Here is a 57,671-nt window from a genome sequence, read left to right as displayed (position 1 = left end):
TCTCCAGCTTTAACTTTTTGTCCGGCTTTAACCTTAACCTGAAAACCGCGGCCTTCCATCTTGACTGTATCAAGCCCAATATGGATCAAAAGCTCCACACCACTTTCCAGTCGCATTCCAACTGCATGGCCTGAACCTTCCATAACCATTGTGATTTCACCATCAGCTGGCGCTGTTACAAGTTCAGTTTGTGGATATACAGCAACACCGTCACCCATCATTTTTTGGGAAAACATTTCATCGGGAACCTGTGTGATAGGTATAACTTTGCCACTGACAAACGCTTTTAACATCGTCGATTTTTCTGTACCGGAAATGACATCTTCGGCCATCTTATCTTGCAACAATGCCTCAAAACGTTCTCTGATTTGTGGAACGGACAATCCTACAATGACCTGAATGGCATGTCCATTTTTCACTAAACCATGGGCACCTGCTTTGGTAAAAGTGCTGACACTTTTAACTAAAGCATCATCAACAACAGTCACTCGTAGACGCGTTGCACAATTTGTGACATCTTTAATATTATTTTTACCGCCTAGTGCTTCAAGAAAAACGGCTGCTTTAAGATCACGTTCATCGATCTTGACATTTTCGCCCATTTTCCCTTCCAAGGCTTTTTTTGCTTTGTACTCCGCCTTGGAATACAATTTTTCATCCTCATCGGTACGACCTGGAGTTTTATAATCATTTTTTAAAATAAGATAACGAAATACAAAAAAGTAGATTGCCGTGAAACTTAACCCCACTACTATTTGTATAATATAAGTTGTGGAATGATATTTAAATAACGGTACCCAGTTTTGCACAACAGCATCAATCAGGCCCCCGCCAAACGATCCAACTACACCAAACATAAACAGTGTTGCGGCCAGTGTTGCGGCCAGCAAAGCATGTACCAGAAACAGTACTGGTGCTACAAACAAAAAGGTAAATTCAAGTGGTTCGGTAATCCCGCAGACAACAGCTGTAATCGTTGCTGGTATTAAAAGACCTGCAACGGCTTTCTTTTTTGCTGGTTTAGCTGTCGCGTAAATCGCCAGGGCAATCCCTGGAATACCAAATATTTTTGAAGATCCATGCAGCGAAAACCCTGCTCCTGGGAACATTTCTTTTAACGAATGCGACGAAGTTGCAAAATCTTGTAAATGCTGCAACCAATATTGTTGTATGCCACCATCAACGATGGCTGGGCCAAAAATAAATGGCGTATAAATAAAGTGATGAAGCCCTGTCGGAATCAAAATTCGTTCACAAAATGTATAGAGCCAGACTCCAATGGCATCACTCGCTTTTAAGAATTCCTGAAATGTGCCAATCGCATGCTGGATCCCTGGCCAAATCAGGCAGAAAAAATAAGCTACGGGCAACATCAAAAAAAATCCTGCGGCAACGACGAGTGACGATCCTTTAAAAATACCTAAGTAATCAGGAAGATCAACATCAAAAAGTCTATTATGCAGCCACACTGTGATCCCTGAAATCAAAATTGCTCCCAGCATCCCAATATCAAGTGTTTTAATATTAGCAATCATTGCCAATCCCGTTCCACCGCCGGCGTTCAGACTATAATCGACACCAAAAAATGGACCCGCTAATGTCAGTATTCCTGAGACAAAATAATTGAATACTACATAGATTACAAAAGCTTCCATACAGGCTCTAGCCTGATTTTTTTTAGCTAACCCAATAGGCAGAGAAAGTGCAAATAACAATGGCATCTGCGCAAAAACAGTCCAGGCACCTTGTTCAATTACATACCAAACTGCATACCAGAGACTTCCCTTATCGGCCAGGGAACCCACAATATCGGGATTTTTAAAAATAATCGATAACGAGACCATAATACCAAAGAATGAAAATAATATAACAGGCGTAAACATCGCTCCGCCAAAACACTGTACATTTTGCATGACAACGTCCTTATTGATTACCATAACCATACCTCCTCCAATTTCATAGCTGACAGACTCACGTTGCATAATGAGAATTTTGTGAATTTTTAATTGCTGCAGCGCTCCAATTCTGATAAATTCAATAAAATAATTTTGTCATGACACAAAACCAAACCAACACAGGAAACCGTGTTAAGATATCTTGGTTTTTATAATAACCTCTTATGTTGTTGCATTCAATAGATTCAAGGCATTATGGCTTGTTGACACAAAACCGTACCAAAGTACATTTTATGTACTTTGGTACATCCGGATAAAAAACATAAAAACTGCTCTCGACAGCAGCGAAAGCAGTTTTCATTTTATGTCATTTGATTTTATTTTTTCGATACAATTTGTATTTCACATACCATATCTCAATTAACAAAAAATAAGGCATCATCGATTGATATGGTTTTTTATTTTCACCGACTTCATAAAGTTGGAAAATTGCCGGTGTAATGTATAAATTTTCGGTACTCAAACTCGCTAGTGAATTATCATGCAAACGCGTAATCGATATGAGGGGAACTTCTTTAAGCTGCAAGGTCTGCGCAAATTCAACAGCCAAGGGTGTCTCGCCACTCAAAGAAACAATGATTACCAAGTCATCCGGTGTCAAAATTCGATTTAAAGAATGAAACTCTTCTTTTCCTTTAACTTCGTAAACCAATACATCATCATAAAAAAATAAACGCTTTATTTCTTGAACAACGTTGCTTTGTACGTATCCTGATGCATAGGCAAAAACACGTTTAGCACGATACATCAGTTTACTGGCATCATCAAAATTACGTTTCACCAATTCACGCCAGCTATGATGATAAAAAGTTGCAATCGCTTCTAAAACATCTTTTTCATCATTCAAAAAACCTTCTTCTTCCATTTTCAATACAGCCTTTAGATCACTGAACCCATCGAGCGAAAGCTTCTTGGCAAACCGCACAACCGTCGTACTCGACACACAGCATTCCTTTGCCAAATCATGAATTGACATATGCCGACATTTTTGCTTATGATTAAAAATATATTTCCAAATCACCATATCCGTCTGATTTAAAGAACTTTTATGTTTGTTAATCAGCTCTTCTAAATTCATATTCAATCCCCTACTTTTGCTATCAAAATTAATATTCCAACCATACCTAATTTAAATCTCAAAGTCTATACCGTATAAAATTATAATTTCATATATCCTGTTTATTATACCATTAAATACCATTATCGGCACGAGATATGATAAAAGCAAAAATGACCTGTCAGAAAACTTACATATTTTCTAACAGGTCCAATATATGATGTAGAATAATTTGAATATTTGTGTATGGTAAACTGCAAAATATTATTATAACTTACGAATTAATTTTCGCCACACGGATGTTTCGATCGACAAACACTTTTCTTGCAACACCAACCGCATTTAAAACTCGGGGAAAACCTGTATAGGGAATGCACTGAATGAAGATTTCAATGATTTTCTCCGGTGCAATACCTACATTTAATGCACCATTAATATGAACATTAAGCTGTGCTTCACAGCCCCCGAGTGTCAATAAACTCGCTAAAGTAATCATTTCTCGTTCTTTTAAATCCAAAGTTTCCCGGCAGTAAATATCACCAAAAGCAAATTCTACGATGTATTTTCCTAAATCTGGAGCGATATCATCGAGCGCTGCAATAACCTGCTCTCCTGCATTACCATCTACCTCAGCCAATTTGTTTAACCCTTTTTCAAAACGATTTAATTCCATTGTTAAAACCTCCTGTATTTGTTATAATCAAATTGTAACTCTTAAAGTTAACTTTAAGTCAAGAGGTATTTTATATGAATTATTCTATCGGACAATTTTCTAAATTAATCGACTTAAGTGCCCCGACATTACGTTACTATGAAAAAGAAAATTTATTAATTGTACACCGTGATAAATCTGGTCGGCGGTTTTATACAACAGATGATATTGCCTGGATATTGTTTATCAAAAAGCTAAAAAATACGGGAATGTCCATTAAAGATATCACAAAATACGCATTATTACGCTATCAAGGTGATTCTAGCATAGCACAAAGACTGGAAATTCTTGAAAAGCAAAAGCTAAAAGCAACCGTTGAAAAAGAAAAATGGGAAACAAATCTTGGCAATCTTGAAGAAAAAATTGCAATTTACAAAAGTAAATTGCAATCAACGTAATACACAAACGAATGTTTATTTCATTTCAAACCCACGTTTTTCTAAAAACCCCTTCATATGCGGGCGCTGTTTTTGTTTGAGGAATGCCGCAATCCCTTCAGTCCAGCTATTACTGCGTTCATTGTTGGTTCGATCTCGATAATACTGGCGAATAACTTCATCATATTCTTGCAATTTAACCATATCTTCCTGCGTTGAATATTCATCTTCTTTTAAAACAAGTGATAGGGGCAGACGAGGTTTTGTGTTATTTACTTTTTTCGGATACCCAAGGCACATGCCGAATACAGGATATACAAGCTGGGGAATTTTAAGCAAATCACAAACTTCCTGCGGATTATTCCGTATTCCTCCGATATATACTCCGCCTAAACCTGCTGATTCAGAAGCAATCATGACATTTTGCGCAAGTAGCGCCACGTCGACTGTTGCCATAATAAACAGTTCCGTTAAACTACTTTCAATCGTTTCATGATTCATACTGCAAGCTTTTCCCAAACGATTTAAATCTGCACAAAAAACGAGAAAAACCGGACATTCTTCTACATAACTTTGTTCACCTGCTAAAGAAGCTAGTTTCGTCTTCTTTGCTTGATCCTTAATATGAATCACCGTATAAGCTTGAATATGATTTGACGTTGATGCATATTGGCTCGATTGGATTATATCCGCCAGCAAACTTTCATCGACGACCTGGTCTTTAAATTTTCGAACCGAAGCATGTTTTTTTAATAATTCCATAACCTGATTCATACGAATCCTCCTAAAAAAATAAATCTACTTTTTTATTTTTTAATTCTTATATGCATCGTAACACTGACAACAAATTTAATCAAACATAACACTTGCTCAAACATAAATCTAAAAAAATCTCCATTCACAATATTTCGGTGAATGGAGATTTTTTTAGATTTTAACTTCAAATTTCTTGCGTTTCTTCGGTAACGGAAGTTTCGCCGCCATCAGACTCTGCGGCACAGGTTCTGCCTCCAGATGCTGCTGCGAAAGCGGTGCAGGCACCGTTTTTTTCTTCTGCTGATTTTTCACTAGCCGTAAGCCAGTTAGAAAAACAGCAACCAAGACAACAATCGCCACAAAAGGTGAATAATTCAGCGCCGTCGGTTTACTAGACACAGGTGTTTTTTCCATCGTCGCTTGCGTGGTCGTCTGTGTGGTATCAGCATCAGAATCCGTTAAAAATGCCTGTATTTTATTTGTTTTAGCCGGCACTGCTTCCTCTGTATTTACCTTTGCGCCATCTTTACTTTTTACGACCGGACCACCCTGCAGTGCTTTTTGCACTGATTCTATTTTTTTAACCGCTCCGGCAATTTCAGGATTCACCGGAGTATTAACTTGCTTGGAAGGAGTCGTATTCGCATCAGAATTGCTCGATGACATTGAATGAGATGGCATCAGCTCAAGCGGTGCTGGTTTTGTTGGTGGGGTTGGAGCAGCTACTGGCATAAAAACACTTCCTCATCGAATCTGTTAGACCTGTACGTCTAAACTGTATAAATAAATCACCTGTATAAGTTGCATTAAATATTTTATATGGCAATCGTCAGAAAAGGGGTATAGGGTTGAGTGGCGTTACGGAGGAAGCAAACGATGCCCTATACCCCTTTCCTGGCAGCCTAGCTAGATGCAATTTCTTTAATGCATTATATATATTTCACTAAAATGATATGTATTTATAAAAGTCTCTTTTCCTCATTATAACTTTTTTATCCCTGCAATACCAGTTCATAAAACAAAAGCCACTGCAGCTTCAATACACTGGAATATTTTGTCTAAACATTTCCGCGATAATTGTTTCCATTGTATACATGCCCGGAGGTTTTCCAATAAGAAATTTTGCACCAAAAATAGCCCCTTGCCCAAAAGCCGCCCGATTTATACTTTGATGTGATAGACGAATGATTTGATAAGGCATACCAAAAATAATTTCATGATGCCCCACAATTCCACCTACACGAATAGAATTGACATGCTCCGGTTCCAGGTTAAGCACACTGGCAATTTTTTGAGCCGTCCCCGATATTTCTGTTTTACCTTTAAAATGTTCTTCAACGATTTCAATATCCGCATGTGGGGCTATTTTCTGTAAAATTTGCGCAGCTACCATTACGACATTAATACCTAATGTAATATTGGGCGAATAAAGTACTGGTGTCAATTTTATATACGACTGTAAAAGTTCTAAATCTTGTGGTTCATATTTAGAAATAGCCGATATAATCGGAATTCCCATCTGTGCGGCTTTTTTGTATAAACGTACTCCTGTAGAATCGGAAAAATCTACAATGATGTCTACCGGGCGCGCTAAAAAAAAGTCTTCATTAACATCCGTTGCCGCAAAAATTTCGCCAGCAGCAAATTCATGCCCCAGCATATGACTGGCATATTTCTGATGATCGACTTGACTTCGACGAACCACCCACGTTAGTGTAAACAAAGGATCACTTAAAAATTCATTCGCAACCACTTTTCCTGTTTTACCAAAGCCAAAAAACCCAACTCTTATTTTTTCCATTCTAATCCTCCTGTTATTGCTGTAATGTATCAGTTTTTTACCACCCTCATTCTGCATGAAAATAAAAAATTTTTTACACTATTTATATTCGAGTGCATAAACATGATAAAGAAGGATCTTCTAACTGCTCTATACCAATTCTTAGAATTGGCAGACAAAGCAATGAAGATCCTCTCCCTAAAATCATTCCTATATTTTATGTTTTCGCCGACGCTATCGGAAATACCTCTATTTAAGCGAATCATTGGCAAAAGCCTGCCCTATATTGCTATATACAAGATATATCTATCGTTTTAGCGTTTTTACTCGATGAACTGCAAACAAATTACATTTTTTCAACGTTATGGTCCGTATCCCTGCTGAATTTTGAATTACCATTTCTAACGTTTTTATTTTATCGTCATGTAGGATGATCCGCCAATACGCTTCCGTTTGGGCTGGCGTTTTAATTCCATTGATGGCTAAAATTCGATCGCCAACACCAATAGCAGCAACATCAGCCGGCGACCCTTCCCATATACCACGAACGACTAAAAATCCGTTCGCATCAGACACGAGGCCCAAACCCGTATGATATGAATCTTTCGGCAGTAAAACTTTACCATTTGGAATAAGCCACGCTTTTTGTTCAGGATAATCCAAAATCACATTAAATTTTGCTAAAAATTTATGACCTGCCAGCGGCAGCTGTGAGGACATAATACTCGTATTCTTAAAAGTGTATTTGCCCACGCGAACCTCTGCCTTCGCCATAATATCGCGCGCTGAATAACCGAAGGCACCAGCAACAATACCACCCTTACTATAAATCTTGACCTTGCATTTTTCAAGCAGATCATTTGGGGCTGCAAACGCTTCCCCCATCGCTCCTGTATCAAGCAAAACATCCATCGGCATATGATCAATTGTAATTGGCAAAGTTACAGCAAAATAATTTTTATGCATCGTTGCCCTCAGCACATCACTTGGTATCGACACATGATTTGTTCTACTAAAAATCACCTGGTGATTTTTATAGTCAAGGTTTACGACAAAATGTTTGAGAAAATCATACCCCAAAAGTCCATCAATTGGTATACCATAAGTAGTTTGTAAAAATTTCATATCTACACTTAAAATTGGCACATTGTAAATCGTCGCACTGCCTACCGTCAATGATTTTGACTGATAAAGTGTTACCTTTTTACTGTTTCCGGCAAAATCATGACTTTCTAAATCCAAAAGCCTATTCAAGGCTAAATCCTGAACGATGGCACTGTCAAGTACACTAATTTCCGCCCCTGTATCCAATAAAAAATTATAAGGGCGCTTACCTTCCCGCAGCTTAACTTGTAAAACCAATCCATCTTTGGCAACCAACGAAGGCACCCGATTCTCTACTGTAGCAGTAAAAGCACTAGTATCCGGTTCAAGATCAATCGCTGCTATAGTTCTTCCACTTAAACCGAAGCTGAGCCAAAAGAACCCGATGGTGCCAATCACTCCTATATATTTTTCCCAAGAACAAAACTTGCCACGCTGCACAATTCATTACACTCGATTCTCTATATAATATAGTCATTAAAAATCATATAATCCTCTATATTTTGACCTTTACCGATATCATCCCTGACTCTCTACCATTTTACATCTAAATTTGTAAATTTGTCAGCAAAAATGCGAAAATTATTATGACTTGTGCATGCAGTATAAAAATTTAAACATACACTATAGCTCACAGCAAAAAAGTTTCGCAAAGGCAAGCCACAAAGTATTGTTTTATCTAAAAAAAGAAATCAGCCGCACTTTAAAATGCGGCTGATACTTGCGCTGCTTATAAAATTAAATCTATTTTTATTTCTTATGAAACCAAATCAACATTTCATTTTCGCCCCGATTCGCCCAGCAGTAATATGGAATTAACGTAAGTGTTATCGGAGAAAATTCCTGTTTTACAGCTTCACGATACAGTGTTTGTTCCCACTGTGAATCAATTTTCATTTTTTCTGCATTCGCCGTGATGATGCCAACACCATTAAATTGATTTGCTGCAAATTGGTATTGGAATTTTGTCTGCTCTGTAAAATGAATAAGCTGCAAATCAGAACCATTATCTTTACCTTCTGCACAATATACAATAGGTCCCCGCTGCACAGCGACTTTATTTAAATCTGATCTCACATGGGGATTAGCTGTCCATAAATGAATTTTCATATCCAATTCCAGCACGATGGTATCACCATCATTCCATTGGCGATCCAGACTTACATAACCATTCACGATCTTTCCTGTATGCCGTTCCCCATTAATGAAAATGGAATATGTCTTGGACCAATTTGGAATTCGGAGAGCAAAAGAGAACCGTACCGCCTGATTCGTATGGATTGAAAATTGTACCGTGCCTTCCCATGGATAGTTTGTAATTTGCTCAATCCTTATTTTTTGTCCATCAATATCAATATTCGATTGATTCGTCAAATACAGATTGGTGTAAATACTCTGATCATGAATTGTATATGCATACCGATCTAGTGATGTCAATAATCTTGCCAGATTCGTCGGACAGCAAGCACAACCAAACCATGCTGGACGAGTCAATTTCACATGACTCTTACCAGGATCTTTTTTGCTATATTCAGGTACAACTTCTAATGGGTTAACATAAAAGAAATGTTTTCCATCGAGCGCCATCCCGCTAAGCGCGATATTATATAATTCTCGTTCCATCACATCTGCATATTCCGCTTTGCGCTCATTTTTTAACATATTCGTCGCAAAAAAAATCATTCCAACTGAGGCGCAAGTTTCACCATACATCGTATCATTTGGTAAATCATAATCGGCTGTAAAAGCCTCGCCAATAACAGTCGAACCGATAGCACCCGTAATATACATACGTTTATGAACGATATTATCCCATAAGCGATGACAAACTTCCAACATTTTTTCATCCTGATTTAAGTATGCCAGATTCGCCATCGCTGTACACAGATACGTTACCCTGACAGCATGTCCCTCTGCAGTATCCTGCTCTAGAACAGGTTTATGAACCTGATAATAACTGGCTTTAAACTGATCCATCCCCTCAATTAATGGTTTTTTATTTGGATCTGCCTTGACTTGGTCTTTGAAAAAATCTGGATTTTTGCCTCGTTCATATAAGAAAAATTTACTAAGCTCTAAATAATTCTTGTTACCTGTCACTTCATATAAACGAAGCAATGCTATTTCAATTTCTTCATGCCCATCATAACCTTGAATTTGCCCTTTTCCATCACCAAACGCAGCACGAATACAATCTGCCAATTTACAAGCAATGTCTAAAGCTTTTTGACTTTTCGTTGCACTATAATATGCCACACCAGCTTCGATATAATGCCCAGCACAATAAAGTTCATGACTTTGATAGAGTCTTTTAAATCTGCGTTTTGGATCTTCAATTGTAAAATAGGTGTTCAAATATCCATCCGTTTCTTGTGCTTGTGCCAATAAATCAATTACGCTATCCGCAATTTTTTGCAACGCATCGTCAGGCACCTGCTGCAAAGAATACGCTACAGCCTCCAGCCATTTATAAACATCACTATCTTGAAATACCATTCCGTAATGATGCCCTTTTTTAAGTCCGGCAGCAATTTTGAAATTTTCAATTGCATGACTTTTATCAGAGGGGATATAGTCTGCATCTCTTTCTTTTTCAATGATAATATCTGCTTTGTCATTTAGCACCGACCATTGATAAGGAATCATTTCAGTACGAATCAAATCCATATAATGCAACCAAAATGGATCTGTTATTTTTACATGATTTAAATGCATAGAACTCATTTTATTCACCCATTTCCATAAATTTCTATAAATACAAACTCTCTCGATCTGTCGATATCTTCTTTACTATGCAATCTCACGAATAATCTGTGCTTCATTTTTTTCATATTTACGATAAAAACACATTGGAATAATCCCTAACAAAAAAATAAAAATCGGCAGCCAGATAAAAACAATTTGAATCCCCATTAACGACTGCGCTGATTGTATTACATTTGGTATATATCCAAATGCATCCATAACCATGGCTGGAATAAAACCACCAATGCCGGAACCAGCCTTAATACAAAAGGCACTGCCAATTGCCGTTAAAAATCCACTCGCCCGAATACCGTTTTTCCATTCACCATAATCTACCGTATCCGAAAGCATCGCAAATGGCATTGAACAAGCAATCCCAGAGCCAATCGAGGCAACAATCCAACCAGCAGCCAATGCAGAAACAACATTACCCGCCAAAAACATAATCACATGCCCTAAAGCTGCTAAAATCAATCCAATGATCATTGTTCCATATTTATTGGAGAATTTAACCATAAAAGGTATTGACACCATTCCGGCAATCTGCAAAACAGTCAAGCCATTCACCAGCGGAACTAAATCTTTATTGCCGATGAAATATTGTAAATAATAAACTAATGTCGACTGACGAATCGTTAAAGCGATCCAGAAAATCAAATTCGCGGTTACAAGCAGAATCCAGGGCCAATTCCCTTTGATTGCCAAAATACTTTGTTTGATTGGAATTTTTTTTATTTTTTCGATGTTAATTTCTCGTAAATTCATAAATGCAATGAAAAAGAAAACAATTGCGATGATTCCATAAACAGCTAAAGTCAAAGAAAACCCTTTTTGATCATTGCCATTCCCAAAGAAAGCAACTAATGGCAAAGTAAAAGCTGTTGCTACAAAAGCCCCCATATTACCACCTACCATACGAAACGTATTCAATATAACTCTTTCGTTTGGATCATTCGTTAAATTAGGCAACACCGAAGTAATCGCAGTCTGAATTCCCGTATAAAAAATCCCTGCCAAAATATAAACCACCGCTATGTAAACTACTTTTGCCGTTCCCGAAAAGCCCGGGGTTGTAAACGTTAACCACATAAAAAGTGCAAAAGGTATAGCTAACCACATAAAATATGGTCTGCTTTGACCATATTTTGATTTTGTATGATCTACGATAAATCCCCAAACAGGTGCATCCACAGCATCTAATAGTCGAGTTGCCAATAATAGTGTTCCGGTAACAGCAATTGATAAACCATATACGTCCGTTAAAAAATACAACAAATAGGCACCAATAATACAATACAATAAATTCCCACTAGCATCTGTTAAAGCATAACCCAGCCGGCCTCTTAGAGGAACCTTAATAAACGAAATTTTTTTCTCCGCCATGGTATCTCCACTCCCTTATTAACTCAAATTTTATATAGAACGCATTAAAGAAATTACATTCAGTCTATCAGTCTGCCAGAAATGGGGTATAGGGCATCATTTGCTTCCTACGTAACGCCACGGTGCCCTTATACCCCATTCTGATGATTGCCATATAAAATGTTTAATGCATTCTATATAGATAGTAATGAATACTCGGCATATTCTTTTGAATTTTTCACAATACTTTGCAAATTATAAAAAGCATTCGTTATACATATCTAAAAAATAATGCCGCATCCATATTATATGTAAATCATACCCTATAAAAAGTTACAGCATAATGGAAAATACCAATATAGTCTATAATTATATTGACATAATTGATATAATAAAATTAACATTTATGTATTGTGATTCACCAATAACTAACTAATTTGAATAGTCTAAATTTTACAAACACTGTTTTATAAAGTCTGAGAGATTCTAGTTAATATAACAAAATGAACTAACCGGAGGGACTAAAATGTATATTATTTTTAACTGTCCGCCGCTGCCTCACTTAATTGTTGGCGGTGTAGCTACCTTTAGAGCAGGTGATACGCACTCTCGTCGTACACTTGACCACACCTTTGATCTGATTTATGTTATAAGTGGAAAATTATATATGGAAGAAAATAAAATACACTTTACCGTATTGCCGGGACAATTTTTAATTTTACCGCCCAAAAGACTACATCGTGGTTATAAACACTGTGATGTAGAAACAAAATTTTACTGGATTCATTTCTATTCAACCAGAGATTTTTATTATTCAGACACGACGGTTTATTCTGGTAACAAAGAATACTGCCATGGAAAATGTTATGAAATTGATGACTTTCAAATTTCCATTCCACAATATGGCTTAATAAATGAAGAATTACAAAACCAATTTTTAGATTATATGAAAAGACTAGCTCAGGTTAAAATTGACCGCTATCAAAACACTAAAATTATCACATCAACAATTTCCGAACTTAAATATCAACAAATTTTCTATACCATTCTAACTTTCATTTGCGATTCCAATATAAAAAACACGTATCAAGATCTCGGTAAAGAAATTTTTGAATACCTTGTTATTCATTATCAAGAACCATTTCACCTAAAAGATATCGCCAAAAAATATGCCTTTCATCCAGCACATATCATTCGCTGCGTCAATCGAAAATATGGCATTACACCCCTCCAGCTTTTATTATCAATCCGCCTAAGCAAAGCAAAACAATTACTCGCTAATACAACGGACCCTGTTAATACTATAGCCACTACAATCGGTTTCACAGATAATGCATATTTTTCTAAACAATTCAAAAAAAATATGCATATGACTCCCTCTGAATATCGAAATCTATACTATAAAAAAGATATGCCATAAAATCATTTACCAAGATCAAAACAGACATCTGCCAGAAACTTAAATAAAAGTTTCTGGCAGATGTCTGTTTTGATACAATTTATTTTATGCATTTTTCTTTTTTATGAAATGACAAACTAAAAACAAGTCGACCATTCTTATCGGGAACACTAAGTTTACGAATATAAAAACGGGCAATTGTGCCAACAACCAGCGCAGAAATTAAAGTACCTTCACGAATACCTTGAATTTCTTTAAAATAAAACAAAGACAAGCCTGCCGCAATAATAACAAGGCTGCTATCAAAAAAAGTTTTAGTTTTTCCTAATGTAAGATTCCACCTTGTAATAAAAGCATAAACCAGACCTTCTCCTGCCAGCATTACAACATTACCAATAATTTGTAAAGCAACCCCCATGGCTAAAGCAAAACAGCCTAAAATCAACGTAATAATTTTCATGAAATACACTTCTGGAATAAAACTATTTAATAGAAACATAACAAAATCAATGAAACAACTAAAAACAATGGTCATAGGAATTTGTAAAAATTGAATATAAGGAAAACGCTGCTGTAAAATTAAAAGCTGCATAAGTAAAAATACCATATTTACAATAAACGTAAATTCACCTAACGATAACGAATACTGCAAACTTAATATATATGGAATACTCGATATTGGAGATGTTCCTAATGAACTTTTCAAAATCAGACAAATTCCTAATGACATAAAAAATAAACCACAAATAAAAAGAAAATAACGTTTTTTTAATGACATAAAATCCGACCTTTTTGATATAATATACTACTATATTATATCATTCTTTTCCCGAACAGCAAAAAATCACTATATATCAAAATAAAAGACCTCTGCCCTTTCGCAGCAACTTGACAACTAACATCATTAGTTTTAATATATAAATAGTTAGTTTATTAGTACACATTATATATTAATCCTTAGAAAGGATCTAAAAGAACTATGCGTTTAAAATTAAATATACAGCGTATCATTGAGATGGCAGCGGCAATTGCTGATGAAAAAGGCTTTGATGCCGTAACGTTGACGGCTATTGCCGAAAATTTCGGTATAAAAAAGCCCTCTTTATATAATCATATAGAAAGCTTAGATGAGTTACGCTGTGAACTCGTTATTTTTGCTAGTATGCAGTTAAAAGAAAAACTGGCAGCTGCCGCTATCGGAAAGTCAAAAAAAGATGCCATTTTAGAAATTGCTATTGTCTACAGGCAATTTTCGCACGAGCATCCTGGACAATATCAGTCAATTATGTCATCCGCTTGGGAATATAAAGAAAGCCCACGTTTCAAAGCAGTAACCAAAGAATTAATGGGCATCCTGCGAACGGTTTTATCTCATTACGATCTTCATGACGATGATTTAACCCATGCAGTTCGCGGATTGCGCAGTATCATGCACGGATTTGTTTCGCTCGAAGCGTCCGGCTGGTTCACGAAACCAGCCGGACGTGAAGATAGTTATTTACAGCTGATCCACACCTTTATCAGTGGCGTTGAAATACTTGAACACACATCCCCAGCAAAGAAATAGGTGAATTATATGGAAATTTGGAAACGGAATTTATGGATCTGTTGGCTTGGCTCGTTTGCTACCTCAGCTGCTTTAAGTCAAATCGCACCGGTATTACCTTTATATATTGATAAGCTTGGTATGCATAACTTAGCCGATATTGAAATGTGGTCAGGAATTGCTTTTGGGAGTACCACTTTAATTGCCTCGATTTTTTCACCCTTCTGGGGGAAGATTGCTGACAAGTATGGCCGTAAACCCATGCTGCTCCGAGCCAGCTTCGGAATGTCAATTGTTCTGGCTTCCATGGGATTTGTCCAAAGTGTTTATCAGCTTGTTGGTCTACGAATGTTGATGGGTACCATTTCCGGTTTCAACTCAGGAGCCATCACATTAATTGCTACGCAAGCTTCAAAAGAAAAAGCTGGGTGGGCACTTGGAACACTTTCAACCGGAGCCGTAGGCGGTACCTTGTTAGGACCGCTAATTGGTGGTTACTTAGTCGAAATGTTCGGCTTCCGGGCTGTGTTTTTATCGATGGGGTCACTCTTATTAATAGCTTTTCTGCTTACGTTCTTTTTTGTTCAAGAAAATTTTACCCGCACCACAAAACCGCTGTTAAGTTTTCGTGAGATCTGTCATACTCTGCCAGATAAACAACTTATTTTCGCTATGTTTATTACTACATTTACCTTACAACTGGCATTATTTTCGATTGAACCGGTCATCACCATTTACATTAGCACTTTATCGCCAAATACGGCTCATCTAGCCTTTATTTCCGGTCTTGTATTTGCCTCATCTGGTCTTTCAAGTATGTTGGTCGCACCGCGTCTTGGAAAATTAGCCGATAAAGTCGGCGCCCACAAAGTCATTTTAATTGCTTTGTTTGCTGCCAGCTTTTTATTTATTCCACAAGCTTTTGTATCCAATGAATGGCAGCTAATGGGACTGCGTTTTTTAGTCGGCATTGCAACCGGTGCCCTGTTGCCATCTATCAATACGATGTTAAAACAAAGTATTTCATCTGATATTGCGGGACGGATCTTTAGTTATAACCAAACAGCCCAGTTTCTGGGGATGTTTTTTGGTGCAGTTTTTGGCGGACAAATCGCCGCTCATTTGGGAATTCGTTATGTATTTTTCATGACTAGTATCCTTTTATTTGTAAATGGGCTTTGGGTACACCATAATGTATATAAAAAAGCGAGCCTTGAATTTGAACATGCCCTGCCGCATTCTTAAACTCATACAAAAAGCAGCGATTTCAAGATAACATTTTCAAACGTTATCTTGAGATCGCTGCTTTTTTATTCATGTTCATCTTTGAAGCACAATGCTCTCTCAACTATAAAATGCTTTTATCCCAATTTTTTCTTCATGCAAATACAATTCATATCCGTTTCGTATGGTCCATAATTATGTATTGTATCATACTGTAGATGCTTATATAAATCAACCGTTGCTTGAATCTTCCCGCCTGTTTCTAAAATAGCATAGGCACGCCCCTGCGCCAAAGCAAGTTTCTCTAAATTATGCATCACTTTCGTCGCTAACCCTTTATTTCGATATACTTTTCGGACAAAGACCCGCTTCATTTCAACAGTATCCTCACTATAATTCCTAAAGCTTCCACAAGCAATTGGTGTCATTCCGTCATAGACCACAACAACGGTTGTGCTGTCATCATCGGCTTGCTTGAATTGTTTATGCTGCAGCTTATCATTCCCAATCATTTCAAGACATTCTTCATCTAACAGTCTAACCAGTCTGATAAAATCATCATTCGAGCCCTCAGTAATTCTTACATGTAAATCCATAACAGCCAGACTCCTTTCAATTATCAATTTTCTTTGTTACTGAATTATATTCCCATATAAGAACCAAAACCCTTTAATTTAATCAAAAATTCAGAAATATTTTTATAGCATACTGAGTGCAAGATCTTTGTAAGCAAAAAGAAGCACTGAAGTGCCTCTCTTTTAAACCTACACTGTATTACTTAAGCTAATACATTTTGCAACGTTCCAATCCGTTCAATCGAAACTTTGATTTCATCGCCAGCTTTTAGCCATTTTTGTCCTGCTTCTGGATACCCCAATATCACGCCGCTTGGTGTCCCCGTAAAAATAATATCACCGGGCTGTAATGTCATATATTGTGATGCATAACTGATAATCGTTGCACAATCAAAAATCATATCACGTGTATTAGCAGCCTGACGCACGACTCCATTTACTTCACATGTAATATTGAGATTATTTGGATTTAAACCATCGGCGGTTATTAAGTAAGGGCCAATGGGAGCAAAATAATCACATGTTTTTCCTAATAACCATTGACCTGACCGAAATTGCAAATCCCTTGCACTTAAATCGTTCCCTGTCGTATACCCGAAAACATAGGATAAAGCTTCTTCCTTTGAAACATTTGAAGCTTCTTTGCCAATCACAATAACAAGTTCAGCTTCATAATCAAATTTTTGCGCCACTTTAGGAAGGTTTATGATTTGTCGATGTGCTGCTAATGCATTATTGAATTTACTAAATAAGATGGGTTCTACTGGAATATCTATTTTAGATTCAGCCGCATGGCTTACATAATTCAAACCAACACAAAGAATTTTCTCAGGCTTTATCAGACAAGGTGCATAAATCAAATGTTCTTCGCTAAGAATTCGAACTTTTTGCTTCATCAATTGTGTTAACTGTGACAGCCCTGCTTGCCCGCTTACTATTACCTGTTCCATTGTAGTCGGTGCGGCAAATAAAGTATCATCAACAGAACTTGTAACATCGATAATTCCAGACTCTGCCTTAATGCCTAAACGAATTTCTTCATCTAGTTTAAAATTAATTAACTTCATAGCAGTGTCACTCCTTTTTATCAATACTTGACGTAAAATTACACGAATTATTATTTCAATTTTTTCATAAGTTCTTATCTTCATCTATTCTACAAACAATCATTAACTTTGTAAACCTGAAAATAATTTATCCGATCATGCTCATTCAAAAACTAATAATATTTAATTCAACACCTGTATTTACAGGATAAATTTGAAGAAAGATATTTTATTCACATACTATAAATATAGTAAATAATTCACATACTTTTTTATACCATTTAGTTATTGACAGGGTTTTAAAGAAGCACTATACTGGGAATATAAAATTGGTGTGACCAATTTATAGATTGTTTTCAATTGTTTTATCTTATTATAAATATTTGAAATATAAAAAGTATTTTGAATAAACATTACTTATGTGTAACACACTTACTTATATTTTAAACGGCTACACCAAACCAGGAGGAGAATGCATATGGAAATTTTAGTTTGTATTAAGCAAGTTCCCGGAACCAATGAAGTAAAAATCGATCCGGCAACCGGTGTTTTAAACCGAAACGGGGTTGATAGTAAAATGAATCCTTATGATCTTTATGCTTTAGAAACTGCTCTGCGCCTAAAAGAAAAATACGGTGGCACCGTTAATGTCATCAGTATGGGTCCTCCACAAGCACAAGCTATAATTTATGAAGCCTATGCGATGGGAGCAGATGATGGTGCTTTGGTCTCAGATCGAAAATTCGGTGGGTCCGATGTTTTAGCTACAAGTTATACACTGTCACAGGGAATTACAAAATTTAGGAAATTTGATTTGATTATCTGCGGCAAGCAAACAACAGATGGCGATACGGCACAGGTTGGTCCGGAAATTTCCGAATATCTAAAAATCCCCAGTGTCTGCAATGTTATAAAAATTATTTCGGTAAATGAAACCTCAATTATCGTAGAGATGGACATGCCTCATCATGTTGAAACTTTACAAGTCGATTTTCCCTGCCTTTTGACCGTTGAAAAAGATATTTTCCAACCAAGACTGCCCTCCTATATAAAAAAAATGGCTTCAAAAAAACAAAATATACAAATACTTGCTTTGCTTGATTTTGATGATCAAGATGAAAAAAAATATGGTTTAAGTGGATCTCCGACTCAAGTACAACGAATCTTTCCGCCTACCATAAAAAAAGATCGCGAACTTTGGCAAAATTCCAACCTTGTTCTTACCGATAAAATGTTTGATAAAATTAAAGAGTTAAAATTTATGGAATAAGCACCGTTTCGATTGAACATAACAATTTCAAATTTAGGAGGTTTTCTCTATGGCAAAACTTATTGTTCATCAAGAAAAAATTGGCAATATTCAAGAACTTTTAGCCCTCTGCCCCTTTAGCGCACTAGAAGAAGAAAACGGACAAGTAAAAATAAATTCTGCCTGTAAAATGTGTCAGATTTGTGTAAAAAAAGGACCAAGTGGTGCCGTTGAATATGTAACAGATACTGTAAAACAAATAGATAAAACCCAGTGGCAGGGCGTTGCGGTATATGTGGACCATGTTGATGGTGTAATCCACCCTGTAACTTATGAATTACTAGGCAAAGCCCGTGAATTGGCTGACAAAATTAACCAACCGGTATATGCACTTTTTATCGGCAGCAAGATCACCACAAAAAGCCATGAGCTTTTACATTACGGCGTTGATAAGGCTTATATCTACGATACACCGAGTCTGGAACATTTTAAAATTGAACCTTACGCCGCTGCATTTGAAGATTTTATCCAACACATTAAGCCAACAGCGATTTTAGTTGGCGCAACAACGATCGGAAGGCAGCTAGCCCCACGAATTGCCGCCCGTTTTGGCACAGGATTAACCGCTGACTGCACAGTACTGGAAATAAGTGAAAACACCGATTTAGTTCAAATCAGACCAGCGTTTGGTGGCAATATCATGGCACAGATTCTTACGCCAAATCATCGTCCGCAAATCGCCACAGTACGGTATAAGGTTATGAATATACCAAAAAGAGAACCCATCGAAACTGGTGAAATTATTGCTTGTCCTATTAATGAAGCAAAATTACGCTGTAATGTCCAAGTCTTAAATGTTGTTCCTAAAGAAAAAGAAAAGTTTATTGATTCTGCTGAAGTACTCATTGTGGCTGGTCGTGGTGTCAAAAAGCAAGCTGATCTAGAAATGCTGAAAGAACTTGCCGACCTGTTAGGAGGGCAAGTTGCCGCAACTCGTCCAATTACAGAAGCTGGATGGCTTGATGCCAAACATCAAGTCGGTCTCAGTGGACGTACAGTTAGACCAAAACTCATCATTACCTGTGGTGTATCCGGGTCCGTTCAGTTTGTAGCTGGAATGAACCATTCTGATGTGATCATGTCCATTAACAAAGATCCGAAAGCAAATATATTCCATGTTGCTAATTATGGACTCGTCGGTGATATTTACGACATTATTCCAAAACTGATTGAAAAAATAAAAATTGCCAAGGGGGTCTCCGCATGATATACAAACGGATTGACCAAGCTGACTTAAAAGTTCTCGAATCAATAATCAACGATAGTGAACGTATTTTATACGGCACGCAAATTAATGAAGAATTTAGTCATGATGAACTTAGCGGTACTGAATCTTATCCCGATGTCGTAGTGAAAATCCGCTCTGCCCAAGAAGCTTCACAAATCTTGAAGTATGCCAATCAAGAAAAAATTTCTGTGACGCCTCGTGGTGCTGGAACCGGACTCGTCGGTGCTGCTGTAGCCATTGAGCATGGAATTATGATTGATACAACCCTGATGAATCACTTTCTTGAATTAGATGAAGAAAACCTTACACTTACTCTGGAGCCAGGCGTTTTACTGATGGATCTCGCTGCTTATGTTGAACCAAAAGGTCTTTTCTATCCACCAGACCCAGGTGAAAAATCAGCAACGATTGGGGGTAATATAAGCACCAATGCCGGGGGTATGCGTGCCGTAAAATATGGAGTGACCCGTGATTTTGTCCGGGGGTTGGAAGTGATTTTACCGACTGGTGAAATTGTTGATTTTGGTGGTAAAATTGTAAAAAATAGTTCTGGTTATGCCATGAAAGATTTGATGGTAGGTTCAGAAGGAACTCTTGGCATTGTCACAAAAGCTATTTTAAAGCTTCTGCCGTTGCCGAAAAAAACCATCAGTCTGCTCATACCATTTCCAACATTACGACAAGCAATTGGCACCGCACCACTCATTATTAAATCACGAGCTATCCCAACCGCAATTGAATTCATGGAACGAGAAGTCATTATGGATTCAGAAGAATATTTAGGCAAAAAATTTCCCGACAACCAATCTGATGCTTACTTATTATTAAAATTCGATGGAAATTCGACAGAAGAAATTGAAAACACTTATGATAGTGTTGCTAAAATCTGTCTGGAGCAAGGTGCCCTTGATATATTGATTGCCGATACGGATGAACGCAATGAATCCATTTGGAAAGCCAGAGGTTCCTTTTTAGAGGCAATCAAAGGATCAACTACATATATGGATGAAGTGGATATCGTTGTACCACGAAATCGTATCAATGCTTTTGTTGAATACACACATTCTTTGCAAAAAGAAATTGGTCTGCGTATCAAAAGTTTTGGACATGCAGGCGATGGAAATCTCCATGCCTATATCTTAAAAGATGATTTAAGTGATACAATTTGGCAAGAACGCTTAAGCCTGGCCATGGAAAAGATGTATGCAAAAGCCCATGAACTTGACGGTCAGGTATCCGGTGAACATGGCATTGGTTTTGCGAAAAGATCTTATCTCAATGAATCCATCCAGCCTGAAATCATTGGTCTGATGCAAGGAATCAAACATGTATTTGATCCAAATAACATCTTAAATCCACATAAAGTTTGTGAAGACTAAGTTTTAAATTTACCAATATAAAAGAGACATGCTCCGCCATTAATTCGGATGCATATCTCTTTTTATTGTTTCAGTATTATATTTTAACTAAATGCGGAATTGATTCAAAACCGTTTTTAGTTCCGTTGCTGCACGTGCCAAATCATCACTTGATGCAGCAATCTGCTGCATCGATGCGGATTGTTCTTCCGTTGCCGCTGAAACGGTTTGCGTATGTGCTGCAGTTTCATTCATTGAATGATTGATTTCCGTCGAAGCATCTTCCACGGTATGACCATTATTCGATAATGTATCAGTTTGCGACAAAACTTGGGATGCTTTTTCCTGAACACTTTTTATTAAATCAGATATTTCCAGAAAATGCACTTCAGCTTCATTGACATTTTTCATTCCCGCTGCTACATCGTTCGACGATTTGTCGACAGCCGAAACAGCATTACTTACATACTGTTTGATTTCTTCAATCAAGCTGATAATTTGACTAGCTGAGTTATGAGACTGTTCCGCCAGTTTCCGAACTTCATCAGCGACCACAGCAAAACCACGCCCCTGTTCACCAGCCCGCGCTGCTTCAATCGCTGCATTTAAAGCCAATAAATTTGTCTGGGCAGCAATCCCTGAAATCATATTAACAATTTCACTGATTTGTGTAGTTCCTTCTGACAATTTAACAACCGTTGCACTAACATTTTTCGTACTTGTATTGATATTTTCCATCTGAATTCGAGCTGCCTGCGCTGTTTTGGTCCCTTGAATCGTACGTTCCACAGCAAGATTTGCCGAATTATTGACATCTTCTGTATTACTCTTCATCGTATTTAATTCTTTCATAAAGCCATCAAACGTTGAATGGACTTTCCCCATACTTTTTTGTCCATTCATTGTTTCTGTCGCTACTTTTACAACCGCTTCAGCGACCTGTGTTGCAGTTTGCGCTGACTGATTCGCACTCTCTTTTAGTTGTAATGAAGACGCTGCTGTATGGCTCGCTGAATCGCTGACCTGTGTAATCAAAGTCCATAATTTTTCGCGCATTTGAAGCATCGCTGAATGTAAAACACCAACTTCATTTTTCGATTCATAATGAGAATGATCCGTTGTGTCAAGTGTAGATTTTGTTAAATCACCTTGAGCAATGGCACTTGCATATTGTGACATTTCCTTAATTGGACGTACAATACGGCTTGCAATTAAATTAACAATAAATCCGGCCAAAGCCAATCCAATCAAAAACAATGCCAAAAACCACCACATAAGTTGTCTTACTGGCGCAAATTCCTGAGCAGTCGGAGCAATGGTAAAGACACCCCATTTATCTTGTGTCGGAACAAAAGCCACAATAGATTCAACGCCATCAATCTGTGTAATCATAAAGCCTTTGTTACCTTGTTTGATTGTCTCTATCGCTTGGGATAATTGTTCATTGCCTAAGTCCTTGATGTTACTCTTCATAATAAGATCCGAATTGGGATGGCTCACAATCATACCATCAGGAGCTGCTAAGATACTATATCCAGCCTGACCAATTTTGGTTTCACTAAAGCCTTTTGTGAATTCCTCAAGCGGAATTCCGCCAACCACTGCACCAATAACTTTGTTATTGACTGATACAGGTGCTACGCCTACCACAATCGTTTTACCAGTCGTTACCGAAACAATCGGATTATCCATAAAAGTTTTACCTTCAGGAATTCTCTTTACATACGCTAAACTAGAGGCATCCACCAGTTTTCCGGCACTAGTCGCTACATTTTTACCTGACAAATCAGGTAAAAAACTAACCGGATTCCACTGCGAATAATCATCATGCATACGTTTCAAAAAAGAAAATTGCAGCTGACGATCCGCCTGTAACTGCGAAAATTGAAACGTTCCCTGTTTCCCGAACGAATCCATAACGAGCTTTTCGCGCTGCATCCTGATATCAAAAGCATTGGCCAGTTCTTGTGTTTGAATTTGAAACCGTTCTACCAAATTTGTCTGAAGGATACTTGATGTCTTCCAGTACGAAATAGCCATTACACAAAGTAAAATTATCGCAATCGTACTAATGATTGGCACTAATAACTGCATACGCAGACTCTTCATTCAAACGCCTCCCTATTTAAACAATAGTGCCAAAAGCACTGTAATCTATTTCGATTTTTCAACACCATTCAGTTCTTTACTATAATCTTTATTTAAAACCGCTTGTTGAAAAGCATCACTATTCGGTAAAATCATTCTAAAATCAGTAATTCGTTCAATTTTAACAACCCCCGATTTTATTCCACCACTTAAGATGTGCCCGCCACTCTTGCGGTCATCTGAAATAAAATGCAGATGATATCCGGTTACGTTAATTCCATTAATATATTGTGGGCACAAAAAGCCAACGATCGTACCTTTTGTATTTTGAATATCAAACACAGATTGTGTTTTAGCTGCATCTGTTAAAGACGGATACGGTTTTGTTTTACCAGGAATACTACGTGTAGTTCCGCTAAACACACCATCAATACGGATTGCATATATATAATTTTTATCTTGAATAATTCCATCCAATGCCTTTTCCAATTCGTTAAAGGTTAAAACATCCGGAATTTCTGCCGTTTTCTCAGATTTAAAATCCATAACATCAGCAAAAGGTGTTTTGACTTGATCCGACACTAAAACAACGTTCCCTGTAGATTTTACTTGATAGAACTGCCCATCCAGTGCAATCATTTCTCCATCTAAGCCTTCAAAGGTACCAATACCAAAGTTACCATGCTGCTTTAACTCTTTCATATTCATCTGTCCATCATAGACGCCTTGCAGCACCGCATTAATTGTCGAAACTTGATATAAGGAATTTGATGTCTGCGCACTGACCACGGTGTTAAAAAATAATAACCCAATAAATAAAACAAGAATGCGATTTAATGATTTCATATAAGTTGTCATCTCCATATTTATAGTATTTCTTGAAATTGATTGATCCGTAAAAAACTATTATTCCACCTCCTAAATACTCATAAAATATAAATAGAATCTCTACAGTTATTCGTTCTGTTTGGATTTATTAATTCCTTTTATATTTGCAGCAAAAATAAAAATAAGATAATAGTCCTACTCAAGAGAGTTATAGGAAAGAGTGTCGCTCCATATTATATCAGAACCGACTTTTTTGATCAATCACAATAAAGCTGCCCTGATCGTATTTACGTGTCGTAATTGAATATTCAAAGGGTTCACCATCTGTCAAACAAACGATTTGCTCAACTCGCATCACTGGATCCGTTTCGGTGCAGCCTAAATATTCTTTATCCTGTTCATTCGGTTTATCAGCAAAAATCTTGCGCCAAGCACCACTCATTGTCAGCTTCAATGTTTCTTTGATATACTTATAAATTGATTTTTGCAAAATTTCCGAATGAAGACCTTTTATCAAATGTACTGGCATTCGTGTATGTTCAAGCATATAATTTTGACCATTCAATAACCGAAGACGAATAACATTATAAACAGGCACCTCTGCTTTCAAATTTAAAGCACTCTGAACTTTTTCATCGGGAAAAACAATTTCAAATAAAATAATCTTGCTTGTAACTGTATCGTCAGGAAATTGATTCGTTAAGCCTATGTAGTCCTGTACATAAAAATCCTGTTTGGACAGTACCATGCTTTTCGTTACAAAAGTGCCAGCACCACGCCGCGTGTATAAAAATCCTCTTGAAATCAAAATATCCAGGGCTTTGGCAATTGTTGTACGACTCACTGAAAATTCTTCCGCTAACGCCACCTGTTTTGGAATCAAAGCATTTATTGGATATTCATTATTTTCTATACGCTTTTTTATCACTTCAGCAATTTCACGATAACTTCTATTTTGTGTTTTCATTTCATAACCCACCTATACAATAAAGATGCTCCAATCCCTTAGAGCACCTATATTATATCATCTTTTATGTGATTTTATTTAAGATTACTGTCTGTTCTTTCTTTAAATCTTGTAGTTGTGCATAGACATGAATAAATTCTTTTGCCATGATTTTAATTGATTCACACCCCATCAACTGATCTTCAACATGAACTAAAAGCAATGATATTTTCGGTTCGCTGCCACCCGCTTCTTCCTGAATCATTTTGGTATGAACTTTATGAGCAGCTAATAGATATTCGTCCCCAGTCTTAAATAAGGATTCTACCTCCGCAAAATTTTGTTTTTTCACAGATTGTATGGCCTTCATGTATTCACTTTTAGCAGCTCCCGCATTGCTCAAAATTTCAAATAAATCTTGTTCGCTCCCTGTCATGATGCACTTCCTATCTTCTCAACAACCGTAAGCAAAACTTTCGCGCCATCCATTCGTCCATAATCTTTCATATCGATAACCTGCACTGGTATTTTCCCTTGAATAACCTCTTCAATTTCATCTTTCATATAACCGATTTGCGGTCCGAGCAAAACAAAATCCGCCCGTGCCCATTCGTCAAACAATTCAGCCTCGGGCACAGCCCATATTTCTGCTTCCAGATGCTGCTGCTTTGCTGCTTCTTGCATTTTTTTCACTAATAAACTCGTACTCATTCCCGCATTACAAGCTAATAAAATTCGAATCATAACCACCATCATCCCTTCTTTTACTCTTTACCTATATAAGTTATTAAATATTTTATATGGCAATCGTCAGAAATGGGGTATAGGGTTAAGTGTGCGTTACATAGGAAGCAAACGATGCCCTATACCCCATTCCTGGCAGCCTAATAGGCTAGATGCAACTTATATAAAACCACATTATTTTCCGAGCTCTTTTCCTTCCATTTCAGCTTTCACGATTCGTTCACTCATTTTTAAAAATGGCAAATAAAAAAGAGCCGTCCCGCTGATTAGTAGAATTTGCAATACAACAGCCCGCCAATCACCACCCGTTGCCAAAAAAGCGGATAAGATCGGTGGTGTCGTCCAGGGAATTAAAACCACGCAAGGACTGATAAAGCCCCAGGCTGTGGCAAAGTAAGCAATGATCAAACAAATTGCTGGTGATAAAACGAATGGAATAATCAACGAAATATTAAAGACAATCGGGATACCAAAAATAACTGGCTCATTAATATTAAACAAACCCGGCGCCAGTGCCAATTTACCAATATCACGATATACTTTATATTTACTAAACAGAAAGATCGCAATTAATAAACCAATCGTATTGCCTGTCCCGCCCGTCAAACCATACACACTTTGAAATGAATAATTAATGATGTTTGGTATGGGTGCTCCTTGGGAATAGGCAATCATATTTTCACTGATATTCGATAACAAAATAGGATCAAGCAGCGGTCCATTAATTACAGCTTGATGTATTCCCATGGTAAAGAAAAAATTACCAAAACTATAAATCAGAATATAACCTGGCAAACTTGTATTGATTGTTTTTAAAGGTTCTTGGATTAAGGTGCTGATCAAGGTAATGCAATTGGTATCCAAAAATGCCTGCAAAATAAATGACATGAAACTGAAGAGCCCAATTACAATAAATGCCGGTATCATAATATTAAATGACTGCCCTACCGCAGGTGGTACCCCTTGTCCAATATTGATTTGCAACCTTTTATTTTTTGAAAGCTTCAAAAATAACTCGGTCGCAAAAAGTCCCACAAAAATGCCGGCAAACATTCCCATTGTGCCAATCTTAGAAAAAAGAATCACATTGGATACCATTAAAGTTTCTTTTGTCCCTGGTACAACGACGCTGTCCAGCGCCGGCAGTAAAACAATCAAGCAAGAAACAGCCACAATGATCGGTGCGATGAGATTTTTCACACGACGATTACTGGATAGATGATACGCTAACGCCACCGCAACTAAAACAGCTGATATATTGAGCGTCCCATTCGTAATCAAATTACCCCACAACCGCCATTTTTCTATTGTACTCGCTAAAAAGATACTTGCTAAAAAACCATCTGGTGTAAAAAACACATTATTGAGTAATGTCGCCAGACCCGCCAAAATATAAAGCGGCATAATCGTAGCAAAAGAATCCCGCAGACTTCGCAAATGAATCTGCGCACCTATTTTTTGGGCAAAAACACTAAACCGTTCAAGAAATCCGTCTTTCATGAATATCCCCTCCACGCTTTATCGTTTGACTCAGGTTATTCTAAATCCAATCCATTTGATGTCGTCACTTTTTTCATCCAAGCAAAACTTTGTTTGCGGATGCGGCTTAAATCTTTCAAATCATGTTCATCCCTATTTACATAAACAAAGCCATATCTTTTTTTCATTTCACCTTGTGAACTCAAAATATCGATGGGTGCCCAAGTGAGATAGCCTAGAACATCCACACCATCGATCTCCATCGCTTGCTGCATTGCTTGAATATGACTACGGTGATAGTCAACCCGGTACGAGTCATTAATTGGCTGTGTTCCATCCCATACCTCATCCCAGCCAATACCATTTTCGATTGGAAATAAAGGCAAATTATACTGTTGGTACGTTTTATCCAAAATCAGACGAAAGCCCAATGGATCAATTTCCCAGTTCCATGCATTCGCCGGCAAATAAGAATTAGCCACCTGCGCTTGTTCAACCTGTCTAAAAAAGGGTTTCGTTGTATCAACTGCGGCAAAGCTCATACATTTGCTTGCATAATAACTAAAGGATAAAAAATCACTTTTGCTTTTGGCTAAAACAGCCAAATCAGTCTCATCCATTTCAGGTTTGCAGTTTTCTGCCGAAAAATAGGCCAGCATATTTTTCGTATATTTCCCATTTGTAAATACTTCCCAGTATAATTGATTAAAGCGTTCATCTGCCTGATGAGCAAAAAAAACATCTTCCGGTTTACAAGTAGCCGGATAAAAAAGCTGATAGGCGATCATGCCGCCCACTTTACACTTAGGTGCCATAGCATGAATATAATTGACCACCTTCGCATGTGCCAAAAAAGTATGATATTGGATCTGATATAAATTTCGCTCGGTTTCTTTACATTGACACCCACTAATCTTAAAGGCATGTACCATGCCAAAAATATTTTGTTCATTAAATGTTAACCAATATTTCACTTTATCTTTATAACGGTCCACAATAACTTTCGCGTATTCAGCAAAATAATCCGCGACCTCCCTGGATAAAAAGCCATTGTATTCTTCAGCCAGTTTCAACGGCATGTCAAAATGGTACAGACAAATCATCGGTTCAATCCCACGTGCCAATAAATCATCAATAAATCGATCATAAAAAGCCAAACCTTGTTCATTAATCGTTCCTTTACCCTCGGGAAAGATCCGCGACCATGAAATTGAAAATCGATAACAATTAAACCCCAGTTCGGCCAAAAGCGCATTGTCTTCTTCATAGCGATGATACGTATCAATCGCAACTTTCCAATCCGATACCCCTGCTGCTTCTGTTCTTATATCATAAACCGATTTTCCTTTTCCATCTTCATCCCAAGCTCCTTCTGTCTGCATTGCCGAAACAGAGCCACCCCATAAAAAATCTTTTTTAAAAACTCCCATTCGAACCAACCTCCTGTAAATTTTTAAATATACGAAATTTTCTTTCTTTTCCTTATCTATATTGTAATCACATTTAATAAGTTTGTAAACACAAATAATGTGATATATTCTCCACCTAAAATAAGAGGTATAAAAGAAAACAGATTTTCTGTCATCTTTCATACCTCTTATCCACATGACCAATTTATTGTTCCAAATAATAATGTTTCAATGGTTTTAAATCATCATCAAATTCGTAAACCAGCGGAACGCCCGTTGGAATATTAAGTTTCACGATTTCTTCATCAGAAACCTGATCGATATATTTAACCAAGGCTCGCAAGCTATTGCCATGCGCTGCAATAATAATTTTTTTATCTGCTTTAAGCTGTGGTACAATCGTTTCCTGCCAAAAAGGCACGACCCTTGCCACCGTTTCTTTGAGGTTTTCGGTCGTTGGCAGCAACGCTGGTGCGAGGTCTTTATATTTGGGATCATTTGCCTGCACTTTTGCCGCTTCAGCTTTTAATTTCGGTGGTTCTACGTCATAGCTGCGACGCCAAATCTGTACCTGTGCATCTCCATATTTTGCAGCTGTTTCAGCTTTATTAAGTCCTTGAAGTCCCCCATAATGACGTTCATTAAGAACCCATGTTTTATATTCGGGTATCCACAATAAATCCATTGTTTCCAAAACATTATGTAGCGTTTTAATTGCTCTTTTCAAAAAAGATGTATATGCTATATCAAACGAAAAATTATTTTTCTGTAAGATTATTCCAGCCTGTTTGGCTTCAGCGATACCTTTGTCACTCAAATCAACATCTGTCCAGCCAGTAAATAAATTTTTCATATTCCAAATACTTTCGCCATGTCTGATAAAAACTATTTTTTTCATCATAATGCCTTCTCTCTTCGTTGCTTTACCATTATTATAAACCCTAAATAATGGATAGTAAATATTAATTAATAAAAGATTATCTATATTCAAATTTTGTGATATAATATCTTAAATGTTACAATAAAATCATATATATATGGCATTAAACATTTTATATGGCAATCGTCAGGAATGGAGTATAGGGCTCCGTGGCGTTACGTAGGAAGCAAACGATACCCTTACCCCATTCCTGACAGACTGATAGACTGAATGTAATTTCTTTAATGCGTTTATATAGCAGAAAGGTTTGTGATAGAAATGCCTTATATAAATATTAAAATAACCAAAGACGGTGCTACCCCAGAGCAAAAAGCATTATTGATCAAAGGTGCTACGCAGCTGCTTGTTGATGTACTCGGTAAAAACCCAAAGACAGCAGTCGTAGTAATTGATGAAGTAGAAACCGACAATTGGGGTATCGGTGGCCAAACCGTTACGTCTTTACGCAAAAACAAATAAAGCAAATCTAAAAACAGCTATCTCTTACGAGACAGCTGTTTTTAGATTTGCTATTACTGTGAAGTCATTCGTTCTTCAATTTTACCGAATTTCCAAATACTATACGAAATCAGCCAGGTAAGGACAAATAAACCAACCAATATATAGCCCAGTGTGCCAAAGTCCAAATTTTGCAACCAACTCCAGAAACCATTTGTTAAGCCTAGCCGCGGCGTAATGACCTGTGCCAATTCAATAAGCCCAATAAAGAGTGCCGCAATGACTGACAAACTCGTAATGGTTAAATTATAATATAACTTACGGAGCGGTGTGCGAAATGCCCAGTTATAAGCCGTTGTCATAAATATACCATCACTTGTATCCAATAGGCTCATACCAGCTGTAAACAAAAGCGGCAACGCCATGATACCCAACAAGCTAATTCCACTGTTGGCAGCTCCCGCCGATATTGCGAGCAATGCAACTTCACTAGCCGTATCAAAACCAAACCCAAACAAAAAACCAATTGGATATACATGCCAGCTTTTATTAACAAATTTAAACAATGGTTTCAAAAAACGTGACATAAAACCTCTATTTTGTAGAGAATCTTCCAATTGTTCTTCATTATAAGAATCCTGACGCATATCTTTGAAAATTTTAAAAATATCAAGCAAAACAACTAAATTTAGTAACCCAATTAAAATCAGAAACACACCGGATACACTTGTGCTGATAAGGCTCCCAACATCTTTAAACTCAGGCACTACTGTTGTTGCCCACTGAGCCGCAAAAGCTGTTCCCATTGCCATCAAAATGACAACGGTAGAATGTCCGAGTGAAAAATAAAAACCAACTCCCATTGGATTTTTCTCTTGTTGCAGCAATTTTCGCACCGTATTATCAATTGCGGCAATATGATCTGCATCAAATGCATGCCGCAGCCCCAGCGTATATGCTAAAAACCCAAGACCCAAAATTGTTCCACTTTCCGTATTGGCCGATAATAAACAACCAAGTGCTATGCTATGCAGGAATAACACCGCAATGCCATAACCTACCCAGTTTGATTTTTTACTTTGTACTTGATCCATGAAAGACCATCCCCCGATATATATTCTACAAAAAAAGTTCTTGCATCAACTTATGCAAGAACTACTAAATAAACAAAATTTTTATTTTTATTTAAAAATCAACCTTGCATTCATTGCATTATAGTATAAACGTATGAAAATCCATTCCATATCTTCTCTTTTAAGCTGTTATTTTTCTTTAACTTAACAATAAACAATATTATGTTTCTTGTCAAGATAATATTAATTTATAAATAATTAATATTATTAAGATGATGTTATTCATATATTATTAAATCTGCTATGACACTCCTAGAACAAAAAAAATTACCCACATTATAAAAACATGAGTAATTTTTATCTATTTAGGATTTGATTACGAATGAAATACCGCTGAATTATTTATAATATTTCACTTTATCAATGTCATTAAACAATTCAAGTTTAGCATAAACAACCTCTTTCATTGCTTCAATACAAGGTGGATAGATTGCATTCGGTTCACGAATGTCCGGATCTTGTAAGACTTCACGGCATTTTTTATAAAATGCATCTTTGATATCACTTGATATATTGATTTTAGATATTCCCAATCGAACCGCTTCAGCAATTTCACTATCTGTATTCGAAGAACCACCATGTAATACGAGCGGGATATCAACAATACCTCTGATTTCTTTCAATAAGTCAAGTTTTAACTTTGGTTTCATATTTTTAGGATAAATTCCATGTGATGTGCCAATAGCAATTGCTAACGTATCCACGCCAGTTCTTTCCACAAATTCTTTTACGGTATCTGGCTGCGTATAAATAATTTGTTCTGTCCCTGCTTCACCACCACCATTACCTGTTGTTCCTATCGTTCCCAGTTCTGCTTCAACAGAAACGTTCACCGGATGTGCCGCTTCAATAACTTTCTTCGTAATGGCAATATTTTCTTCGAAAGATAGTAACGAAGCATCAATCATTACCGAAGTAAAACCGCAGTGAATCGCTCGCATCACCTGAGCAAATGTGCCGCCGTGATCCAAATGGATGACACCAGGTATATTGCTATTCATGATTTCTTCTCGTACTGTAGCTATAAAGCTATCTTCCAAAAAAGATAATTCATCGGGATGAATGGCAATAATTACTGGCGATTTTTTTTCTCTACAGCCTTCCATAACACCTTTTAAAATCATACTACTGCTGGTATTAAATGCAGGTACAGCAAACTTGTTTTTTTGTGCCACAACGAGTAAATCTTTCATATTCATTAACATATTTTTTATCCCCTTTAATTTTGATTACTTGAGCCTGATAACTGAATATAATGTCTTACTATTTCCATACTTGCTTGTTCAACATGATCAACCAAATCGTAATAATTTATGTCTGGATTTTGTTGCAGTTTATCTTTTAATGCATGAATATTCGCATTCATAAAATCACAACCGACATTTATCTTATTAATGCCATACTTGACTGCCTGGATAATATTTTTTTCACCTGAACCTGACCCGCCATGAAGCACCAGTGGCATTTGCGTTAAATTCTTTATATTTTTCAATCGATCAAAATCAAATTCAGGAACCATGTTTTCTGGATAATTTCCATGTGAAGACCCAATAGAAATTGCCAAGGCATCAATTCCCGTTTTCTCGACAAATTGAACTGCTTCAAAAGGGTCTGTATACATAGAGTCTTTCGTAAATTCAGCTCCTTCCGTACCACCGATACAGCCAATTTCGCCTTCTACACTGACACCTTTCGGATGAGCGTACTCCACGATTTCTTTTGTCATCGCAATATTTCCCGCCAGACCAAATCTTGAAGCATCCACCATAACCGATGAAAAACCATCGTCAATTGCTTTTTTCAAAAACAAAACATCTTGCCCGTGATCAAAATTCAATGCAACCTGAATGTCGGTTCGATTTGCTAATACCTTAACAATCGGAGTAATGAGCTGGCTGTCACAATGATACAGCAAATGATCTTGAAAAAGATTAATAATAATTGGTGCCTGTTCTTTTTCAGCGGCTCGAATTACACTTCTTGCCGTCTCCAGGTTAAAACAATTAATTGCCATAACTGCATAGTTTCCGGCGTTAGCTCGTTTTAACATATCTAACATTGAAACATACATAAAACACACGCCTTTCTTTATTTATTTGATATTGATACCAGATAAATCAACATCTTCCTCTTCATCATCTTCTCCATCATTTTGTTTTTCAACGGCATCTTTTTTTAACACAACCAGTAATAATGCTGTAACAATACTACCAACACCTAAAGAAATCAGAAATCCAATCGGATTTTGCATTGCTGGAACAATAAACAAACCACCCGACGGCACCGGAGATGCTACATCTAATAACATAATTAAACTACCACCGACCGCTGCTCCAAAAGAACAGGAAAACACTACCCGAAGCGGATCAACGGCGGCAATCGGAATAACGCCTTCCGTGATCATACAAATTCCCATTGGAAACGCAATTTTTATATTATCAGCTTCACTTTTGCTGTATCTGGATTTTCGAATAAGCCATGATAATGCCACACCAAATGGAGGAACCATCGATGCACAAATCTTAATTGCTTCCGGTCCATAAACTCCATTGATTAAAAGACCATCCGCAAACAAAGAAGCAACTTTATTGACAGGTCCGCCGAAATCAAAAGCTGCCATCGCCCCCATTACTGCACCAAACACCGCTTTTGAACCACCTTGCATATTAATGAGCATATCAGTTAAAGCAAAAGATGCAACTGCAATCGGCCTGCCAATAACAAAAAACATAATAAAAGCTACAATGATAGAGGATAATAACGGAATAATCATCATTGGCATTAGACCCTGTGCCCAAATTGGCACTTTAATATTTTTTTTCAAAAAATTAACACACCAACCGGACATATAACCGCCTAACATGCCGCCAAAGAATCCTGCCCCCATAGCATTGGCAATCATCCCCATTAAAAGCCCCGGGGCAATCCCCGGTCGGTCAGCAATTGAATAAGCAATTGCCGCTGACATAACCGCCGGAATCAAACCCATTCCATATACACCTAAAGTAACCGCGGCTTCCCATAAAGTATAAGAACTCTTGTAATCTGAAATTAATGCCGGATTCCCACCAGCTATATTGCCAATAGCAATCAACAAGCCCGATGCAACCACCAATGGAATCATATACGAAATTCCTGTCATAGCATGCCTTTTTAGTTCCAGTTCTTTTAACATAAGGGCACTTCCTTTCAATCGTAAAAATTCAAATTCCCAGTTCTGCCTGAATTTTATTCAATAATGCTTTTGGAGATTTAATAGCAATATGGGTAGGTATATCGACAATTTTTTTCCCTGCAAAACGATCTCTACCACCAACTTTTATATCAGCTGCGATAATGACAACATCCGCTGCTGCAATATCTTGCGGTAAAAGTTCATTTTCCGTTCCGATTGTCCCTTGCGTTTCAATATGAATCGTATGGTTCAATGCCTGACCAGCCTTCATCAGTTTTTCTTTCGCAATATACGTATGAGCAATTCCCGATGTACAAGCTGCAATTCCTACAATATTCATTTTCATCCCTCCACATCTTAATTATCTTGACTGAAAATAGAAATAACGTCTTCGGCTTTTTTACTAGTAAGTAATTGTTCAACAATCTCTTCATCTGCTAATTTACCAGCAATCTCACCCAGTAACCGCACATGTACCGTTGTACTATCGACATCGCGTACCGCAAATAAAATAATGAATTGTACTGGTTCATCATCCAATGATTCCCAGAAAATAGGTTTTTTAGTTCTGCCAATCGCTAATGATGTCTGCACTACCGTCTTTGATTTCCCGTGTGGAATCGCAATGCCACCCCCTATACCAGTTTTCCCTTCAGCTTCCCGCAAATAAACGTCTTTGATGAACACCTCCTTTGATACGATTGATCCCGATTTTACCAGCATATCTATCAAAATATTAAGTGCTTCTTCCTTATTGTTTGCATCTACTGCCAAATTAATTCTATTTTTATCAATTACAGTTGATAAATCCATTTTTAGTATCCCCCTAATTTTCAATTCCACTTATTAAAAGCTGGTACAAATCCTTAAGCATAGATTCGGGAAATTCTGCATTTTCTTTTAATAAAACAATGATTTTTATTTTATTTTTACCGTGATCTTGTCCGATAACCTGTCCACTCAACACCTCATTGCTTAAGCCTTCTTTTTCATATATAAATACATCCAGCCACGAATTGATATTGATACGGTCAATGCCTTTTGCCTGTAAAATTTCACGATAAATCCCTGTCTTTTCACTTTCATTTTCCCTCAAAAAATCCCCCAATACGTTTGTCTTTTTTTCTTCATTTACAAAAGATGCGCGAACTCTTTTTTCATCTGCTTTATTAAATAAAGCACTCACGTAGGCAACTGGTTTACTTAGTGAAACATGCAGCTTAACCGTTGATATAATTAAGTCAACAGCCGATAAATCTACCATATTCTCCAAATATTTAGCAGAAACAACATCAACAATATGCCATTCGGGAAAATGATTTTTCACTCGTTTTTCTAGTAAATGTGATGTTCCTACGCCTGTGGAACAAACAATCATGACGCGTTTTTTGCTAATGACCTCTTCAATCGCAGCTTGAAAGTACACAGCAAGATAACTGATTTCGTCTTCACTAATATGTGCTAATTGATATTTTAGCCTTATTTTAAAAATAATTAATTTTAATAAAATCATTAATTCAGGAAATTCATCTTTAATTTCAATTAACAATGGATTTTTAATCGAAATTTTATAATCAATGCGATTCATCATAGGTCTTAAATGAAGGATTAAATCATTATACAAGGAAGGACTAAAGGTAAATTTAATGGGGAAGACTTCCGAACTTAAACGAATCATTTCCGTTGCCATACTATGCAAAAACTCATCCATTGTATTATCTTCTTTTAGCAGTTCCGCCTGAACAGCAATACCACCAGAAGACATCAAATAGCGGTAAATGTAAAAAATTTCTTCCTTGTTGATCTGAATTGAAAATTTTTCTTCCAATTGATTCGCTATTTTTTCTGACACTGCATAAAACGAGGGATCACAATCTCTATTTTCTTGTTTCAATTCTGCATAGATAGTCTTCCCATGTTTAGTTCTATGCACAAGAATTAACAAATGCGTCACAAGATTGATATAATAAGGTTCTGTAATTTTATAGTTTAAAAATCGTTCTGCCTCTTCAATTAACTCTTTTACTTGTGAAACATGATCGTGTCCAAAATGGTCTTCCAGTTCTAATAAAGTTTCTCGGTCAATTCTGTAATTATTTTCATAAAGTGTTCCGTTTTTTGAACTTACAAGTGTATTTAACATATCAACCATCGCCTTGCGAATATCCAACTCAGAACCGACTAATTGTGTTCCTTGTGTATCTTTTTTAAGATGTAAATTATACTCAATTAATTTTTCTTCAATCACTTTTAGGTCATTAACAATAGAAGTTTTACTGACAAAATATTTATTTGATAAAGATTGAATTGATAATTTATCTTTTGTTCCTTCCAGTAATTCAAAAAGTATTTTCATCCGCCTATGTTCTATAGATAAACCATACAGAATATTATTTTTGTGCAAAAATATTTCTGCCTGATTTCTACTTAATAATGAGAGCCTTACACCTCGTCCAGCGATTTTTTCCAAAGCTACGCCACATTCTTCTAACATCATCAAATCATTTCTCACAGTCTTAGTCGAACAATCTAAGACAGCGGCAAATTTTTTAACAGGTTCAAAATCTTCTACATCCAACAAATGCTTCAAAAGTTGTTTTTGCCGTTGTTGTAAATCTTTCATTTGAATTTCCTCCCGTTTCTATTTACAAATTCATCATAACACCCTTGCGTTAGTCCCAAAAGACCAAAACTTTACCACAATACCAACCCCCTTTTAGTATACTAAATTTACCACAACCGTTTATTTATTTTTAGAATACTGAATTTTCAAAAAACTATATATATATTCCTTGATCATACCTGCTCGCAAAGCATCTGTCTACTTTATGAGAGCCAATTCATTTTGCCACATAAAAAATCGGGAACATCTATCTGCTCCCGATTTTTCTCATTAAAATCTTATTAAATTTTCAACCAGTCTTATCCAAAAATTCCACTTGCCATCAGGCTTACAACAATAAACTACAATATTTCAAACTACTTTTACTGGTTTTGGTAAGAAGAAAGCAAATATAGCGGCGAAGATTGCCACCACTGCCAAAAGCTCCATCGTTGCATTCAAGCCATATGTATCGGCAAATCGACCAATAAAGGGAACAATGACACCGCCCACACTAAAAGAAAGACCTAACGTGACGCCAGAAGCGAAACCAATACTGCGTGCCAAATAACTTTGCCCCAAAACTACAATAGAACTAAACGGGGCAAACATCGCAAACCCAATTGGAATCATCAACAAATATGCCATAACCGGATTCGTTGTCTGTGAAAGCATTGCTACCATTGGCACTAAAAGTACATAACTGAACTGTACCACTTTTAAATAGCCAAGCTTATCCGCAAGCAATCCACCGATAAAGGTAGTCACAATCCCGAGAGTAAATAATAAAGTTAGTGCCGAACCTGCTGCCGCAGTCGAAAGCCCCATTACCTGTACCCAGTATAGAGGAATAAAGCTGCGCAGACCGCAAATTACAATAGAACTGAAAATTATCAGCATAGTTAGACGGGAAAAAGATGACCAGTCATTCTTTGCACCAACTTTTTTCACTTTAGATTCTATATTAGTTGCTGCCGATAAAGAATATTTTTCAACAATCGCTGCTTTTATTTTTGGAACAATCATCAATAAAACAAATGACATGATCAATGCCAAAAAGCAAAATATCGCCGTTCCCTTCATCCCGAACGCGGTAATAGTCGCTACAGCAATCATCGGTCCAACAGCAAATCCACTATTACCTCCGACCGAAAAAATGCTCAAGGCTGTCCCTTTTTTTGTACCGGAAATCTTATGGATCATCCGCGCTGCTTCCGGGTGAAAGATCGCACTACCGATCCCACTGAGTGTAACAACGGCAAAAATGGCCCAATAATTTTCAAAAAGTCCAGCCAGTCCCATTGCCGCGCCTGACACAAAAACCCCCAATGGCATAAACCATATTTTCGAAGTCCGATCCGCCAAATAGCCAAAAGCCGGCTGTACAACGGAAGACAAAAAACATGACGCAAACATCAAACCTGCAGCCGATTGATAATCCATACCATATTGTAAAATAAAAAATGGTAAAATAGCTGGCAGCGCGCCCATGCCAATATCACAAAAAAAATGTCCTAGCGCTAAGACATATACATATTTTCGATTCAAGTCCTTAACCCCCTATACCCTCAAGCTTCCTCACGTAAACCCTGTTCTTGCTGTTGATTAATATCTTCTAAAAATCGTAAAATCACGATCTGCTCGGCTTCACTATAGTTAGACAAAAGTTTTAGTTTCCTTAATTTTGCCTGTTCATGGCATACTTTATGTTCATCATAAATCAATTTACCGCTCGTAGTCAGGCAAAAATAAACTTCTTTATTATTCTCCGGTTTTTGATAACTCTCAACTAGCTGCTTATTTAGTAATTTTTTACTTATTTTGCTTATAGCACCTCTTGTCATATGCATTGCATGGGCTACTTTTGTTACATTGGCATATTCCATCGAACCAATTTTAGCAATACAATGTACTTCAGCCAAATTAAGTCCTGCAAAAATCTCTTCCCGATGATGTTTAAAGATATCCGCCCGTTCTTGTATTCTAGTAAACGAATGGATAATGTTTATTGCATTGCTCATATCGCACCTCCTTTGTTTACATGGAAACAATATTAGAATATCATATTTTTGTTTCCACGTAAACAAAAATATGATATAACTAAAAAAATCACTCTTTTTCCAATAAGAGTGATTTTTAAATACCAAGTTTTATAACGTCTGTCTGCTGACAGGCAAATTTAATTTGAAAAAAGTATATACTTTTTTACAACTTCATACAAATTATTGGCTCGCAAAACATTAGATGCAAGTAATTTTTCTTCTTGTTTTCCATGTCCTGTACGAACAAAAAAAGGTTGAACGCCTGCGGCAGTACCCGCACCAATATCACTATTATGGTCTCCCACCATATAGGAATGTTTCATATCTATATTCCATTCTCGTCCCGCCTTCAGCAGTAATCCTGGTGCTGGTTTTCGACAATCGCAAATTTTCTTATAAGAACCAACCCCCAGTTCGGCATGATGCGGACAATAATAAAAAGCATCAATATGTGCATCCGATTTTGCTAGTTCCTCATTCATCCATTGATGCAAATGATCCACCTGTGCTTCGGTAAAACAGCCTCTTGCAATACCAGATTGATTGGAAATGACAAACACTTTATAACCAGCCTGATTAAGCAAACGAATCGCTTCAACTGAACCTTGCTCAAACTCAAACTCTTCCGGCAAATAAAAATACCCTTTGTCCAGATTAATCGTGCCATCCCGATCAAGAAATACTGCTGCCTGTTTCTTACCTGAAAAATCCATTCATAAACCTCCAGAATTATACTACTTTTATTTGTTTAATAGTCTTTTGCTATCATTTTGCAAAACCATTTTCCGTTGAACTATTTTTATTTAAACCTTTATCTATAATTCTTCTCGCAGAAGAAGAAAAAACCTGCATTACTCAGTAAAGTAATACAAGGTTTTTCGTTATTTCAACTATATTTATAATACATAACTTCAGCATAAATAAACATATATATATGCTAAAAACAATATATTTATTCTTTGATATAAGAACAGCAATAATCTGCTATATCCTGGACGACTAACTTAAATTTTGAATGTGCTTGCACTTCAAATGTTTGCCCTGCTTCAATGCTAATCCAATCTTCACGGTTTGGCAATAAAACCTCCATAGTTCCCGCTAAAATTTCCATATGTTCCTTATCCGCCGTGGCAAATTCATATTCACCAGGCATCATGATCCCCAAAGTCTTCTTTTCTCCATTATCAAAAAGAACCGTACGACTTGTTACTTTTCCATCAAAATATACATTGGCTTTTTTTACGATAGAAACATTCTCGAATATATCCACTCAAAATCCCTCTTTCTCTTGTTTAATATTTTAATTAGGCAAAGCCCCGGTGCGCCACACTATACCAGTTTCATAATCCTTAAGCAAAAAAAGCCTGCCACACCCTTTATTTTATATTTTAGCAACCATAACACCTAATACATGATTAAGCGGGACCGCTCCAATCATACGACTATCCATACTGTTATTGCGATTATCACCCATAACAAATATTGAATCGGCCGGAACCGTGATTTTCTGATCCACCATCACACGCATAGTTTCCAAAATATAAGATTCATCGAGTTTTGTACCATTTCGATACACCTGACTGTCTTTAAATTCAAGAACATCCCCCGGTTTACCAATAACCCGTTTAACAAAAACATATTGCTGCTGATTAACCAAGTTCGTTATCGGCTCAGACAAATCGTCTTTTAAGCTTCGTTCCCGCGAAACTCGGCTATCGATTGTAACAATATCCCCATAATCCGGCATTTTCTTAATGCTATGCGAAAACTTGGATATAATTAAATGCTGATGATCATGTAAGGTCGGATCCATCGAATGCCCCTCAACCACCATATGCTGTACAAGAAAGATATTGATGAATAACGCAATCGCTAGAGAAAGCGCTAAACTGCAAATCCAATCTTGAATATTATCGATTAATTTCATAAAATTTTCTCCTTCCAGCTAGACAGAATATTCACCAACTATTGAATAGGTTCATTCACACAATTCATTTCACTATTTTAGTTTATATCCCCCAAATCAGAAGGTCAATCTATTTGTATTGTTTTTCCATCACATTTTAGAAAATAAACCCAAAAATCAAGTTCTATGTATTTTGAAAAAACCTGCACACACGCCCATAACCATTGCTGTAAATAGCGAAAACAACAACGATACCGATAAGATTGATAGTAAATAAACATTATAATTTGCCGCTTCCAACACATAATATAATGTATCAATACCAAAAAAAGCTGCAATAAAATTGCCGACTACCACACACAAAAAAGTCACACTCAAACCCGCCATTGCATTTTTAATATCTATCTTACTTAAAGCAATATGGGAAGATATGCAGATTGCCAGCACTAAAAACACACAATATTTTAAAGAACCAAAACTTGGACTATGCCACAATCCATAATATACAATCGACATAGAATGTCCCGACCAGATTAAAAGATCTGTTACTGTATGGACAGCAGGCACGGATACTGACATTTGCCGCAGTGCAGAAAAAGTATATGGTTCAAGCCAATACATAAAGAATAAAATTGCGGCACTGCCGCTAAATATAGGACCTAAACTGATAAAAAAATTTCCCATGTTTTGATACAAGTTATGTTTATCAAAACTATGCTGGACATAACCTAACGTTTCATTTTGCGGATTCAAATCAAAAAACTTGATAGCGATAATTTTATGACCAAACAAAAGGCACATCAAAGCATGCCCTGTTTCATGTATGGAGGTTCCAATACATGACGTCAATAAAATACCCGTTTTCCCAAATGCTTTATAGGCCCATTGAGCAGCTATAGTCTCCAACCAGCCCAGCAAAAAACCTATGATAATTATAGTCCCAAAAAGATAAACCAATTCCATTACACTTAAAACAATGATACTTATTACCGTTTCCATCACGTGCTCCATTCTTCAATATTCTCTTATATATAAATACTACTGCTTACAAATCGATAACTTCAGCGTATTAAAAAAATAGCTTTTCTTATGATATGTATTGTATCATAAGAAAGCTATTTTTATATTGAATCATTTTATTTTATAAAACTATCACACCTATACTGGAATAACTCTTATCCCCTCACATTTTAATGTAGCCCCTATTTTTAAGATTAAGCAAATTCTTTTTGCCGTATCCTGCAGTAACGATGCAGCATTTTCCATGCAATAGGCCAGGCTCTCAGGACTAGAAACAATACTTTCTGCAGCTGTTATGCCATATTTAAATATTTCATCATACGCTTTACCCAAACTTCCCGATACACATATGACTGGTACATTATATTTTTTAGCGATACTGCCAATGCCAACTGGTGCTTTCCCATAAACAGTTTGAAAATCCGTCGACCCTTCACCCGTAAAAATAAGGTTCGCCTCAGAAAATAAGCGTTCAGCCTGCACCAATTCTAAAACCATTTGTATTCCTTGTCTAAATGTTGCATTACAAAAAAGCATCAACCCAGCCCCTAATCCACCGGCAGCTCCTGCCCCATTTGTATTTGCTACAATCTGGCCAGTTGCTTTTTCGGCAATGGCTGCATAATGCAATAAAGCTTTATCCAACTGATCAACCATCGAAGCATCCGCCCCTTTTTGCGGTCCATAAACAACACTTGCTCCTGTTTTACCACATAATGGATTTTTCACATCACTAGCAAGAATAAATTCCGTATCTTTTATGCGTTTATCTAAATTAGTCAAATCAATCGAAGCTAAATCCTGTAAATAGCCACCACCATTCGGCAATTCTTTTCTGCTTCGATCAAGAAAACGAACCCCTAGTGCTTGCGCCATACCAGCACCACCATCATTGGTAGCACTCCCGCCCAAACCGATGATGATTTTCCGCATACCTTGGTCGAGAGCAGCTTTGATCAGCTGCCCTGTACCATAGGTACTTGTAATCAGGGGATTTCTTTTACTTAATGGAACCAACAATAAACCTGATGCTTCAGCCATCTCAATGACAGCTGTTTTTGTATCAAGAATTCCCCATTCAGCCAACACGGTCTTTCCTAATGGATCAAGAACATGATTGTGCTGTAATTCACCCTTCATTGAGTAAACTAAGGCCTTAACAGTTCCTTCTCCACCATCCGCAATCGGTAAAGAAGTAATTTTTGCAGTGGGAAAGACTTCTTTTATTCCTTTTTGAATGGCCCGGGCTGCTTCAATAGCCGTTAAACTGCCTTTATATGAATCTGGTGCTATAACAATATGCATTTCAACACCTCTTTCAGTATTAACTTACAACATTGATTGGCTTTTCATCGATAAAGTGACGTAAATTATCAATTGCGATATTCAGCAGTCTTTGTCTCGATTCTTTTGGTGCCCATGATATGTGCGGCGTAATAATACAATTTTTTGCACCAAGCAATGGATTATCATGGCGAATCGGCTCTGTAGAAACTACATCAAGAGCAGCACCAGCGACTTGGTCATTTTCTAATGCCTGTGCCAAATCTTGTTCTACAATTAAACCTCCACGCGAATTGTTAATAATCATTACACCATGTTTCATTTTATTGATATTTATTGTATTAATCATACCTTCCGTTTCTTTAAATAAAGGACAATGCAGACTGATCACATCCGCTGCGGCAAAAATTTCATCTAACGCAGCGTATTTTAATGTATCGCTTTCCAATTCGAGCATCTTATATTTATCGAAGGCCAGCACCTTCATGCCCAAAGATTGAGCGATTCGCCCTACCGTTTGTCCGATCCGCCCAAAACCTATAATTCCGATTGTTTTTCCAGCTAACTCAATCAATGGATAATTCCAAAAACACCAATCCGCATTATGTTCCCATTCGCCCGTTTGCACAGAGCGATTATGCTCTCCAATGTGATGACACATTTCCAATAATAAAGCGATTGCCATTTGCGCCACAGAATCCGTACCATAGGTTGGGATATTTGTAACCGTAATTTTTCGTTTTTGTGCCGCAGCAATGTCCACCACATTATAACCAGTTGCCAAAACGCCAATAAATTTCAACTTTGGTGCTGCATTAATGACCGCTTGTGGCAAAGGTGTCTTATTTGTATATACTATTTCAGCATCACCAATTCTTTGCGTAATGAGTTCTAAATTAGCTGTATCGTAACATGTTCTATCATAGATCACTGTTTCACATATATCCTCTAAAGCTTTCCAGCTTAAATCTCCTGGATTTAAAGAATACCCATCTAAAACAACGGCTTTCATTTATAGTCCCCCTTATAAATTTAGAATATTCCGATAATATTATTTTTGTTGATGGCTGTTTCGATACTTCCCTTGCGATAGAAAAAGAACCTTCTATCGCAAGTACGCTAAAGTATCGTCAAATTAAAATCTATTTGAACATAAGTTTTCCCCAAATTTCAACGGAATCTTCAATTGCAATCTCTGCCAGCGCAACATCTCGTTTTTCCATAGCACTTAAAATCTGCTCATGCGGAGCACTTGATTTAAATGTAAAATATACATGATTTTGCATACTCTTTTTGATATATGGTTTGAAATATTCTAAAACAAATAAGTAAATTCTTTCAATCAATTTGTTTTTAGCCATTTTTGCCAACATATAATGAAATTTTAGATCACACTCTAATAACTCATTTACTTCTTCATTATTCATATCGTTTTGATTGTGTTTTAAATTTTTCAATTCAAGATTACACGTTTTTAAGTTAGCCAAATCTTCATCCGTTTCATTTTTGATCGCAAGGCGAACAATATACTTTTCTAGCATAAGGCGTAATTCTTTAAGATCATCAAATGCTGGCTGCGATAATATAAAACTAAATAACAAAGGATCAAAAATAACTTTTCCTTCAAAATCTTTAGTAACATAGGTACCATCACCACGCCTTATTTCAATGATACCAAATGCTGCTAAAATTTTCATAGCCTCACGAATAGAACCTCTGCTTACAGACAGCAATTTTCCTAATTCCATTTCAGAAGGTAATTTATCTCCTGGCATGATTTGTTGTGACAATAATGAATCCTTTATATTATTGATCACATAATTTACGGAAGATTCCCGTTCCTTAGGTTCAAATATATTAGCTAGACTCGCATTTTTATCTTCTAATCCCATAGATAGTGCTCCCTCATTGATTTTTCTGCATATACTAATATTCCATTATAACATCAACATTTTCAGCATGCAATCAATTCATATAGGTGTACATAGTCTATGAAAAAATTTAAATTTTATTATTTCTTAGTAGGATGAAGCATTGTTTGTATACTTTTATCTAATACATCATCATCCCAAATTCTTTTCCAATCCTCTCTCAAAACCAATTGATTCCCCAATTCAATTGCTACCATACAGGCATCCGATACTTTTGCATTCAATTTACCGAGGAAGTTAGCACTTAAATTATAGATATGTCCTGATAAAAATGATTCTGCAGCCGCTCTTGGAATTCCGCGTCTTTCTGCCTCTTTTACTGTTTCTGCCATCGCATAAAGTGTGGTAGCACCTAAAATTTCTACAAGAGTTGGTTCTAAGAAAGCAATATCCCGGACCCCCATTACATAACTATGCATAACCGGTGCAAACATAATTTCACCAATTTTTCTGGCTTTAGCAAAATTATCATCAGAACCTTGAATTTTAGCCATAACAATATCCTGTTTACCGGCAACACCACCAAAATAATCTTGTCTCGCTTCTGGTGTATCTTGATCTAGGAAATAAGATGGATGACATGGATGTGCTACAGCAAATGTACAGTCATCGCGTAAAGCCAGTTCTTTGGCCACAGCGGCTGCTGGATCAAGTATCATCAATGTCGTATCCGGTCTCATCATTTTCACGATATCTTGTGAAACAATATTTATCAAAGTATCTGGTACAGCTAAAATAATAACATCACTTTTAGGCACAGCTTCTTGAGATGCAATAACCTCAAAGCCGCGTTTCTGAATGCCATCAACACCTTGTGGTGAATTTTCACACAAATACATCGTAATATCGTCTGTATGTTTTGCCAAATTATTACTGACACGCGTTCCCATTTTTCCGCCTGCACCAATTACACTTACTATAATTTTTTCACGCATTACTAAATACCCCTTTTCATTTTACATACATTTTTTACGGCATTAACAATATCTTGAATAGAAATACCATAACGATCTAAGACCTCTTCCGGACCTCCGCTGCTAGGAAAAACATCTTGTAATCCGACTCGTTCCATAAATACTGGATAGGATTTTGTACTTACCATCGAAATCACATCCCCCAAACCACCAATAACATTATGGTCTTCCACCGTTACAGCAGCCTTACAATCTGCTAAAATTGCTTGAATACCAGATTCATCTAACGGTTTTAAAGTTGGGACATCAACTAACGTGACTCTGATATTGGATTCATTTAAAATCCGTGCCGCTTCAACTGCACGATTTAAAATAAATCCATTTGCAAACAAGGCAACATCATTACCATATTTTTTTAATACACGAATTTTTCCCACTTCAAAAGGTGTATCTGCCTCATATACAAGATGCTCACGACCACTGCCAGCCCGAATATACACAGGACCGTCAATCAAAGCTGCGGCTTTAACAGCATGATACATCTGATGAGCATCGGCAGGAACTAAAATCGTCACATCTGGCATAGCCCGCATAATTGCCAAATCTTCAAAAAATTGATGAGTGACGCCTTCTCGCTCCCCTGAAAAAATACCACCATTAATGCCTACAAGCTTTACATTTAAGTGCGGATACGCTACAAAAGTACGAACCTGCTCACAGGCACGCATAGTGATAAACCCAGCATAAGTACCAATAAAAGGCATGAGCCCCGCGCTTGCTAAACCAGCTGACACTCCCACTGAATTTTGTTCTGCAATACCAACTTCAATATAACGATCTGGATATTTTTCAGCAAAAGAAGTTGCGCGCATGGCTTTTAATGAATCCGCCGACACAAAAACGACTTGTTCATTTTCAGCAGCTAATTCTGTAATCGCTTGTGTAAAAGCTTCTCGCGTTCCTTTATATTCCACCATCTTACTCTCCTCCCAATACGGTTATTGCTTGTTCCATTTGTTCCGCTGTAGGAACTCGTTTATGCCAAGAATTATCATTTTCCATAAACGATAACCCTTTGCCTTTAATTGTTTTTAAAATAATCATTGACGGCTTATCCGTACTTTTTTTTGCCTGCGCAATCGCCTGAATAATCTGTTCAAAATCATGACCATCTATTACCTGACAATCCCAATTAAAAGCTTGCCACTTTGGCAGTACTGGTAATAAACCACTAACATCATGAATGCTGCCGCCACTTTGCCATCCATTATGATCCACAAAGGCAATAAGATTATTCAGCTTATATTTACTGGCACACATAGCCGCTTCCCAAACTAATCCTTCTTGAATTTCACCATCCCCCATAGCAACATAAGTATAATAGGATTTTTTGCGATATTTAGCAGCAATAGCCATTCCAACAGCCATTGATAAGCCATTACCTAATGATCCTGAGGTAATATCAATCCCCGGCGTTTTATTCATATCAGGATGCCCTTGCAGCATAGATCCCAATTTGCGTAAACCATGCAATTCATCCATTGAAAAATATCCTTTACGCGCCAAAGCTGAATAGAGTGCCGGGCAAGCGTGTCCTTTTGACAAAATAAAGCGATCTCTATCTTCCCAGCGAGGATTTTGCGGATCAATCTTCATTTCTTTAAAATATAGTGTTGTAATTAGATCAGCTATGGAAAAAGCTGGCCCCGGATGTCCATCTTTTGCTTCATAAACCATTTTCATAATATCCAATCGTATATGATCCGATATGGTCTGCAATTTTTTTATGTCATTCTCTACATTCATAACATAACACTCCAATCTTTCTATTACTTTGTCCTAATAGGTAAACGTATGATGTTTAATGTTTGATGTTATGATAGCACGACTTTTCAGAATATGCAATAGCTTGTATCTGAAATAAAATAATTTTCTGTTAATTATTTAGACGTTTTTTTCGGAAAGCCAAATACAGTAAATATTCAATAAATTTATATTGACATCTCGTTTTTAATAAAATATACTGAAATAAGTTTAACGTCTGATGTCTAATGTTTAGTGCTATTGTCTAACAACCTTTATTTTATTTGTCTTGATTATTATCTGAATTTTTGTAATTTTCATTATGTGAAGGAGATTTAATTATGTTAGAAAAAGAAGCTTTTGTTAACGAAAACCTGGTAATCCAAAAATTACGGTTACGCCTTATTCCCTTTCTCTTTATCTTATATGTAATCTCAATGATGGACCGAGTAAATATTAGTTTCGCTGCTTTAGAAATGAATCAAGCCTTAAATATCTCTTCCACTACCTTTGGTCTGATTGCTGGTGTGTTTTTTATTGCTTATTTCTTTTTTGAAATTCCGAGTAATGTAATGATGCATAAAGTCGGATGTCGCCTTTGGATTGCTCGAATTCTAATGACTTGGGGACTTGTTACCGTTGCAACGGGCTTCATTCAGACAGCAACACAATTAGGTGTTATGCGTGTCTTATTAGGTATAGCAGAAGCCGGTTTTTATCCGGGTATGATTTTATATCTAACCTTATGGTTTCCCGCTAAGTATATGGGAAAAACCCTCGCTTTTTTTATGACTGGTATGGCATTAAATAATATTATTACTGCACCACTTTCGACTTGGATTATGGATAACTTCCAGCTTTGGGGTTTAGAAGGATGGCGGTGGTTATTTATCATCGAAGGTATTCCTGCTATAATTTGTGGCATCGCAACATTATTTTATCTTGTTGATCGTCCTGAGCAAGCAAAGTTTTTAACCATTGCAGAAAAAAATTGGCTCATCAATCAATTACGCATTGAACGTGAAGCCAAAGAAACAAAAACAAATTCATCGATGTGGGAAGTCTTAAAAAATGGCCGGGTATGGCATCTTTCTATCATATGGTTTGGTTATGTTTGTGCAATGTATGGATTAAGTATGTGGATGCCACAGTTGATAAAATCCTTGGGACAATCCTTATCCAATACAAGTGTTGGTCTAATTTCAACAATTCCATACTTTATTGGTGTAATTTCAATGATTGTAGTTGCTCGTCATTCAGATAAAACAATGGAACGGCGTTACCATATAGGCTTGCCTATTGCAATTTCTGCGATTGGACTTTTTGCGTTAACAATGACACATAATATAGTCTGGAGTTTATTTTAGATTACATTTACAACCGCCGGTATTTACGGCTTTGCTGGCAGTTTTTGGACATTGCCAAGTTCATTTTTATCAGAAGCAACCGCCGCTGTTGGTATTGCTTTAATTAATTCTGTCGGAAATCTTGGTGGCTTCGTTGGACCTTATGCCGTTGGTTATTTAAAGGACTTAACTGGGTCCATCGACTGCAGCATGTATGTATTAGCTGGTTTTGCAATTCTAGCGGGAGTATTAACTATACTCATTCCCCAAAAGCTCATTAAAATTGATGCAACTACAAAAAAGCAACCTGAACAAACAACCGTGGAACTTCCAACTACTTAAACGACAGACCAAATATTAATTTTTAAAAGCCTCATATTCTATAAACAGAATACCTCTGACAAAAAACTCCCAGCAATAGGCTTACCCTATTGAACTGGGAGTTTTTTGCAGTATTATCATCCTTTAAATGGCTGTGACTTTGCAAGTCGTATCAATACAGTTTTGTATCATGCAATATCTTTTTTCCTTATTGTACTACAGGGTCTATAAACAAATAAATTTTTCCAGTTGCAACCATTAAATTGGTACATTTATTTTAAAAAGAAATTTACAATCCTTTTTTACTTTCGGTGCATAAACAATAACGCCCTGTTTTTCGGAATTTTTGTAAAAAGATTTGATACTAGTCAAACTCCACATATCTTTTAATCCATAAATCTTAAACACCATCGGCAAATTCATCCCGCAAATCACACCTACCGATTTCGTTCGTTCTAGCTTGTTTATTAAAACAACAATCTCATTAAAAGCAGTACTTCCATATGCATCACACAAAACCAAGATATCCTCCATACAATTTTTCTTCATATAGGCTTCTATCTCCGCAATATATTCTTTTTTATCAGAATCGCGCAAAATAGTATAATCAATATCCGGTTTATAATAAAAATGTTCCATCGCCATATACAAGCCCTGAGCTAAACTTCCATTTGATACAAGTAGTAATTTCATAAATTTCCACTCCTCACCCTATTGATGTAAGCAACAAAAAATGTTTCTCCCGTAAAATTGTTTTAACATTTTTTGTTACTTTATTTCTATAAAATCAATTATAGCTAGCAATGCAATAACAAGTCAACACTATTTTATGTAAAAATGTTATTTAAGATGATTTTATCTGTTTTTTTGTTACAATAAATAGGATAAAGTAGTTAAAATAACAAAATATTAACATTTTAAATTGACAAAAGTAGTGAAAAACTTTATATTATAAGTACTAAATAGAAAATGGAGAAATTATATGAAAACAAATACCCGCCGTAAAGAAATTTTAGAATGTTTAAAAACAAACGGTTCCGTCAATATACTCGAACTAGCTGCATTATATAATGTTTCTTCCATGACAATTCGTCGAGATTTAAAATTTTTTTCTGATCAGGGCAGTGTAACATTAATCCATGGCGGTGCTACTTTCAATCGAGGCTCTATATTTATACATAATTTGTCTTTTAAAGAAGAACACTTACAAAAAGAAAAAAATCGAATCGCCAATTTTTGTGTGAATTTAATTAGTGAGGGCTCTGCCGTTTTTATCGACTGTGGCTCTACAACAAAAGAACTTGCCGAAGCGCTTTCACAAAAGAAAAATATTGTTGTCATGACAAATTCTTTGCCTGTTATTAATATACTAAGTACCGTAAAAGACATCAAACTGATTACAGTCCCTGGAATTTTCAAAGAAAAAACACAGGGGTTTTCTGGACAAATGACCAGCCGATTTATGCGCGAATTTAAAATTGATGTATTATTCCTCGGTTCGGCAGCATTTGATATCAGTCGCGGCGCAACAAATCCAGATATTGATGATACGGAAACAAAACGGATTCTGGTGAAACAGGCTACGAGAGTCGTTCTGGTCGTTGACCATACAAAACTAGGTGAAAGTTCTTTTATGACAATAGCCGCACCTCGCGAAATCGATACAATTGTAACCGATAAAGATGCCGATCCAGAGATGATTGAAAAAATCAAAAAACTGGGCATTGAAGTTTTTCTTGTTTAATTATCATAAAAAAAGATGAATTCCAGCGCCAATGGAATTCATCTTTTTTATATAAATTGATTGAAAATCAGATTGAGTATTTTGTTTTTCAAATAAATTCCTGACTATATTTTTCAAGCAAAGAGGGATCGAGTTTTTGCTCACATAATGGGATAGCCGTAGATAAAACTTTATTTTTATCATAAAAAGTCTGTTTTTGTTCCTGATAAATAATGCCCGTAGGAATTTTGTCGCCAAATTCCAAGGCTTTTTGAATGGCCGCCATTTTATCATGTGGATCATAACTTTCATCTAAATGATAAACCCGCTTTTTGTAATAAGCAAATGTATTGATTTTATTAAAGGTAACACACGGCTGTAATATATCTACTAAAGCATACCCTTTATACAAAATAGCTTTTTTCATAAGCTCAACAAGCTGTACCGGATCACCACTAAAAGACCTGGCCACAAATCCAGCCCCAGCTGCAATGGCCATCATCAGTGGATTAAACGGTGTATTCATGCTGCCTTCTGTCTGTACCCCAGTCACGAAACCTTCTGATGATGTTGGCGAAGCCTGCCCCTTCGTTAAGCCATAAACTTGATTGTCATGAACGAAATGTGAAATATCAACATTTCTTCTGATATTGTGAATAAAATGGTTTCCACCTTCACCATAGGAATCACCTTCACCGGTATTCACCACAATCGTCAGATTGTTATTGGCAATTTTTGCTGCAATAGCTGCTGGCAAGGATCTACCATGAAGACCTGAAAAACTATTGGTTTTAAGATACTGTGGTGTTTTGGCTGCTTGCCCGATTCCAGCCATCAAAAGAACTTCATGCGGATCTTTATTTAACTCTTCCAGTGCTTGTTTTAAACATTTAATAATACCAAAATTCCCACACCCTGGGCACCAAGCGGTTTCATACATGCAAAATTCCTTAGAAGTGTCACTCATTTTGCTACCTCCTTCAACACTGCGGCAATGATTTCCTCACCTGATATTTGCCGGCCATCGTATTTCAGTATACTGGCAGTACATGTAATACTGGTTGTTTCGCGGATAAGTCTCGCCAACTGTCCTGTTGCATTTTGTTCAACATTAACAATGTTTTTTGCCGCTTTCACTTTTTCCGCCAAAAGTTTCGTCGGCAATGGATATACATCACCAAACAGTAAAGCTGCAAATTTTTTCCCTGACGTATTATTTAAGTATTGAACCGCTTCTTTAATTGGACCATACGTTGATCCCCACCCAATTAATAGAGTATCATACGTATCGGAACCAATAAACTCTGGTTCTTGTATTTCCATGGCAAGTTTTTTCAATTTCAAAAATCTTTTATCCACTTGTTTTATCCGCATTTCCGCACATTCGATAATCTTGCCAGCTTCATCATGTTCGTCACTATCTGCTGCGACAAAACCACGCTTCGTCCCGGGAATTAGACGTGGCGAAATGCCATCTTTCGTAAGTTTATACCGCAGATACTCACCTTCAAATATCGGTTCAGGTGCCTGATAAACTTTTATTTTAGCAAAATCAAACGGCTCTACGACTGCTGATGAATCCGCCAAATATTGATCACTCAACAGCATCACCGGAATCTGATATTTTTCGGCCATGTTAAAAGCACGAATCGTTTGATAAAAAGCATCTTCATGATTTTTAACAGCAATAACCATCCGGGGGAATTCTCCCTGCGATGCCGAAATCATGAAGTTTAAATCACTTTGTTCGGTCCGAGTCGGTAACCCCGTCGCTGGTCCCGGTCGTTGGATGTTGGCAACCACAATTGGTATTTCGGCAATGCCTGATAAACCAAGCGCTTCAACCATTAGAGAAAACCCACCGCCAGATGTTCCAGTCATCGCTTTTGCTCCCGCAAATGAAGCACCAATTGCCATATTAATGGCCGCAATTTCATCTTCAGCCTGTTCGACCACGATTCCAGCTTCGGTCATTTTCCCAGCTAAATATTCCATAATTGAAGTGGACGGCGACATTGGATAAGCTGAATAAAATTTCAATCCAGCTGCAATAGCCCCTAGAGAAATCGCCTGATTCCCTGTCAAAAGCATCCACTTTGCATAAGCACCATCTTTATGTTCATGATGTTTTTTAACACTGTCAAAGCCTTGTTTGACTGCTTGAAGATTTTGGTCTAAATATTCTGATTTCACAGCGTGTTTATAGACTGTTTCAATATGCTCCAAGGTTTCACCAAAACTTTTTAAAATTGCACCAATAGCAATACTACCAACTACTTTTGGATTTCCGATTGTTTTTGCCATTTCATTCATGGCAATTTTAGTAATATTTTTACCTTCTGCGGCAAAGGATGCATCACAAAGAATAAAACCGCCCGGTTTAAGTTGCTTTTTATGCACTTCAATTGTTTCTTCATTAAATGCTACAATCCCATCCAGCTTATAACTATGTGAATCGATTTTTTCAGGGCCAAAACGAATCAATGTGAAATTATGTCCACCCCGTACACGTGACATTACATCTTTCATGGAAAATATCTGATAACCCGCCTGTTTCAATAGCTTTTCTAAAATTGTTCCTGTTGTATCTACACCTTGTCCAGCTGCTCCACCAAGCAAAATATTATACATGATATCCCACCTTTATAATATTTCTGTATTTCTTAATACAATTTCTAGAAATGAATAACATTTCCTGCTTAATTTTTATTATTTAAAAACTAAATAAAATAACCGCCCGTATATTACTATACTGACGGTTATTTTATTACTTATCGAATAAAATTCATATATATTTTATCTTTTCTTTCCTTAGCTTTTACATGATCTTTGCCATATTCAACTAATTTCATGAGCCAAGCCATATTTTCACCAAGGACATGCATGATTTGCTGCCCTTCGTCGTCTTGTTTAGCCTCACCTTGCGCTGTGCCAAAGACTACATTCCAGTAATTTGATGTTGGCATCACCATTTCTGAGTAGTTCAGATAATTATTCAGCTGGTCAAATGTTGGAATTCCGCCTGCCCGTCTGACGGCCACAACACTTGCACCAACTTTATGTCGCAGCATTCCGCCGTTTACCGATGTTACCAAAAAAGCACGATCTAAAAACGACTTCATGGTACCAGCAATTGCTGCATAATGTACTGGTGAACCTAAAATTATGCCATCGGCCTCTTTCATTTTTTGAATCCATTCATTGACTTCATCTTTATCTATTACACATTTTTCATTCATATTACGACGGCATCCGCCACAAGCTAAACAACCGCGAATAACTTTATTGCCAACATGCACAATTTCCACTTCAATATTATCTTTTTCTAACTCCATTGCCACCGTTTTAATCGCTTCACAGGTATTTCCATTTTTATTCGGACTTCCATTAAAAGCAACAACTTTCATCTGCTCAACCTCCCCAAATACTAAGTTCCAACTTATCCTTAGTATAGAACTCCAGCAATTAATTAACAAGTACGCACTTTTTAGTTAGCTGCCTTACTTTTAGGTAAGATTTATTGAAATCACTATATCTTATGCCTTCAATCTGTTATGATAAAAATATCGATTCAATTTAAGACAGCACTATTTCAGACATATATATGGCATTAAACATTTTATATAGCAATCGTCAGGAATGGGTATGGCGTTACCCAGGAAGCAAACGATGCCCTTACCCCATTCCTGACAGACTGGATGTAATTTCTTTATTGCGTTCTACATAATAACAAAATCTGATTGAATCTACACGTAAAGGCAGGTACTAAAATGATTGATTATAATGGCAAAAACTATGTATGTCGCTTAGATTTCGCAATGGATTTTATTCGAGGCAAATGGAAAGCTGTCATACTATGTCATTTATACAAGAAACCAAAACGTTTTTTAGAACTCCAGCGTATCACAAATGGAATTAGCCAAAAAGTATTAAATGAAAAACTAAAAGAATTAGAACTAGCTGGCTTAATTCATAAAATAGCTTATGCTGAAGTGCCACCCAAAGTTGAGTATTCACTCACTACTGAAGGGCGAGATCTTACTAAAATATTAAAAGAAATGGAAAATTGGTCAATAAAATATTATCCCCACCTGGAAGTTTCCTTAATACAATAATCTCAACAAAAAAGCCTGCGAAAATTCGCAGGCTTTTTTGCTTCTATATAGAGATTTTCGCTGGATCCAGTTCTTCTTCTTGAATGCCATACATTTCTCGTTTCATTGTATTTACATCAAGTTCATTTTCCCATTTCGCAACTACAAAAGTTGCAATGCCGTTGCCAATCAAATTCGTAAGGGCTCTGCCTTGCGTCATAAAGCGATCAACACCAAAAATAAGAGCCAGTGCTCCAACTGGTATGGTCGGTATCGTGGACAATGTAGCTGCCAAAACAATAAAGCCACTGCCGGTAACACCAGATGCACCTTTGGATGTCAGTAGCAGCACCGCAATAATCGTGAACTGCTGCATCGCCGTAAGATCCGTATTCGTAGCCTGAGCTAAAAAGATAGCCGCAATTGTCAAATAAATAGATGTCCCATCTAAATTAAACGAATAGCCGGTTGGTATAACGAGCCCGACAATCGATTTAGAACAGCCAACTCGCTCAAGTTTTTCCATCATTCTAGGCAAAACACTTTCGGAAGATGCCGTTCCAAAAACAACCAATAGTTCTTCTTTAAAATAAGCAATATATTTCGTAAAGCTAACACCCGCCCATTTAGCGATCGGCCAAATGATCAATATAATAAATAAGAGACAGGCAAGATAAAAAGTCCCCAATAATTGCATCAACGGGCCTAACGATGCGATGCCATATTTACCAATTGTAAAGGCCATTGCACCAAAAGTACCAATTGGTGCTAATTTCATAATGATATCAACGATACCAAAAAACACATGGGATACATCGCCGATTACACCCAATAGCATTTTCCCTTTTTCACCAAACTTTGATAGCGCCCAACCAAACATAACCGAAAATAAAAGGATCTGCAAAATTTCACCTTTGGCAAACCCATCTACCACCGTATTCGGAATAATATTCATAAAGAACTCACCGGCCGTATGACTTTGAGCGCCATTCGCATACATTGCCACCGATGATGCATCCAACGTGCTTACATCTACATTCATGCCAACACCTGGCTGGAGCCAGTTTACTAAAAAAATACCAAAGAACAACGAAAAAGTTGTAACCGCTTCAAAATAAAGCAAAGCTTTACCACCCACGCGCCCCACTTTTTTCATATCCCCCATACCTGCTATTCCGCAAACAATCGTACAAAAAATAATTGGACCAATAATCATTTTAATCAATTTAATAAATGCGTCACCCAAAGGCTTCATACTTTCGCCTACAGATGGATATACGTATCCTAATAAAATACCGATAATAATGGATGCAAAGACTTGAAAATGCAATGACTTAAAAAAACTTTTATTCAAATTACCCACACCTGCCTTTAATTTTTATAAACTATATACATTAAAAATTTTCATTTCGTGAACTCACAAAACACTCTGTACTGTAATAAGATAAATTTCTTCTCTTTATCCTATTCAAATTTAAGCAGCATAGCAATAGCAATAAGTTATCATACGAATGCATTGATGTTATTATACGATAAAAACAGTAAAATTACTAGCTAGTAAAGCCTACTTGATTTATTAAATTTTTCTATCATGCAATAGATAAAATTTATATATTCACGTCTATATTTTTCAAAAAAAGGGGATGTGACAAAATGAGAAATCATTTTGTCCACATCCTCTTTTTCTATGCATATTGAGTAAACAAGCGGGCAATTACCTTAAAAAGGGTACACAACCCCTTTCCCCATAAAAACTGTTTTTCTACAGTTTATGCGGCTTTCTTCAAACGTAGTCTTTTATTGTGGTATTTATAAAGATTATGCCCGATAGAAACCAGGAAAATCTCTAAACGTACTTGTTCCATGCCTTTTCGAACGATTCTTTTGTACCAGCGGTTATTTTTCATGATGCCAAAAGTACCTTCGGATTGAATGGAGCGATTCATACGAAGAAGCGCTCCTTGAATACTTT

At 36.8% G+C, this 57,671-nt stretch carries 57 protein-coding genes (1 of these 57 running past the window's edge); 12 read left to right on the top strand and 45 right to left on the bottom strand.

Going from position 1 to position 57,671, the window contains the following annotated elements:
- The 3 genes from BMY14_RS09380 to BMY14_RS09370 all read right to left on the bottom strand — a co-directional run.
- On the bottom strand, window positions 1-1,937 hold the 5' portion of the coding sequence (locus BMY14_RS09380; protein ID WP_091831141.1) for an alpha-glucoside-specific PTS transporter subunit IIBC. Its footprint begins 154 nt before the window's first position; 1,937 of the gene's 2,091 nt are visible here — the first part of the coding sequence; it begins with the start codon at window positions 1,935-1,937; the stop codon falls past the left edge of the window.
- Between the two features lie 325 nt (window positions 1,938-2,262).
- The gene (locus BMY14_RS09375) at window positions 2,263-3,033 is read right to left on the bottom strand and encodes a MurR/RpiR family transcriptional regulator (protein ID WP_019552218.1); all 771 of its coding nucleotides are present in this window, start codon (window positions 3,031-3,033) and stop codon (window positions 2,263-2,265) included.
- A 253-nt stretch (window positions 3,034-3,286) separates the two neighbouring features.
- Window positions 3,287-3,685, bottom strand: coding sequence for a carboxymuconolactone decarboxylase family protein (locus tag BMY14_RS09370; RefSeq protein WP_091831139.1), 399 nt, complete (start codon window positions 3,683-3,685; stop codon window positions 3,287-3,289).
- 74 nt (window positions 3,686-3,759) lie between these two features.
- On the opposite strand from BMY14_RS09370, the gene BMY14_RS09365 reads away from it, so the two are divergent.
- Window positions 3,760-4,122 carry a MerR family transcriptional regulator gene (locus BMY14_RS09365; protein WP_091831137.1) on the top strand — a complete coding sequence of 121 codons (363 nt, stop codon included), beginning with the start codon at window positions 3,760-3,762 and terminating at the stop codon, window positions 4,120-4,122.
- A 15-nt stretch (window positions 4,123-4,137) separates the two neighbouring features.
- Here the strand turns inward: BMY14_RS09365 and nfsA are convergent, their stop codons facing one another.
- The 6 genes from nfsA to BMY14_RS09335 all read right to left on the bottom strand — a co-directional run bounded on the left by nfsA (window position 4,138) and on the right by BMY14_RS09335 (window position 11,869).
- A complete protein-coding gene (nfsA, locus tag BMY14_RS09360) occupies window positions 4,138-4,875 on the bottom strand; it encodes an oxygen-insensitive NADPH nitroreductase (protein WP_091831135.1) in 738 nt (245 codons plus the stop codon).
- Window positions 4,876-5,028: 153 nt separating this feature from the next.
- On the bottom strand, window positions 5,029-5,589 hold the full coding sequence (locus BMY14_RS09355) for a hypothetical protein (RefSeq protein ID WP_091831133.1): 561 nt from the start codon (window positions 5,587-5,589) through the stop codon (window positions 5,029-5,031).
- Window positions 5,590-5,893: 304 nt separating this feature from the next.
- On the bottom strand, window positions 5,894-6,658 hold the full coding sequence (locus BMY14_RS09350; RefSeq protein WP_091831132.1) for a 4-hydroxy-tetrahydrodipicolinate reductase: 765 nt from the start codon (window positions 6,656-6,658) through the stop codon (window positions 5,894-5,896).
- A 285-nt stretch (window positions 6,659-6,943) separates the two neighbouring features.
- A complete protein-coding gene (locus tag BMY14_RS09345) occupies window positions 6,944-8,140 on the bottom strand; it encodes a retropepsin-like aspartic protease (protein ID WP_177177535.1) in 1,197 nt (398 codons plus the stop codon).
- Window positions 8,141-8,491: 351 nt separating this feature from the next.
- Complete coding sequence (locus tag BMY14_RS09340; RefSeq protein WP_091831128.1) at window positions 8,492-10,465, bottom strand: glycoside hydrolase family 127 protein; 1,974 nt, start codon at window positions 10,463-10,465, stop codon at window positions 8,492-8,494.
- A 66-nt stretch (window positions 10,466-10,531) separates the two neighbouring features.
- A complete protein-coding gene (locus BMY14_RS09335; RefSeq protein ID WP_091831126.1) occupies window positions 10,532-11,869 on the bottom strand; it encodes a glycoside-pentoside-hexuronide (GPH):cation symporter in 1,338 nt (445 codons plus the stop codon).
- A 505-nt stretch (window positions 11,870-12,374) separates the two neighbouring features.
- Between BMY14_RS09335 and BMY14_RS09330 the strand changes: the two genes are divergently transcribed.
- Entirely contained in the window at window positions 12,375-13,268 is an 894-nt protein-coding gene (locus BMY14_RS09330) for a helix-turn-helix transcriptional regulator (protein WP_091831124.1), read from the top strand.
- 79 nt (window positions 13,269-13,347) lie between these two features.
- Here BMY14_RS09330 and BMY14_RS09325 read toward each other — a convergent pair whose 3' ends face one another.
- Window positions 13,348-14,025 carry a YczE/YyaS/YitT family protein gene (locus tag BMY14_RS09325; RefSeq protein WP_091831122.1) on the bottom strand — a complete coding sequence of 226 codons (678 nt, stop codon included), beginning with the start codon at window positions 14,023-14,025 and terminating at the stop codon, window positions 13,348-13,350.
- A 201-nt stretch (window positions 14,026-14,226) separates the two neighbouring features.
- Between BMY14_RS09325 and BMY14_RS09320 the strand changes: the two genes are divergently transcribed.
- Complete coding sequence (locus BMY14_RS09320) at window positions 14,227-14,814, top strand: TetR/AcrR family transcriptional regulator (RefSeq protein WP_091831121.1); 588 nt, start codon at window positions 14,227-14,229, stop codon at window positions 14,812-14,814.
- Window positions 14,815-14,823: 9 nt separating this feature from the next.
- Window positions 14,824-16,038, top strand: coding sequence for a multidrug efflux MFS transporter (locus BMY14_RS09315; RefSeq protein WP_019552206.1), 1,215 nt, complete (start codon window positions 14,824-14,826; stop codon window positions 16,036-16,038).
- A gap of 116 nt (window positions 16,039-16,154) precedes the next feature.
- Here the strand turns inward: BMY14_RS09315 and BMY14_RS09310 are convergent, their stop codons facing one another.
- Window positions 16,155-16,613, bottom strand: coding sequence for a GNAT family N-acetyltransferase (locus tag BMY14_RS09310; RefSeq protein WP_091831119.1), 459 nt, complete (start codon window positions 16,611-16,613; stop codon window positions 16,155-16,157).
- Window positions 16,614-16,795: 182 nt separating this feature from the next.
- Entirely contained in the window at window positions 16,796-17,659 is an 864-nt protein-coding gene (locus tag BMY14_RS09305) for a fumarylacetoacetate hydrolase family protein (protein WP_091831117.1), read from the bottom strand.
- Between the two features lie 457 nt (window positions 17,660-18,116).
- On the opposite strand from BMY14_RS09305, the gene BMY14_RS09300 reads away from it, so the two are divergent.
- From BMY14_RS09300 to BMY14_RS09290, 3 genes are read left to right on the top strand one after another with little or no spacing between them, the layout of a single operon-like run.
- A complete protein-coding gene (locus BMY14_RS09300) occupies window positions 18,117-18,908 on the top strand; it encodes an electron transfer flavoprotein subunit beta/FixA family protein (protein WP_091831115.1) in 792 nt (263 codons plus the stop codon).
- Between the two features lie 49 nt (window positions 18,909-18,957).
- A complete protein-coding gene (locus tag BMY14_RS09295) occupies window positions 18,958-20,154 on the top strand; it encodes an electron transfer flavoprotein subunit alpha (RefSeq protein ID WP_091831114.1) in 1,197 nt (398 codons plus the stop codon).
- The gene (locus BMY14_RS09290) at window positions 20,151-21,554 is read left to right on the top strand and encodes an FAD-binding oxidoreductase (RefSeq protein ID WP_091831112.1); all 1,404 of its coding nucleotides are present in this window, start codon (window positions 20,151-20,153) and stop codon (window positions 21,552-21,554) included. The genes BMY14_RS09295 and BMY14_RS09290 overlap by 4 nt, the downstream gene beginning before the upstream one ends.
- An 87-nt stretch (window positions 21,555-21,641) precedes the next feature.
- Here the strand turns inward: BMY14_RS09290 and BMY14_RS09285 are convergent, their stop codons facing one another.
- From BMY14_RS09285 to gpmA, 8 genes are all read right to left on the bottom strand, one after another.
- Window positions 21,642-23,642: a methyl-accepting chemotaxis protein gene (locus BMY14_RS09285; RefSeq protein WP_091831110.1), complete on the bottom strand. Its 2,001-nt coding sequence runs from the start codon at window positions 23,640-23,642 to the stop codon at window positions 21,642-21,644.
- A gap of 45 nt (window positions 23,643-23,687) precedes the next feature.
- Entirely contained in the window at window positions 23,688-24,467 is a 780-nt protein-coding gene (gene budA, locus BMY14_RS09280) for an acetolactate decarboxylase (RefSeq protein ID WP_091831108.1), read from the bottom strand.
- 220 nt (window positions 24,468-24,687) lie between these two features.
- Entirely contained in the window at window positions 24,688-25,416 is a 729-nt protein-coding gene (locus tag BMY14_RS09275; protein WP_091831106.1) for a GntR family transcriptional regulator, read from the bottom strand.
- Between the two features lie 64 nt (window positions 25,417-25,480).
- The gene (locus BMY14_RS09270; RefSeq protein ID WP_091831104.1) at window positions 25,481-25,831 is read right to left on the bottom strand and encodes a PTS sugar transporter subunit IIA; all 351 of its coding nucleotides are present in this window, start codon (window positions 25,829-25,831) and stop codon (window positions 25,481-25,483) included.
- Window positions 25,828-26,139, bottom strand: coding sequence for a PTS sugar transporter subunit IIB (locus tag BMY14_RS09265; RefSeq protein WP_177177534.1), 312 nt, complete (start codon window positions 26,137-26,139; stop codon window positions 25,828-25,830). Before BMY14_RS09265 ends, BMY14_RS09270 begins: the two co-directional genes overlap by 4 nt.
- A gap of 174 nt (window positions 26,140-26,313) precedes the next feature.
- Window positions 26,314-27,639, bottom strand: coding sequence for a PTS sugar transporter subunit IIC (locus tag BMY14_RS09260; RefSeq protein WP_091831100.1), 1,326 nt, complete (start codon window positions 27,637-27,639; stop codon window positions 26,314-26,316).
- 35 nt (window positions 27,640-27,674) lie between these two features.
- The gene (locus BMY14_RS09255) at window positions 27,675-29,048 is read right to left on the bottom strand and encodes a glycoside hydrolase family 1 protein (protein WP_091831098.1); all 1,374 of its coding nucleotides are present in this window, start codon (window positions 29,046-29,048) and stop codon (window positions 27,675-27,677) included.
- 184 nt (window positions 29,049-29,232) lie between these two features.
- On the bottom strand, window positions 29,233-29,928 hold the full coding sequence (gene gpmA / locus BMY14_RS09250; protein ID WP_342741764.1) for a 2,3-diphosphoglycerate-dependent phosphoglycerate mutase: 696 nt from the start codon (window positions 29,926-29,928) through the stop codon (window positions 29,233-29,235).
- Between the two features lie 297 nt (window positions 29,929-30,225).
- Between gpmA and BMY14_RS09245 the strand changes: the two genes are divergently transcribed.
- Window positions 30,226-30,426 (top strand): tautomerase family protein, encoded by a 201-nt coding sequence (locus BMY14_RS09245; protein WP_026329196.1) that lies wholly within the window; start codon window positions 30,226-30,228, stop codon window positions 30,424-30,426.
- Between the two features lie 53 nt (window positions 30,427-30,479).
- On the opposite strand, the gene BMY14_RS09240 is transcribed toward BMY14_RS09245, so the two are convergent.
- The 19 genes from BMY14_RS09240 to BMY14_RS09150 all read right to left on the bottom strand — a co-directional run bounded on the left by BMY14_RS09240 (window position 30,480) and on the right by BMY14_RS09150 (window position 48,218).
- The gene (locus tag BMY14_RS09240) at window positions 30,480-31,499 is read right to left on the bottom strand and encodes a HoxN/HupN/NixA family nickel/cobalt transporter (RefSeq protein WP_091831094.1); all 1,020 of its coding nucleotides are present in this window, start codon (window positions 31,497-31,499) and stop codon (window positions 30,480-30,482) included.
- 377 nt (window positions 31,500-31,876) lie between these two features.
- Window positions 31,877-32,743 (bottom strand): ketose-bisphosphate aldolase, encoded by an 867-nt coding sequence (locus tag BMY14_RS09235; RefSeq protein ID WP_091831092.1) that lies wholly within the window; start codon window positions 32,741-32,743, stop codon window positions 31,877-31,879.
- 14 nt (window positions 32,744-32,757) lie between these two features.
- The gene (locus BMY14_RS09230) at window positions 32,758-33,609 is read right to left on the bottom strand and encodes a class II fructose-bisphosphate aldolase (RefSeq protein ID WP_091831090.1); all 852 of its coding nucleotides are present in this window, start codon (window positions 33,607-33,609) and stop codon (window positions 32,758-32,760) included.
- 21 nt (window positions 33,610-33,630) lie between these two features.
- Window positions 33,631-34,713: a PTS fructose transporter subunit IIC gene (locus BMY14_RS09225; protein ID WP_091831088.1), complete on the bottom strand. Its 1,083-nt coding sequence runs from the start codon at window positions 34,711-34,713 to the stop codon at window positions 33,631-33,633.
- 28 nt (window positions 34,714-34,741) lie between these two features.
- The gene (locus tag BMY14_RS09220; RefSeq protein ID WP_019552184.1) at window positions 34,742-35,053 is read right to left on the bottom strand and encodes a PTS fructose transporter subunit IIB; all 312 of its coding nucleotides are present in this window, start codon (window positions 35,051-35,053) and stop codon (window positions 34,742-34,744) included.
- Window positions 35,054-35,070: 17 nt separating this feature from the next.
- A complete protein-coding gene (locus BMY14_RS09215) occupies window positions 35,071-35,526 on the bottom strand; it encodes a PTS sugar transporter subunit IIA (protein ID WP_019552183.1) in 456 nt (151 codons plus the stop codon).
- Between the two features lie 13 nt (window positions 35,527-35,539).
- On the bottom strand, window positions 35,540-37,336 hold the full coding sequence (locus tag BMY14_RS09210; protein WP_091831086.1) for a BglG family transcription antiterminator: 1,797 nt from the start codon (window positions 37,334-37,336) through the stop codon (window positions 35,540-35,542).
- 351 nt (window positions 37,337-37,687) lie between these two features.
- Entirely contained in the window at window positions 37,688-38,863 is a 1,176-nt protein-coding gene (locus BMY14_RS09205; RefSeq protein WP_091831084.1) for an MFS transporter, read from the bottom strand.
- Between the two features lie 20 nt (window positions 38,864-38,883).
- The gene (locus BMY14_RS09200) at window positions 38,884-39,336 is read right to left on the bottom strand and encodes a MarR family transcriptional regulator (protein WP_091831082.1); all 453 of its coding nucleotides are present in this window, start codon (window positions 39,334-39,336) and stop codon (window positions 38,884-38,886) included.
- A gap of 158 nt (window positions 39,337-39,494) precedes the next feature.
- Complete coding sequence (gene gmhB, locus BMY14_RS09195) at window positions 39,495-40,070, bottom strand: D-glycero-beta-D-manno-heptose 1,7-bisphosphate 7-phosphatase (RefSeq protein ID WP_091831080.1); 576 nt, start codon at window positions 40,068-40,070, stop codon at window positions 39,495-39,497.
- 239 nt (window positions 40,071-40,309) lie between these two features.
- Window positions 40,310-40,627, bottom strand: coding sequence for a pyrimidine/purine nucleoside phosphorylase (gene ppnP, locus BMY14_RS09190; protein ID WP_091831078.1), 318 nt, complete (start codon window positions 40,625-40,627; stop codon window positions 40,310-40,312).
- Between the two features lie 111 nt (window positions 40,628-40,738).
- Window positions 40,739-41,284 (bottom strand): signal peptidase I, encoded by a 546-nt coding sequence (gene lepB, locus BMY14_RS09185; RefSeq protein WP_019552177.1) that lies wholly within the window; start codon window positions 41,282-41,284, stop codon window positions 40,739-40,741.
- A 156-nt stretch (window positions 41,285-41,440) separates the two neighbouring features.
- Window positions 41,441-42,262 carry a hypothetical protein gene (locus BMY14_RS09180; protein ID WP_143063153.1) on the bottom strand — a complete coding sequence of 274 codons (822 nt, stop codon included), beginning with the start codon at window positions 42,260-42,262 and terminating at the stop codon, window positions 41,441-41,443.
- Between the two features lie 159 nt (window positions 42,263-42,421).
- Window positions 42,422-43,588 (bottom strand): glycerate kinase, encoded by a 1,167-nt coding sequence (locus BMY14_RS09175; RefSeq protein WP_091831075.1) that lies wholly within the window; start codon window positions 43,586-43,588, stop codon window positions 42,422-42,424.
- A 19-nt stretch (window positions 43,589-43,607) separates the two neighbouring features.
- Window positions 43,608-44,579 carry a D-2-hydroxyacid dehydrogenase gene (locus BMY14_RS09170; RefSeq protein ID WP_091831073.1) on the bottom strand — a complete coding sequence of 324 codons (972 nt, stop codon included), beginning with the start codon at window positions 44,577-44,579 and terminating at the stop codon, window positions 43,608-43,610.
- Between the two features lie 130 nt (window positions 44,580-44,709).
- The gene (locus BMY14_RS09165; RefSeq protein WP_091831071.1) at window positions 44,710-45,459 is read right to left on the bottom strand and encodes a FadR/GntR family transcriptional regulator; all 750 of its coding nucleotides are present in this window, start codon (window positions 45,457-45,459) and stop codon (window positions 44,710-44,712) included.
- A gap of 119 nt (window positions 45,460-45,578) precedes the next feature.
- Window positions 45,579-46,433 (bottom strand): phosphogluconate dehydrogenase C-terminal domain-containing protein, encoded by an 855-nt coding sequence (locus BMY14_RS09160; RefSeq protein WP_091831069.1) that lies wholly within the window; start codon window positions 46,431-46,433, stop codon window positions 45,579-45,581.
- A 2-nt stretch (window positions 46,434-46,435) separates the two neighbouring features.
- The gene (locus BMY14_RS09155; RefSeq protein WP_091831067.1) at window positions 46,436-47,389 is read right to left on the bottom strand and encodes a transketolase family protein; all 954 of its coding nucleotides are present in this window, start codon (window positions 47,387-47,389) and stop codon (window positions 46,436-46,438) included.
- Window position 47,390: 1 nt separating this feature from the next.
- Window positions 47,391-48,218, bottom strand: coding sequence for a transketolase (locus BMY14_RS09150; RefSeq protein WP_091831065.1), 828 nt, complete (start codon window positions 48,216-48,218; stop codon window positions 47,391-47,393).
- A 338-nt stretch (window positions 48,219-48,556) separates the two neighbouring features.
- Here BMY14_RS09150 and BMY14_RS09145 point away from each other — a divergent pair, with 338 nt between their 5' ends.
- Window positions 48,557-49,582, top strand: coding sequence for an MFS transporter (locus BMY14_RS09145; RefSeq protein ID WP_245741343.1), 1,026 nt, complete (start codon window positions 48,557-48,559; stop codon window positions 49,580-49,582).
- Between the two features lie 51 nt (window positions 49,583-49,633).
- Entirely contained in the window at window positions 49,634-49,903 is a 270-nt protein-coding gene (locus tag BMY14_RS20865; RefSeq protein WP_245741342.1) for a hypothetical protein, read from the top strand.
- Window positions 49,904-50,140: 237 nt separating this feature from the next.
- Here the strand turns inward: BMY14_RS20865 and BMY14_RS09140 are convergent, their stop codons facing one another.
- Window positions 50,141-50,575, bottom strand: a complete 435-nt coding sequence (locus tag BMY14_RS09140; RefSeq protein WP_091831064.1) for a PTS sugar transporter subunit IIA — start codon at window positions 50,573-50,575, stop codon at window positions 50,141-50,143.
- 289 nt (window positions 50,576-50,864) lie between these two features.
- On the opposite strand from BMY14_RS09140, the gene BMY14_RS09135 reads away from it, so the two are divergent.
- Window positions 50,865-51,626, top strand: coding sequence for a DeoR/GlpR family DNA-binding transcription regulator (locus BMY14_RS09135; RefSeq protein ID WP_091831062.1), 762 nt, complete (start codon window positions 50,865-50,867; stop codon window positions 51,624-51,626).
- A gap of 88 nt (window positions 51,627-51,714) precedes the next feature.
- Here the strand turns inward: BMY14_RS09135 and BMY14_RS09130 are convergent, their stop codons facing one another.
- The 3 genes from BMY14_RS09130 to BMY14_RS09120 all read right to left on the bottom strand — a co-directional run bounded on the left by BMY14_RS09130 (window position 51,715) and on the right by BMY14_RS09120 (window position 55,012).
- Window positions 51,715-52,572 (bottom strand): 2-oxoacid:ferredoxin oxidoreductase subunit beta, encoded by an 858-nt coding sequence (locus BMY14_RS09130; RefSeq protein ID WP_091831060.1) that lies wholly within the window; start codon window positions 52,570-52,572, stop codon window positions 51,715-51,717.
- The gene (locus BMY14_RS09125) at window positions 52,569-54,236 is read right to left on the bottom strand and encodes a 2-oxoacid:acceptor oxidoreductase subunit alpha (protein ID WP_091831058.1); all 1,668 of its coding nucleotides are present in this window, start codon (window positions 54,234-54,236) and stop codon (window positions 52,569-52,571) included. The genes BMY14_RS09130 and BMY14_RS09125 overlap by 4 nt, the downstream gene beginning before the upstream one ends.
- 140 nt (window positions 54,237-54,376) lie before the next feature.
- Window positions 54,377-55,012: a flavodoxin family protein gene (locus tag BMY14_RS09120; protein WP_091831056.1), complete on the bottom strand. Its 636-nt coding sequence runs from the start codon at window positions 55,010-55,012 to the stop codon at window positions 54,377-54,379.
- Between the two features lie 363 nt (window positions 55,013-55,375).
- On the opposite strand from BMY14_RS09120, the gene BMY14_RS09115 reads away from it, so the two are divergent.
- A complete protein-coding gene (locus BMY14_RS09115) occupies window positions 55,376-55,720 on the top strand; it encodes a winged helix-turn-helix transcriptional regulator (protein ID WP_091831054.1) in 345 nt (114 codons plus the stop codon).
- Between the two features lie 43 nt (window positions 55,721-55,763).
- On the opposite strand, the gene BMY14_RS09110 is transcribed toward BMY14_RS09115, so the two are convergent.
- Window positions 55,764-57,062, bottom strand: coding sequence for a dicarboxylate/amino acid:cation symporter (locus BMY14_RS09110; RefSeq protein ID WP_281246432.1), 1,299 nt, complete (start codon window positions 57,060-57,062; stop codon window positions 55,764-55,766).
- 406 nt (window positions 57,063-57,468) lie between these two features.
- Window positions 57,469-57,671, bottom strand: a 203-nt coding sequence (locus tag BMY14_RS09105; RefSeq protein WP_177177533.1) for a transposase, incomplete at its 5' end; no start/stop codon positions are given.

Origin of the sequence: Propionispira arboris, from assembly GCF_900109225.1 — a bacterium.
GTDB lineage: Bacteria > Bacillota > Negativicutes > Selenomonadales > Selenomonadaceae > Propionispira > Propionispira arboris.
This window is presented reverse-complemented; position numbering and strand designations above follow the sequence as displayed.

Excerpts from the sequence above, each read along its gene's own strand:
- BMY14_RS09375 (WP_019552218.1), bottom strand. The coding sequence starts at position 3,033 with ATGAATTTAGAAGAGCTGATTAACAAACATAAAAGTTCTTTAAATCAG.
- BMY14_RS09370 (WP_091831139.1), bottom strand. The coding sequence starts at position 3,685 with ATGGAATTAAATCGTTTTGAAAAAGGGTTAAACAAATTGGCTGAGGTA.
- BMY14_RS09365 (WP_091831137.1), top strand. The coding sequence starts at position 3,760 with ATGAATTATTCTATCGGACAATTTTCTAAATTAATCGACTTAAGTGCC.
- nfsA (WP_091831135.1), bottom strand. The coding sequence starts at position 4,875 with ATGAATCAGGTTATGGAATTATTAAAAAAACATGCTTCGGTTCGAAAA.
- BMY14_RS09355 (WP_091831133.1), bottom strand. The coding sequence starts at position 5,589 with ATGCCAGTAGCTGCTCCAACCCCACCAACAAAACCAGCACCGCTTGAG.
- BMY14_RS09350 (WP_091831132.1), bottom strand. The coding sequence starts at position 6,658 with ATGGAAAAAATAAGAGTTGGGTTTTTTGGCTTTGGTAAAACAGGAAAA.
- BMY14_RS09340 (WP_091831128.1), bottom strand. The coding sequence starts at position 10,465 with ATGAGTTCTATGCATTTAAATCATGTAAAAATAACAGATCCATTTTGG.
- BMY14_RS09335 (WP_091831126.1), bottom strand. The coding sequence starts at position 11,869 with ATGGCGGAGAAAAAAATTTCGTTTATTAAGGTTCCTCTAAGAGGCCGG.
- BMY14_RS09330 (WP_091831124.1), top strand. The coding sequence starts at position 12,375 with ATGTATATTATTTTTAACTGTCCGCCGCTGCCTCACTTAATTGTTGGC.
- BMY14_RS09325 (WP_091831122.1), bottom strand. The coding sequence starts at position 14,025 with ATGTCATTAAAAAAACGTTATTTTCTTTTTATTTGTGGTTTATTTTTT.
- BMY14_RS09320 (WP_091831121.1), top strand. The coding sequence starts at position 14,227 with ATGCGTTTAAAATTAAATATACAGCGTATCATTGAGATGGCAGCGGCA.
- BMY14_RS09315 (WP_019552206.1), top strand. The coding sequence starts at position 14,824 with ATGGAAATTTGGAAACGGAATTTATGGATCTGTTGGCTTGGCTCGTTT.
- BMY14_RS09310 (WP_091831119.1), bottom strand. The coding sequence starts at position 16,613 with ATGGATTTACATGTAAGAATTACTGAGGGCTCGAATGATGATTTTATC.
- BMY14_RS09305 (WP_091831117.1), bottom strand. The coding sequence starts at position 17,659 with ATGAAGTTAATTAATTTTAAACTAGATGAAGAAATTCGTTTAGGCATT.
- BMY14_RS09300 (WP_091831115.1), top strand. The coding sequence starts at position 18,117 with ATGGAAATTTTAGTTTGTATTAAGCAAGTTCCCGGAACCAATGAAGTA.
- BMY14_RS09295 (WP_091831114.1), top strand. The coding sequence starts at position 18,958 with ATGGCAAAACTTATTGTTCATCAAGAAAAAATTGGCAATATTCAAGAA.
- BMY14_RS09290 (WP_091831112.1), top strand. The coding sequence starts at position 20,151 with ATGATATACAAACGGATTGACCAAGCTGACTTAAAAGTTCTCGAATCA.
- BMY14_RS09285 (WP_091831110.1), bottom strand. The coding sequence starts at position 23,642 with ATGAAGAGTCTGCGTATGCAGTTATTAGTGCCAATCATTAGTACGATT.
- budA (WP_091831108.1), bottom strand. The coding sequence starts at position 24,467 with ATGAAATCATTAAATCGCATTCTTGTTTTATTTATTGGGTTATTATTT.
- BMY14_RS09275 (WP_091831106.1), bottom strand. The coding sequence starts at position 25,416 with ATGAAAACACAAAATAGAAGTTATCGTGAAATTGCTGAAGTGATAAAA.
- BMY14_RS09270 (WP_091831104.1), bottom strand. The coding sequence starts at position 25,831 with ATGACAGGGAGCGAACAAGATTTATTTGAAATTTTGAGCAATGCGGGA.
- BMY14_RS09265 (WP_177177534.1), bottom strand. The coding sequence starts at position 26,139 with ATGATTCGAATTTTATTAGCTTGTAATGCGGGAATGAGTACGAGTTTA.
- BMY14_RS09260 (WP_091831100.1), bottom strand. The coding sequence starts at position 27,639 with ATGAAAGACGGATTTCTTGAACGGTTTAGTGTTTTTGCCCAAAAAATA.
- BMY14_RS09255 (WP_091831098.1), bottom strand. The coding sequence starts at position 29,048 with ATGGGAGTTTTTAAAAAAGATTTTTTATGGGGTGGCTCTGTTTCGGCA.
- gpmA (WP_342741764.1), bottom strand. The coding sequence starts at position 29,928 with ATGATGAAAAAAATAGTTTTTATCAGACATGGCGAAAGTATTTGGAAT.
- BMY14_RS09245 (WP_026329196.1), top strand. The coding sequence starts at position 30,226 with ATGCCTTATATAAATATTAAAATAACCAAAGACGGTGCTACCCCAGAG.
- BMY14_RS09240 (WP_091831094.1), bottom strand. The coding sequence starts at position 31,499 with ATGGATCAAGTACAAAGTAAAAAATCAAACTGGGTAGGTTATGGCATT.
- BMY14_RS09235 (WP_091831092.1), bottom strand. The coding sequence starts at position 32,743 with ATGTTAATGAATATGAAAGATTTACTCGTTGTGGCACAAAAAAACAAG.
- BMY14_RS09230 (WP_091831090.1), bottom strand. The coding sequence starts at position 33,609 with ATGTATGTTTCAATGTTAGATATGTTAAAACGAGCTAACGCCGGAAAC.
- BMY14_RS09225 (WP_091831088.1), bottom strand. The coding sequence starts at position 34,713 with ATGTTAAAAGAACTGGAACTAAAAAGGCATGCTATGACAGGAATTTCG.
- BMY14_RS09220 (WP_019552184.1), bottom strand. The coding sequence starts at position 35,053 with ATGAATATTGTAGGAATTGCAGCTTGTACATCGGGAATTGCTCATACG.
- BMY14_RS09215 (WP_019552183.1), bottom strand. The coding sequence starts at position 35,526 with ATGGATTTATCAACTGTAATTGATAAAAATAGAATTAATTTGGCAGTA.
- BMY14_RS09210 (WP_091831086.1), bottom strand. The coding sequence starts at position 37,336 with ATGAAAGATTTACAACAACGGCAAAAACAACTTTTGAAGCATTTGTTG.
- BMY14_RS09200 (WP_091831082.1), bottom strand. The coding sequence starts at position 39,336 with ATGAGCAATGCAATAAACATTATCCATTCGTTTACTAGAATACAAGAA.
- gmhB (WP_091831080.1), bottom strand. The coding sequence starts at position 40,070 with ATGGATTTTTCAGGTAAGAAACAGGCAGCAGTATTTCTTGATCGGGAT.
- lepB (WP_019552177.1), bottom strand. The coding sequence starts at position 41,284 with ATGAAATTAATCGATAATATTCAAGATTGGATTTGCAGTTTAGCGCTT.
- BMY14_RS09180 (WP_143063153.1), bottom strand. The coding sequence starts at position 42,262 with ATGGAAACGGTAATAAGTATCATTGTTTTAAGTGTAATGGAATTGGTT.
- BMY14_RS09175 (WP_091831075.1), bottom strand. The coding sequence starts at position 43,588 with ATGCATATTGTTATAGCACCAGATTCATATAAAGGCAGTTTAACGGCT.
- BMY14_RS09170 (WP_091831073.1), bottom strand. The coding sequence starts at position 44,579 with ATGAAAGCCGTTGTTTTAGATGGGTATTCTTTAAATCCAGGAGATTTA.
- BMY14_RS09165 (WP_091831071.1), bottom strand. The coding sequence starts at position 45,459 with ATGGGATTAGAAGATAAAAATGCGAGTCTAGCTAATATATTTGAACCT.
- BMY14_RS09160 (WP_091831069.1), bottom strand. The coding sequence starts at position 46,433 with ATGCGTGAAAAAATTATAGTAAGTGTAATTGGTGCAGGCGGAAAAATG.
- BMY14_RS09155 (WP_091831067.1), bottom strand. The coding sequence starts at position 47,389 with ATGGTGGAATATAAAGGAACGCGAGAAGCTTTTACACAAGCGATTACA.
- BMY14_RS09150 (WP_091831065.1), bottom strand. The coding sequence starts at position 48,218 with ATGAATGTAGAGAATGACATAAAAAAATTGCAGACCATATCGGATCAT.
- BMY14_RS09145 (WP_245741343.1), top strand. The coding sequence starts at position 48,557 with ATGTTAGAAAAAGAAGCTTTTGTTAACGAAAACCTGGTAATCCAAAAA.
- BMY14_RS09140 (WP_091831064.1), bottom strand. The coding sequence starts at position 50,575 with ATGAAATTACTACTTGTATCAAATGGAAGTTTAGCTCAGGGCTTGTAT.
- BMY14_RS09135 (WP_091831062.1), top strand. The coding sequence starts at position 50,865 with ATGAAAACAAATACCCGCCGTAAAGAAATTTTAGAATGTTTAAAAACA.
- BMY14_RS09130 (WP_091831060.1), bottom strand. The coding sequence starts at position 52,572 with ATGAGTGACACTTCTAAGGAATTTTGCATGTATGAAACCGCTTGGTGC.
- BMY14_RS09125 (WP_091831058.1), bottom strand. The coding sequence starts at position 54,236 with ATGTATAATATTTTGCTTGGTGGAGCAGCTGGACAAGGTGTAGATACA.
- BMY14_RS09120 (WP_091831056.1), bottom strand. The coding sequence starts at position 55,012 with ATGAAAGTTGTTGCTTTTAATGGAAGTCCGAATAAAAATGGAAATACC.
- BMY14_RS09115 (WP_091831054.1), top strand. The coding sequence starts at position 55,376 with ATGATTGATTATAATGGCAAAAACTATGTATGTCGCTTAGATTTCGCA.